A 42,669-nucleotide genomic window follows, 5' to 3' on the forward strand; every position below is an offset into this window, starting at 1 on the left:
CAAGCCGTAGCGGTTGTTACGCCCAATATCCATCTCAAAATAACTACTTTATACCATCGTTATATTATTTTCGTCAATGAAAAGGACCGAGTGGGCTTTCCGGTTTTTCTTATATAATTATAAAGGGCCCGATACCACATTAGACAAATATGTTAAGATATAGCTTAATACATATGAGAGGGGGATGACTTCGTGAAGACAGTACTTGTGACAGGTTCAGGTAGTGGTTTTGGCTTCATAACAACACTGGAATTCTTAAAAAAAGGTTACAGAGTGATAGCGACAATGAGAACATTACAGTCACGTGATGAATTAATAGAAAGAGCCGAGGATGATCAGCTAGCATCCCAACTAGATATTATGGAAATGGATGTAACCGATGAGTATCAGATTCAATATGTTAAAGAATACATACAAACAAATTATAAAAAGCTCGACGTGTTAGTTAATAATGCTGGCTTTTGCCAAGCTGGATTTATTACAGATTTAACCACAGACGTTTTTCAAAAACAGCTGGATGTAAATTTGCACGGCGTTTTTCGTGTCACCAAAGTAATGTTGCCATTATTAGAACAGGCCAATAAGGCACATATCATTAATATAGGCAGTGTTAGCGGATATGCAGGTTTTCCAGGAATGTCTGCTTATTGTGCATCTAAGTTTGCTTTAGCTGGGTTCAGCGAAAGTCTACGAATCGAATTACTTCCGAAACAGATATTTGTCTCTTTAGTGGAAGCAGCATCCTATCAAACGGAAATTTGGGATAAGAGCTTGTCCAGTATTGACCAAATGGAGATGGAAAAAGACCCGATGAAAAGCGCGGTTCTGTCTTACGCACAACAAACATCAAAATCTAGTGCAAATCCGAGTGAAGTAGCTTCCTTGATAGCCTCGATATGCAGCAAAAAAAAGCCAAAACTCCACTATCCAATTGGCAAAGGGGCGAGAATGTTAGCTTTTGCTAAACGTCTTTTAACATGGACCTGGTTAGAAAAAATCATATTAAAAAAATTAAAACATAAAAAAGGAAAATTATGTTAGGATGGATGTGGAGGTGAATGTATTGTCAGAAGATATCATTCTATCACTAAAAAATGTAGCTAAATCTTACGGAAGTACTCGTGTTCTAGAAGCTATTAATCTTGATATCTATCAAGGTCAAATTATTGGTTATATCGGTCCGAATGGGGCTGGTAAAAGTACAACCGTCAAAATCATGTTAGGCTTGATAACGGAATTTGAAGGTGATATCGAAATATTTGGTGAGAATATTAAAACAAGTGGTGTAGCATATAAAAAACGCATTGGCTATGTCCCGGAAAACGGAGAAATCTATGATAGCTTAACACCTATGGAATATCTTTCTTTTGTCGGTGGACTATATGGAATGGATCAGCATGTGATCATCCGAAAAGCAACAGAATTGATGCGTTTATTTGAGTTAGAAGATGTACTACATACAAGGATTTCATCTTTTTCTAAAGGGATGAGGCAGAAAGTTCTGTTTATAGCTAGTATTATACATAACCCGGATTTACTCTTTTTAGATGAACCATTAAGTGGACTCGATGCCAACAGTATGATGATCGTCAAAGAGATATTAGATCAGTTAGCAAATCAGGGAAAAACGATTTTTTATTCCTCACATATTATGGACGTCGTTGAAAAAATCAGTAATCGGATTGTATTGCTTGCTGATGGTCAAATTGTTGCCGATGGAACATTTGAACAGTTACAGAAGCAGAATAAAGAAGGCTCACTTGAGGAAATTTTTAATCAACTGACAGGATTTCATCAACATCAAGAAATAGCCAGTTCTTTTGTTTCTATCGTGCAAAATGGTGATAGCGATGGATGATTTCAGATCATTGAAGATGTTGGATAAATTCCAATCGCTGTTTCAAAAAGCAAAAATCGATTACCCGATGATGCGGGAGATCCTGCAAATGAAATTAATGATGGATACGAGGAGAGTACCGACGATCTTTAATGATTCAAACTCAAATTCCGGTAATCAATTTCTGAAATCACTTGGTATCTATGCTTTGATGGGATTAATCCTGATTGCTTTCTTATTTGGTGATCAGTATATCTTTCAAGTCAGCATCATGTATGCTATTGTCATGTTTATTATTATGACATCGACCATTTCTGATTTCTCGAGCGTATTACTAGATGTTCGCGATAAAATGATTATAGGAACAAAACCAGTTGACTCGAGAACGGTTAATATGGCCAAGGTTGTCCATATCTCCATCTACTTATGTCAACTAACGATGGCGTTTACTGCTATCCCGATGATCATAGGGTTGTTTAATCAAGGGATTTTATTCTTTTTATTAAGTCTGATTGTACTGCTTTTTGTTAATTTACTGATTTTGATTATGACGGCATTGGTATATATCATTATCCTTCGTTTTTTTGATGGAGAAAAGTTAAAGGATATTATTAATTATATTCAAATTCTCTTAAGTATTTCCATGATTATCGGCTATCAATTAGTAGCCCGCACATTTGAGTTTGTAGATTTGAATGTTAACTTCAGTTTTGAATGGTGGCATGTATTGATGCCGCCGGTCTGGTATGGAGCGATATATGAAATAGTTTTAAATGGTGTAACAGATCTGTCGTATATCATACTCGCGATATTGGGTGTGATTATACCACTTGTAGCTATTTTTCTTTATATCAAACTGATTCCATCTTTTGAGCGCAACTTGGAAAAGTTTTTATCCAACAGTGGAAAACATAAACAAGCAAAAGAATGGTGGAGTCGTTTTTGGTCCAAGCTATTTGTTTGGAATCGAGAAGAACAAGTTTTCTTTGATTTTGCTACCAGAATGTTAAAAAATGAACGAGACTATAAGTTAAAGGTCTATCCAACAATCGGAATGGCTTTCATATTTCCATTTATATTTCTCTTTACGGATTTTACTAGTCGCTCATTCGACGAATTACGTGATGGTAACATGTATTTTTCGATGTACTTTAGCTTAGTTTTGGTTCCGGCAGGCATTCAAATGCTTCAATTTTCTACCAATCCAAAAGCAGCCTGGATATATCGCGCAGTACCGATGAAAAATGAAAATGTTTGTCACCGCGCAGTATTAAAAGCTTTTTTGGTTCGGTTGTTTATTCCGGTTTATCTCCTATTAAGTGCGTTCTTTTTAGTGATTTTCACAGAAAGAGTTTTATCTTTTTTAATTGTACTTATGTTAGTTGCTGCTCTTTATAGCAGGATTTGTTACCAAGTATTTCTTAAAAACGTGCTGCCTTTTTCTGAATCGTATCGAGTTGTTCAAAGCAAACAAACCGGTGAAGTTTTAGCACTCCTAGCCCTAACTATAGCTTTTGGCTTGATTCATTATGGAATGACGCTTATTACATTCGGCCCCTATATTTTTATCGGTGTTCTACTGATTATCAATGTGATATTGTGGAGGAAATAAAAATCATCCCCAGTAAGGGGATGATTTTTTAGATCAATTCTTCAATTTCAGCATTTTCTCGAAGTTCATCGATTTTGGCTTGAATTTCTTCTTGTTTTTCTTGTTGTTTTTGTGATTTAAGTGTTTGTTTAATTGAATCTTCAACATCTTCCAATGGTGGAAGGTCTTCTTCACTTTGCTCTGCTGCTGTTTGATAATATTCTTTGATTTCATCATCTGTTACTTCGATACCAAGTACAGACTCCATATATTTTTCAGAAAGTAAATCATTCTCGATTTGTTCCTTAAACATTTCTTCTGTATATCCGCTCGATTCCAGAACAGTAGCGTACTCTTCACCAAATTGTTCTTCATAAGTCGCTAGTTCATTGTCAATTTCTTCTTGCTCTACTGTAAGTCCCTCTGCTTTAGCATCTTGTCGGATCAGTTCCTGAGTAATTAATTCATTTAAAGTTTGCTGTTTTATAGCTTCGGTATCTTCTACTTCTTGTCCGGCCTGTTCTAATGTGCTTTTCACAAGTGGATAAATTTGATTGTAGGAAGAACCAGGAATTTCTTCACCATTAATAGTCGCTACAGCTTGGTCTTCTTCTACTAATTCATCATCACTAACTCCTTGTTGTCCTGTCGCTGCAGCTGAATCAGCTGCCTCCTCTTGTGCTTCTGGTTGTTCACCCTCAGCTTCACCTTCACTCTCAGGTGTTTCTTCTGCTGCAGGTTCTCCTGTATTGTTTTCATCAGCTGGCTCCTCGTCATCATTACTACATGCAACGGTGACAACAGCCAAACTAATCATCATTAATAGCATTAATATCTTCTTCATTAATAAACAACCTCCATATAACTCATTGTCTGTCCATTCAAACATAGGTGATAGAACAATTGCAACCCATATTATCTCAAGTTTAGCAACATTATTCCCATCATACCAGTAATCTGATTATTTTATTACATTTAAACAACAAAAAAGCACTCATTTCACACTTTTTCCATAGTGTTGTTTCTCTTAATTGGGAATAATAATAATAGGAGTGAAAATAGATGAAAGATATGTCAAAAATAGCTATCTTTACTTTAATAATTGGATTTATCATTATTGCTGTAACGGTTTCTCTTTTTATCGAATTAGCAGGTGATGTGCTAGAAGAAGAGAAGTTTTTCGCCGATCGTGTTTTTCAGGAGTTTATTGTCTTTGCAGAGGAGGATTGGCTTTATCAGCTGATGGGGGTGGTTACAGAAGCGGGGTCGATTCTCTTTTTAACGATAGCTTCTGTCTTACTAGCTGTCTATCTTTTCTTTGCGAAAAAAAGTAAATGGTACAGTATGTTCTTCAGTATCAATATGATAGGGATTAGTTTATTAACACAAGTATTGAAGCTTGTGTTTGAGCGGGAGCGACCGGAATTAATTGCACAATATGGTGGAACAGGTTTTAGCTTTCCTAGTGGACATTCAACGGGCTCCGTTGCCTTTTATGGATTTGTTGGCTACCTATTGTGGAAAAAGATTTCAACGAAATGGCTAAGAGTTTCTTCTGTTTTGTTCTTTGCGTTTCTTGCAGTGACGATTGCCTTCAGCCGTGTCGTGTTAGGGGTGCACTTCTTTACCGATATTGTAGCAGGGATGTCACTGGGGGTCGGGTGGCTGATCACTTGTATTATTGCTTTAGAATTATTACTTTGGAGGGGAAGAAAAAAGCGTAATTCTTGAGAACGAATTACGCTTTTTTTGGTATTTGTCTAGCTCCGAGCGCCCAAAAACTAGGCGACTTCACGAATCGCCCTAGGATAAGTCATTATCGGTTCGCTTTTCTCAGTGATTCCTTTATCTCAGTTGATTCTGAAGCCGCTACGTTTTTAGGCGGGCTCTCTGCGCTTTTCCTATCTAACATAAAGAAGGTGGGATATGGAAGTTCGTATTAAATGTATAAGGTGGTGCCGGCTTCAAGGATGGAATGCCGCCATATGCGGGTGGATTTTGTACATAACGGAAATTGGAGCAACCATCCATCGAACGGCCATGTGCCCATCTTCCTTTTGCACTTTGATCCCCTTGTGAGAAGTTATAAAAATCATAAGCAACTTGTTGTTTCTCAAGATTACGAGGGAATGTTGATGGTACAACAACACCTTCTTTTTCTTCTAATTCCTCGATGGCTGCTAACCACATATTTTGGTGCATCGTATCACGAGCAATTAAGAAGGAAAGCATATCCTTTACTCCGCGATCCGATGTCATCTCGTACAGCCTGGATACTTGTAAACGTCCTTGGGATTCAGCGTTTAAATTCGCACGAAAGTCTGCAAGTAGATTCCCGCTGGCGATTATATAATCAGCAGTCCAGCGATTACCAACACTGTCACTAGGCATTGCACCTAATCCGGATACAATGGCATGCTGTGGATTCATCCCGCCAATAATCGCACCCAGCACGGGATCTTTAGCCGCTTCCTCCAAGTCACCCACAGGCGCATCATCCAAAAGTCGTGCAATCATGGTTGCTAACATTTCTACATGGGCTATTTCTTCTGTACCGACATCCATTAACAAATCCTTATATTTGCCATCCATTCGAACATTCCAGCCTTGAAATAAGTATTGCATGGTTACGGAAATTTCTCCGAATTGTCCACCTAACACTTCTTGCAGCTGCTTTGCAAAAAGCGGATCAGGTCGATCAGGTTTAGCTGGATATTGTAGCTCTTTTACATGATAAAACATTAACTCACATCCTTTAAAAAAGTAGGTCTCTGTCCATAATCTATGCAAGGGCGTTTGTCTATGTTACAAGAGTCTGTGTTTTGTTTTTCTTAGGTTCAATCATGTGACCTTGTTATCAATTCTTGCTATACTTTATTAGGTAACAAAAAGTAAGTAAGGAGGAACATAAAAGTGGATCAATTATTCAGTTCTTTTCAAATAAAAAATCTAGAATTAAAAAATCGTGTGGTAATGCCACCAATGTGTCAATATTCGGTAACGAAAGAAGACGGTACACCTAACGATTGGCATTATACACACTACGTAAGTCGTGCAGTTGGAGGTACCGCACTTGTGATTGTTGAGATGACGAACGTCGAGCCAGATGGAAGAATCTCTAATAATTGTTTAGGTTTATGGTCCGATGAGCAAATTCCAGCATACAAGAAAATTGTAGATGCTGTTCATGAGCAAGGTTCTAAAATCGCGATCCAAATCGCACATGCTGGACGCAAAGCGGAAGATGCAGAAACACCAGTTGCTCCATCTGCGATAAGGTTTAATGAGCAATATAAAGAACCACGTGCACTTTCAACAGACGAAGTAAAAGAAATGGTGGAGAAATTCCGTCAATCTGTTCGACGTGCTGTAGAAGCAGGGTTTGATGCGATTGAATTGCATGGTGCTCATGGATACTTAATTCATCAATTCCATTCCAGCTATACCAATAAGCGTAATGATGAGTATGGACAATTGACACGGTTTGGTGCAGAAGTAGTAAAGGCTGCCAAAAGTGAAATGCCAGAGGATATGCCTTTAATAATGAGAATATCTGCAACCGAATTTGTTGAAGAAGGTTATCAACTAGAAGGTGGTATTGAATTAGCAAAAGCCTATAAAGAAGCTGGTGTTGATATGTTTCATATTAGTGCTGGAGGAGAAGGTGCGATTGCCCCATCTCGAAATCCAGGAGGACACGCAGGATATATGGTTCCTTTTGCAAGAGCGATGCGTGAAGCACTAGAGGTGCCAGTCATTGCAGTAGGTCGTTTGGAAGATGCCCATCTAGCAAATTCTATTGTTGGAAATCAGGATGCAGACCTTGTCGCGGTCGGAAGAGGTATGCTTCGTGATCCGTATTGGACAATTCATGCTGCTCACGAGTTAGGTCAGAAAACTGATATACCTGTTCAATATGAACGAGGGTTTGCTTAATGATGAGAGAGACGTCACACATTAGTGGCGTCTTTTCTTTTTAATAGGAATGTTCTAGAATAGGGGTAACTGCATTTTTACAGAAGGATGTGAATATCTTGCAATTCAGACCATGTATTGATTTGCATCAAGGAAAAGTAAAGCAAATTGTTGGTGCTACACTTAATAATGAGAATAAAAATGTAATTGAAAATTATGTTTCTACATATGACAGTAGCTATTATGCGGAAATGTTTCAGAGAGATAACTTAACTGGTGGCCATGTGATTATGTTAGGAGATGGTAATCAAGAAGCAGCAATCCAAGCATTACAAACATATCCAGGTGGATTACAAATCGGTGGCGGAATTAATGCCGATAATGCGGAAGAATTCCTTAAAGCAGGAGCTTCTCATGTGATTGTGACATCTTATATTTTTCAAGATGGTGAGTTAAAAATGGATCGACTAGAGAAATTAATAGAGAAAATTGGCAAGGAACGACTTGTGATTGACTTAAGTTGTAAACAAAAAGATGGTAAATGGTATGTCGTCACAGATAAATGGACGAAATTCAGTAATATTGAAATCACCCCATCAACCGTTAATGAACTAGAAAAATACTGTGATGAGTTTTTAATCCATGCCGCTGATGTGGAAGGAAAACGAGGTGGTATTGCAGAAAACTTAGTAGCCAAGCTCGCTGATTATGTAGCGATTCCAACGACTTATGCTGGTGGAGTCCGATCGATGGAAGACCTCCAGCTTTTTGAGCAATTAGCAAAAGGGAAACTGAACGTGACAATAGGCAGTGCACTTGATATTTTTGGTGGGGATTTGTCTTATCAAGAAGTTGTGGAATACTGCAGACGTTAATTCCGCGGCTGATAGAAGGAGAACTAAACGACGGAAGTGGAACTACTGTCCAAGAGAAAAATGTCTGTCTTTTGTTCATGGAATATAAAAATCCTTGGAATGGCGTACCATTCCAAGGATTTAAGTATGATTTAATATGGATCAGATGGGTGCCCCATTGCTCCAGCTTCTTGTACAGCATCTTCCATCATTTCCTTATTACTTTCCACGGCCATTTTTAAACCATCCTCTACACGTTTTCCATAATCATTATCACATTGATAAAAATGTTTGATCATTTGTTCTTGAATCTCTTGTCGACACCCGGATAGAGCCGAGACTAGATTTTTAATCAGATCGTCTTTTTCCCAATCGCTTAAGCGACGGTATGTTTCACCGGCTTGACCATAATTGTTTTCCCGGGAAATAGCTTTACGCTGTAAATTTCCTTCTACATATGGTTCATGTTCAACTCCAGGGTTTTTGTCTTCTTTTAAACCACCGATGATCGATGGTTCATAGTCGACATGCGGATTTTTAAAATCTCCATAATCTTGTCTGAAGTCCATTTGTCCACCAGTTTGATTGGTTGCTACTTTATGGTGAGGACGGTTAATCGGTAACTGTAAATAGTTTGCTCCAACACGGTAGCGTTGCGTATCAGAATAGGAATAGGTTCTACCTTGTAATAACTTATCGTCAGAGAAATCTAAGCCATCAACTAATACACCAGTTCCGAAAGCAGATTGTTCTACCTCGGCATGGAAGTTTTCTGGATTTCGATTTAATACCATCTTTCCAACTTTGTGCCAAGGATAATCTTCCTTATACCAAAGCTTCGTTGCATCTAATGGATCGTAATCCAATTCCGGATGCTCACCATCTTCCATGATTTGAACATATAGCTCCCATTCCGGATAGTCTCCTTTTTCAATGGCTTCATAAAGATCTTGAGTTGCGTGATTAAAGTTTTGACCTTGAACTTTCGTCGCTTCATCCTGTGTTAGGTTCTTAATCCCTTGGACCGGTTCCCAATGATATTTTACTAAGACTGCTTTGCCTTCTTCATTGACCCACTTATAGGTGTGAACCCCTGATCCTTGCATGTGGCGATATGTTGCCGGGATTCCCCAAGGCGAAAAGACAAATGTAACCATGTGCAATGCTTCTGGTGACTGACTGACAAAATCAAACATACGCTCAAGGTTTTGATAATTGGTGACTGGGTCAGGACGAAATGCGTGAATCATATCAGGGAATTTCAGCGGATCACGAATAAAGAATATTTTTAAGTTGTTACCAACTAGATCCCAGTTCCCATCCTCTGTGTAAAATTTAATGGCGAAACCACGTGGATCTCGTAATGTTTCAGGGGAGTGTTTACCATGAACTACCGTGGAAAAGCGGACAAAAACAGGCGTTTGCACTTCTGTATTAGTAAACACCTTTGCCCGAGTATACTTGGAAATTGGTTCTCCATTAACTGTCCCATATGACTGAAAATAACCATGTGCCCCTGTTCCACGAGCATGTACAATTCGCTCCGGAATTTTTTCTCTGTCAAAGTGACTGATCTTTTCCAGAAAATCATAATTCTCTAATGTCGTCGGACCACGATCTCCGACAGTACGAACGTTCTGATTGTCGGTAACCGCATGACCTTGTTGATTGGTCATCTTTTCTTCGCCGTGATTCGGGTTCTGTTTGTTCTCCATTCTCTAACCTCCTTGAGATTCGTCATCTCCAGTATTCCCCAGTTTTTGGAGGTTATGCGAGACTGAGTAAGAGGTTCTAAAAAAATGATTGGCTATGCATAACTTAAGTGATTTGGTGTAGTTTTTGATATAATGTTAATATATTCTAATTTCTATATATGGACAGCTAAACGATTATATGCTAGTTTTGGTTTTCAATATGGTAAGCCGTTTTCAGATTACATAGAGGATCCGAACAGCGTATTTATGACAAAGGAATTATAGTTTCAATTGATCGAGCAATGCTCCATTTTCTTGTGAATACCGAAACATCATGTAACTGAAAAAACAGAATGAAATAAGGTCATATAAGGAAATGTAGGAGGACATAGAACATTGATGAAAGTAACCATTATCATAATAGTGATTGTTGTGGTTATGCTAGGAGCTTATTTTTGGGTAGGGAACTATTTTTACAATTTCGCATTGAATGCACAGAAAGAAAAACTATTTATTAAAGATAATCCTCATTTAGCAAGAAGTGAAGCAATACTTCCTGAGGTTGCTGAAAAAGAAAAACTCACCGATAACACATTTAAAGAACGTGTCCCATCATCAAGTATCTCGATAATTTCCAAGGATAAACTACAGCTAAAGTTACATGCGGACCTTTATGAACAAAGAGAGCAAAATCATAAATGGGCGATTGTTGTCCATGGCTATGGAGCAAAAGCTGCTGTGATGGTGAGATGGGTTCGTGGCTTCTATGATAAAGGATTTAATGTACTTGCACCTGATCTTCGCGGACATGGCCAAAGTGAAGGAAACTATATCAGTATGGGCTGGCATGATCGCTTGGATATCTTATCATGGATTGATCAAATATTAGCTATCAATCCTGACGCTGAGATTGTTTTATATGGGGTTTCGATGGGTGGAGCCACCGTTATGATGACATCAGGAGAAAAATTACCTAATAATGTGAAGGTCATCGTAGAAGATTGTGTCTATACAGCTGTTGACGATATTTTTGCTTATCAACTAGCTGATTTATTTAAACTACCGAAGTTTCCATTTATTAATGCTGCCAATACCGTAACTAAACTGCGAGCGGGATTTGATCTATATGAAGCGTCAGCGGTGAACAAGGTTCGTGCAAGTAAGATACCGATGTTATTTATTCATGGGGAAACGGATAGTTTTGTACCGTTTGAAATGATCGATAAAGTGTATGAGACAGCGAATGCTAATAAAGAGAAACTAGTCATACCAAAGGCAGGACATGGTGAATCTGTACAGGTTGATCCAGAGTTATACTGGACAACAATCTTTAATTTTGTTCATAAATATATAAGCTGATTTTTTATCAGGGGGAATTTACATGTTTGACTTTTTAGCTATCGATTATTAACTATTAACGGTATTTATGCTAACCGCTTTTATTATTTATATTGCACCAGGACCAGAGGGAAGAAGGTATGGACTCCTAACAGCATTTGGAATTCAAATGAGCGTACTTGTTCATATTGTACTAGCAGTATTAGGATTACCCGCTATTCTCATGACTTCTATATGGACTTTTCTCATTTTGAAATATGTAGGAGCAGCGTATCTAGTTTATTTAGGAATACATACGTTATGAGACCGAAAAAATGTACAAATTTTTACTCAAAAGAAAAAGGTGAGTGTTCGTAAAGCTTTTATGGAAGGTGCGTTAACAGATATTTTTAATCCGAAAGTTGCGTTATTCTTCTTAACATTTATTCCGTAATTTATTAATCCAGGTTTATCTAGTACAGCTAGTCAGTTTATAATTTTAGGCATTATCGGTTTATTAGTAGATATTTCGACGGCTTTTATTGCTAGCTTGTTTGGTAATTTCTTAGCGGAAAATAAAACAGCGCTATGGTGGCAACAAACAGTAAGTGGGATTACTTTGTTAGGACTTGGTGCATGGTTGGCACTTGATGGTAAGTTAAAAAACTGATATGCAAGAGTGAAAGATCCGTTGAAACAACTGGATGGTGTGAACCGTTTACGAATGAATAAAATCCAAGGTGATCAGTGAATGATTTCTGGAGAGAAGAGAGGTAATTTTGATGAAAACAATTGGGCTAATAGGTGGGATGAGCTGGGAGTCTAGTGTTGAGTATTATCGTATTATGAATGAAGAAGTCAAACGTCAATTAGGTGGTTTACATTCTGCAAAATGCTTGTTGTATAGTGTTGATTTTGATGAAATTGAGCACTATCAATCTGAAGGGGATTGGGAAAGTGCAGGGAAACAATTAGCAGATGTGGCATTATCACTAGAAAAAGCAGGCGCTGACTTTATTGTTCTTTGTACGAATACGATGCATAAAATAATCGGTTATATTGAAGAAGTGGTAGATATACCGATTTTACATATTGCTAATGCAACGGCAACGAAGATAAAAGAATCCAAGATTAGAAGAGTAGGCCTACTTGGTACGAAATATACAATGGAACAGGATTTTTATAAGTCACGATTGGAAGAAAACGGACTTGACGTTTTAGTTCCGAATGGAGACGAAAGAGAGCATGTTAATCATATTATTTTTGAGGAGTTATGTTTAGGCAACATTAACAGTTCCTCTAAAGAATATTATCAAAAAGTAATTCAACACTTAGTGAATAACGGTGCGGAAGCGATCATTTTAGGTTGTACAGAAATTGGTTTATTGATCAAATCAGATGATGCGGAAGTACCATCGTTTGATACAGCAAGGATTCATGCACAAGAAGCTGTAAAACACGCTTTGATGAAAGGTGATTGATGTTCCAAAAAAAGGACATGTCCATAGAAATGTTCAAGCATTACTATGGACAATTAATACCTATCAAGGTGCTAAACGCCTGCAAGTCCCCCATCAAGGCAAGTAACGGAGGAAAGTTAAAGGGGGATCTCGATGCATTCTAGCTGATAAAGTTTACGTTTCATTGAAATCAATCAAAATTTGCTTCACCGTCGGGTATAAAGAAACGACTAAATAGACTTCGTCGTTTAATACGGCATCTGTTTGAAGTGAGTCAGAAACCGTTGATGTTGGATAATAAAACGGTAAATGGAAACCCATTTCAGTTTTGGGACGGAGTCGAAATCCGTCCATTAGATTACCAGCATCGTTAGTGATGAGATATAAAGGATCACTAATTTGTAAGGAAAAATCGGTGCCATTTAAATGATAATGAATAAAGTTGATCCCACTATGTTCCTCTTCATTATCTGAAATGTTTGTGTTTGTAATCGTTAGTTCTACGTCATAAATCATTTCAGGAAACGACATATCAAGATTTTCAAACAAGGAGGTTACGTCGTTTTTGCTAAGATTATATTTTGATATATATGCTTGATAGGATAAAATCTCCGCACTATTAACTGTAACAGTGTAGCCGTTCATATTTGAAATCTTCTTATTCTAATTATTAGACTGTAAATTTATTTTTACCGGGAAAACCTCTAATTCTAATAGGCCCATTTCCCTGTTAATGCAACGTTACCGGGAAATCTTCCAGTTACATGCATTCGTTTTCCTTGTAAGGATCGGATGTCCTTCAATCTTTACTGATAACTCTTTTCCAACTCATCAACTAGTGAGCCGATATAGGCGATAGCTTCTTTAATAGCATCAGGTTTACTCATATCGACTCCAGCTTTTTGGATAAGGTCCAGCGGTTTTAAAGATCCACCAGCTTTCAAAACCTCTAACCAATTTTCAGCTGCCGTTTTTCCATCTGTTTTAATTCTTTGTGCCACAGTTGTAGCCACTGTTAATCCTGCAGAATACGTATATGGATATAATCCCATATAATAATGGGGTTGACGCATCCATGTTAGTCCAGCTCCATCGTCAAAGCTGACCGTATCACCCCAGAAGTTTTCCAGTGCTTCTAATTTTTGTTGGGTTAACACATCAGCCGTTAATGGTGTGCCAGCTTCTGCTAAGTCATAGACGCGGCGTTGATATTCTCCTTCTAAGAGATGTGTAACAAAATTATGGTAATAGGTTCCAATGAGTTGCGTAATCACCCAACGTTTCATTCGCTTATTATCGGTTTTACTTAACAAATGGTTTGCTAGCAGTAATTCGTTGAGTGTCGATGGTGCTTCCACAAAGTATGTTGATGGATCAGTATTAACTAGTGATTGATGTTTTCCAGCTAGATAGAAATGCCCAGCATGCCCAAGTTCATGTGCAAGAACAAATGCACCACGCATGGTGTCTGTCCACGTGATCAAAATATATGGGTGGACACCATAGGGGCTTGAGCAGAATGCACCAGTTTGTTTTCCGATATTATCAGCTAAATCAATCCAGCGCTCGCTCAAACCTTTTTGGATAATTTCGCTATATTCTGGTCCCATTACTTGTAATGCCTCAAGTATAATTGCTTTGGCCTCTTTGTATGTTGTTGTCGGATTATATTCCGGGTCAAGAGGTGCTTTTAAGTCAGCATAGCGTAATTCGTCTAAGCCGAGCTTGTCTTTCAACAACTTGGCATAACGACGCATATGTGGTGCAAGTTCCTTCTGACTTACATCTAGTTGGTTTTGGTACATTTCTTTCGTTACTTGCTGAGGAGTCAGTAACATATCTGTAACAGAATCATAGTTTCTCAGGCGAGCTAATGTAACCTGTTTGGTTACTTCTGTAGCATATGTAGCCGCATAAGTATGTTTGTATTGGTACAATGTTTTAGTAAACGATTGATAAGCATCACGTCGAATTCGCGTATTCGCCTCTAGCTCATAACGGTCCTCATAAAGGGCCGCAGACATCGGTAGCTCTTTCCCATGTTCATCTTTGATAGAATCAAAGGTCATATCAGAGGATTTACTTCGTTCATAAATCATGAAAGGTGCGTCGTGAACCTCACCTAGAGCGGCTAATGTCTCTTCGATTTCTGGAGCTAAGGTATATGGTTTTTGCTCCAGGGTATCTTTAAGCAGTTTTTTATAAGTAACAAGTCCTTCTTCATCCTGTAAAAACTGCTTCACTTTCTCTTCAGAAAGTGTTAACAATTCGGATTGAAAAAAAGATAGTTGTGCTCCGATATTAGCCAGTACTGAGGCAAATTTGGCCGCATCCCGTTGATTAGCAGGATCACTTCCATCCGAACTTGCACGTAAGTTGGCATAAGTACTTACATGAATTAATCGTTTTTGGAAATTCTCGTAAGCAGTAAGTCCATGGAGTAAAGTAGTGGCGTTATTTACTAATTTTCCTTTGTATGGCGTTACTGTTGAAACATCTGATTGAAGCGCTGTTAATTCTTCTTCCCACGCTTCGTGAGACGGGAATAAGTCTGTTAGATTCCATGTTTTTTCAACAGGTACTTCAGATCGTTGTAAACGTGTGGACATAGAAATCACCTTTCTACCAAAATGGTCGATATATTCAGTATTATAGGACAGTCTGAATAAAAATAACAGCGTGGATTAGTATCATTGTGCTTCTTTCAAATTTTGTTGTTGTTGTTTCTTATTACTCTAAATAGTTGCCAGACTATGAAAAATCATACCAATAATAACAAGCAGTATGCCGATAAAAGACACGATGCTTGGCATTGGTGCACTTAGTAACCACAGTTCTCCAATTAAGGCAAACACTACTTCACCAGACTGTGTAGCTTCAACTCCTGCTAATTTCTCGTTATCATGTTGAACCACTTCAGTAGCATAGAAGAATAAGACAGTAGCAATAATCCCGGAAAAAACGGCGACTATAAAAGTTTGGCTAAGTTGAGATACTGCTGGTAGTCCGTGTGAAGCAAAACCATATAGGGATAAAAGAATCCAGAATGGCATGGATGCAATCGTCATACCTAGAATACGTTGAAAGGTATTAAGCTCACCATTTGCTACCTGCATCATTTTACGGTTACCCAACGGATAAGCCACTGCTGAAATAAGCAGGGGAAGTACACATAGTAGTACACTTACTAATGGTACTGCATTCGCATGTTCTAATTGCATCAAACATACACCGCCAAGTATAACAAGTGATATCATAACCGCTTGTATGGGGACTTTTTGTTTTTTATTTTTATCTAAGATAGGAACAAGAAAGGAGCCGGCGATAATAGTTAATTGGAAGGTGGCCGCAACAAGCCAACCTGGACCATATATAGTTGCAAAAGTGATAGGAGTGTAAAATAAGCCAAAGCCTACAGTACTCCATATCAACCATGCGCTTGGATTTTGTTTGATATGTAAGAGAACCGGTTTAATATTTCGCTTGAAACCAACAATTAATAATAATAATGGCAACATAAAAATGAATCGAAGAGAAGCACTCCAAGCCCAACTACCTCCATCCAATTCCATGGAGCGGTTCAGTATAAACGTAACAGAAAAAAACATAGCCGCGAGAATACCAATCATAATTGCTTTCATTCTCTTCACCTCGTTTTAAGCATATCACAGAGGTAAATGATCGCAAGTAATGGATCTTAAACGAAGGTACTTAGGAAAGTAATCTTACATATTTATACCACTTGTTGAAGTATATAAGTTTTCCGTATCCTACTGTATAACAAACGAGAGCCAGTAAAATTGACACATCTCTTTTTTAGGGTGTATGAATGTTCATATCTATCATGATAGATATGGTCATCTCTGTTGCAATAGTTGTTCTTCACTCAAATCACCAACGATTAATCGCCTTGTTGGCATGATTTTTGATTCATATCCTTAGCTGTAAGTAATAAATTACATCTTCTTGGAAGGTATAGCTTAATAAGTTAAGTGTTATCTATCCTTTCACCAAAAGTACTTTCTATATTCATCTAATTAGATTATAATCTAATTAGGAGGGGGTTATTATGCAACTGAGTAAAATTGTACATTTTCATAAAACCATAGGAGATAAGACACGTATTCGAATTATCTACCTGTTAAAATCAGGACCACTTCATGGCCAAGCAATTGCAGGAAAACTGGGGCTGAAACCGCCAACAATATCTCATCATTTATCAAAGCTTAAAGAAATTGATGTTGTTTATCAACGACGTGATAAAAATACGATCTATTTTTACTTGAATGAACGCAAACTTAAACGAATGGCACAGGCAATTACACGAGTAGGGGGTGAAGATATGGGTGAAAGTGTAGAGATTAGTGAAGAGGAAAAGGCAAAGGTAGTCCGTAATTTTACCGACACTAATGGAAGGTTGAAGAATTTACCAGCACAAAGGAAAAAGAAAGTCATTCTTTTAGAGTACATGGTGCGGGGTTTAGAACAAGGGACTGTCTACACGGAAAAAGAAGTCAATGAACATATACAACAGTATCATGATGATTTTGCTACGATTAGACGAGAATTTGTTATGGCTCAATTTATGTATCGACAAGATGGATCCTATGAACTTAATCCAAAAGAAATGTGGCCTGTGTAGTCAGGTCATTTTTTTACCAAACTAATTAGATATGTATCTAATCTGTATTAAGGGAGGTCGTTCTGTTTTGTTAGGATATCAATTATTAAAAAAAGAACCTAAATATCAAATTATATTCTGGAGTTCAGTTTTAAATGGAATTGGCAGTCGATTCGCTCAAGTAGGTTCTTTCGCACTTCTATATTTATTAACGGAGTCAGGAGTTGCTTTAGGCATATTGTTGGCTTTACGTGTCATACCAACGATTGTATTCGCTCCACTTAGCGGTTATTTAGCCGATCATTTTCATAAGGCAAAGTTATTATTTTGGGTAGATACTTTGAGAACACCTTTTGCCTTACTCCCATTGTGGGCAGCATTTTCAGAAAAGTTATGGTTGTTATATCTCAGTACTTTGGTTATAGCTATTGGAGAAGCTGTTTATAATCCAGTACGTTTTGCTCTTATTCCCGATATTGTTCAAAAGAAAAACTTATCAGTTGTGAATGGTTTGGAGCAAAATGTTGTAGGTGTAACACTTGTTTTGGGGTCTCTTTCTGGAGGTATAATTGCTTTTTTTACTAATGTAAATGTACTATTTTTCTTTCATGCGGTTTTACTTTTATGGGCAGCAACTTTAATGTGGCGCCTAACTAAGAGTAATATTAATTCAAAATCTTTAATGGATGTTGGAGACTCTTCATATAAAGAAAATTTGTATCTGATATTTCAAGTTGCAATATTACGAGTGTTCTTAATAGTTATGTTTCTTATGCCACTGGCAAATGGTGTAGATAACGTAATATTTAACTTAATTGCATTAGATACTTTTAACAAAGGCGATTTAGGCGTTGGCTTGATTTATGCTGCTTTAGGGCTGGGCTTTGTTTTAAGTTCTTCGATATCAAAGTGGATTCGAGGAAAATTCATTACTGTGGGGGTATGGATGATTTTATTGGAGGGGATTGGACATTTGTTACTGAGCCAATCATTCCATTTTGTGCAAGCATTATTGATTGCCATTTTCATTACTTTTGTAGGTGGTATCAGTAACATATGTTTTGATACTGTTCTAATGAAAATACTTCCTGCTTCGAAACGGGGATTTTTATTTGGTACTTTAACTATGTTTCAGAATAGCTCGATGGGTATTGCAATGATTGGTGCAGGATTTCTAACGGAATGGCTTTCTCCTTTACAAAGTTCTATTCTAGTTGGTGTTACTTACATCCTTTTTACCCTAATCTTTATGTTGGCATTCAAAAGTGTAAATTTTCATGGATCACTACGTATGCTTAGAAATACTGATAAGCTCATCAAGGGTAAATAAATTTGCTCTTAGAGCCCTAAAAGTAGTTTGCTATTTCATCCAGGCGTTTTCATGAATAAAAGGTACGCCTGGATGCTGGAAGATTGTAGATACTTTATATGAACATTGTCGGCAAAACGAGTCGTCCATGAGCTACAACAGGAAAATATGTTTGTTGATGATGCAGAGCGAATGTACTTACCAGAATTTCAAAAAGATAAGCTAATTAGATTGTGTATAGCTCAAGTTGATCGAGATCGAATAGCTCAAGGAGTAGAAAACATTGCGAAATATATAGACTCTTTGAAGCATCAACAAGTCAGTTTTATTGAAGGGATAAACCAGCGACTTTAGTTTTAAATATTCAAATCTCTGCATCAGTGAGGTAAGAACCTCCAACTGATGGAGTCACACCTTAAATTTCTTCATTAGTAACTTTCATCTTTAGAACTATTTGATAAAGTTGATAAATGCTACCTATTGCAATGACGCCACCAAATATGACATAAGCCACTTGAAATTGGTTCATTGCATAAGAGAAAATAATGCCTGAAGCAATCAGTAATATGAATAGATGATAAGCAAAAAGAAATTTCGTATATTCGTTCATAATATTCGCTCCTATCTTAGTTTTCTTTCTATATTTTAACAAAAACATATAGTTATGGAAAAGTTTTGTTAAGGTCTATTTAGAATATTATCTAAAAATGTCTGATTATTACAATCATTTGTTAGAGTTTCTATGTATAATCATATTCAAAAAATAATAGAGGAGAGAAACTAGTTTATGATGCAACAATTACGAAAGCATTGTTCAGCCCAGGTAGGAGCAAAGGAAAAATATGTAGAAGACTGGAAGGCATATAATTATACAGTAGGTGGGAAGATGTATGCTATCATAGGAAGTGATAACCAAAATAATGAGCTGATATCATTAAAATGTAAGGTGGAAAAGTCTGAGATTTTACGGGAACAGTATCAGGATATAATGCCAGGTTATTATATGAATAAACAGCATTGGAATTCTATATATTATCGTAATGGTCGAGTTGAGCTACCATTAATTGAGCAATTAATTGAACACTCTTATGCTCTTATTTTCAATTCTCTAACAAAAAGAAAGCAAAAGGAAATATTAAGCGAAGCAGAGTGATGTATTAAAGGTTTTATATGACTGGATGGACCACCAAAAATAAGTGGTCCATCTATTATGTAGCTAATGTACTTTTCTCGCAGTGCTAATCCCCACTTCAGGTTTCAAGTAACATAAGGGTCAGTATAGGGATGACAGATGCTCATTAGTGGAATTTTAGCGTCTAGCTTCAGCATACCACTTTCGCAATTGATTAATATGTGCTTGATGATAGCGGTTGTGGTCTGCGATATGCCAAATTCCCCATTGAATGGTTGCTTGCTTTCCATTACCATAGTTAACTATTTGTTTGAGTTGTTTATCTGTTAATTGTAAGCATGCAGACTTCAACATACTCATGATGTCATCATAGTCTTTGACCAATATATCAAAACTAATTCCTTTAATTTCTGGGATGTGGCCATTATCGTCCCACATCGGACCATGTTTCACCAAAAGTTCCAAAGGAATTGATTCGCCTTTTATTCTGAATACCCAGTTTAAATCGACGAATGTTAAGTGTCTTAAGAGTTGAGCTGTACTATTATATTTCTGTTCGGGACCTTTAAAATCTACTTCTTCTTGTGACATATCAGCAACTATCGTTTTAAGACGTTGATAATTTTCATCTACCATTGCATAGAGGATACTTACTAAACAATCCATATTCTGATCCGCTTCAAAATCTGAAAACACCACCAAATCACTCCTTTTACAGTATTTTACCATAATTCAACATTGAAGGGCTATTTTTACTGAGGAGTATCATGCATTGGAAGCCAAACATAGCATAAATTTCGCTTATCTCAGTAATATGCTTTACAATAACATTAAAGCAAAAAAGTAGAGGTGTTTGACATGAAATATGCCATTTATCAAATGGATGTCGTCGTTGCAGATCCAGAAGCGAACAGAGAGAAAATTAAAAATTGGATAGAAAAACAGGTTAACGATGATAAACCAGATACTGTTGTTATACCAGAAATGTGGAATGCTGGGTATGCATTGGACAGACTTGATGGTTTAGCAGACAACAACGGAGAAAAGACGATTCCGTTTTTTAGCGAACTAGCTAAAAAACATCAGATCAATATTATCGGTGGTTCAATTGCTAATCAAAAGGAAAATGGCATTTATAATACGAGTTATGTATTCGATCGTAATGGAGATCTTGTCCATCAATATGACAAAATGCATCTTGTTCCGATGTTAGATGAACCAAAGTATTTAAGTGGAGGAGAAGCGAAAGGTGCTGTATTTGAACTAGATGGAGTGAAAATGGGGGTTGTTATTTGCTATGATCTTCGTTTTCCTGAGTTAATGAGAGCAATAGCGTTGCAGGGTGCAGAAGTGATCCATGTTGTAGCACAGTGGCCAACTTCCCGAAAAGATCATTGGAAATTCCTCCAACATGCACGAGCGATCGAAAATCAATGCTATATCATTTCGGCCAATAGTTGTGGTACATGTAATGGTACCGATTTTGCTGGAGAATCAATGGTGATTAATCCGTCTGGTGAGCTTGTTGCGTCAGGACTTCCGGAAACGGAAACGACTATCCGTGCAAGTATCGACTTAACTGAAGTAGCAGAAATACGTAAAAACATTCCCGTGTTTGAAAGTAGGGTACCACATTTATATGGAGAGTGATCAATATAGCAGAGTTCAAAATTCGAATCGAATCGCATAGTATTGCTAGATCATTTGGAAAGATTGATCGAGGAATGAAAACGAATCAGATTCTTATCATCTAAGCTTCGTTGCAAATTACTGATTGTTCATTTGCCCTATATGTAAGATAATGTAATTTTTGTGCTAATTGACAATAAGTTGTTTTCTTTGTGGTTTTTTAGCTTGGCGGTACTCCTTACCTATTAATTTATAGGATATTAAAATAGATATTCTAACATTCCAAGGATTATGGAAACAGGATTTTATACAATAAAGCATACACAAGCCTCCTTATCAAGTGGAGGCTTGTGTTTTTTTCGCGTGTCTTAACATCTTCTCCAAATCTCAGCGAGATCGTGACACTTTTGAAACTTCTTAACAAAACTAAGCTATTAGACTACTAAAATCTTACAAAATTCTAATGATTAATATGTCAGAATATTTTAAAAATAATGTAAGAAAACCTAACATGTTGTTAGATTAGATTTTTTTTATTTGCTAGCCTTATCTTTGTAAATTAATTAAAAATCGGATGGGGGCAGACAAATGAGAAAGAGGAACTTTTTTTATTTATTAATCTTAGGATTACTTGCAAGCTTCATGGTTGCTTGTTCGGCGGCAGATAATGCAGCAAATGCGACAAATCCAGAAGAAGAGGCAGCAGATGCAACAGAGGAGAGCGACAGCAATGAAGGAAGCGATGGAGATACAATCAAAGTAGGAATCTTACATTCATTAAGTGGAACAATGGCAATTAGTGAAACATCTGTACAACAGGCAGAGCTTCTTGCTATTAAAGAAATAAACGAAAATGGCGGTGTGCTCGGCAAACAGTTAGAACCTGTAATTGAAGATGGTGCATCAGATTGGCCGACATTTGCCGAAAAGGCAAATAAATTACTACAACAAGATGAAGTTGCAACCATTTTTGGCGGATGGACATCTGCAAGTCGTAAAGCGATGTTACCAGTTGTAGAAGAACATAATGGTTTATTATTTTATCCAGTTCAATATGAAGGAATGGAAGCTTCACCGAATATCTTCTATACAGGGGCAGCGCCAAACCAGCAAATCGTACCAGCTGTCGACTGGTTGTTAGAAAATCGAGGAGATTCTTTCTTCTTGTTAGGATCTGATTATGTATTCCCAAGAACGGCAAATGCAGCTATTAGAGCACAATTAGATAATGAAGGAGCAGAGTTAGTTGGTGAAGAGTATACACCATTAGGTCATACAGATTACAATACGGTGATTGCCAAAATCAAAAATGAAAATCCGGATGTTATTTTCAATACGTTAAATGGTGACAGTAATGTTGCTTTCTTTAAACAGTTAAAAGATGCAGGTATTACATCAGATGATATGACGGTTTTATCTGTAAGTGTTGCAGAAGAAGAAATTAAAGGTATTGGCGCGGATGTTATTGAGGGACATTTAACAAGTTGGAACTACTATCAAACAACAGATACATCTGAAAACAAAGAATTTGTTGCTAACTATCAGGAGGAATATGGGGAAGATGCTGTAACAGCAGATCCGATCGAAGCAGGTTATTTCGGTGTCCATCTTTGGGCACAAGCAGTAGAAGAAGCAGGAACAACGGATGTTGATGAAGTAAGGGAAGCAGCAAAAGGAATTACATTTGAAGCACCAAACGGAACGGTGACCATTGACGGAGACAATCAGCACGTTTATAAAACCGTAAGAATTGGGGAAGTGCAGAGTGATGGCATGATCTCAGAGCTATGGCAGACAGAAGAACCTGTTAAGCCGGATCCTTATTTAGACGAATATGATTGGGCATCAGATTTAAGTGAATCTTTAGCAGAATAGAGAAATAAAAAAATAAAAAAAGCTGTTTTTTTTACGGTGAAGTTTACATCTAATGTCACAAAATAATACATGAATTGGCAATTGAACACTTATAAAAGAAGGATGATGGGCTAAGTCCTGCATCCTTCTTCAAAAAGAAAGGATTGTTTGGATTGAATGAAATCATTTTAACCTTATTTAATGGTGTAAGCCTGGGTTCGATCCTGCTTTTAATTGCATTAGGACTTGCGATTACTTTTGGCTTGATGAATGTTATTAATATGGCGCACGGTGAATTAATCATGATCGGTGCTTATATCACTTATGTAATACAAAATATTTTTATCAACTACGCTCCTCCAGAATATTTTGATCTATATTTTATTATTTCAATTCCAGTTGCTCTTATTGTCTCAGCAAGTATAGGGATGCTGTTGGAGGTATCTTTAATTCGTCATCTTTATAAACGACCATTAGATAGTTTACTAGCAACATGGGGAGTCGGTCTTATTTTACAACAAACAGCAAGGTCGATTTTTGGTGCACCTAACGTAGGGGTAACAAGTCCATCCTTTTTATCTGGGGGATTAGAACTTGGTTCATTAATATTGCCTTCTTCAAGATTATTTATTTTAGGATTGTCTATCATCTGTTTAATCAGTATTTATATTTATTTCTTCCGGACAGCAAGTGGCAGAAGAGTACGAGCGGTTATGCAAAATAGACAAATGGCTGATTGTTTAGGAGTTTCTACTAGAAAAGTAGACATGCTGACATTTGCGATTGGTTCTGGTTTTGCTGGTGTTGCAGGGTGTGCGTTGACATTATTAGGTGCAATAGGTCCAACAATCGGAACAAGTTATATTATAGATGCGTTTATGGTCGTTGTTGTTGGTGGAGTTGGTGCACTATTCGGAGCAGTTTCAGGAGCTTTCGGTATTGGTATTTTAAATACGGTGTTTGAATATGTGACAAATGCAACATTAGGTAAAGTACTAATCTTCATTGTGATTATCGCCTTCTTACAATGGCGTCCATCAGGTCTTGTCATGTCCCGTTCAAGATCACTAGATTAATAAATGAGGAGCGTTGAATCATGCAAAATACGATTTATCAAAAAATATGGAGTCAGAGAGTCATTTTCAATTTGATTTTTCTGTTGTTATTAGCAGCTCCCCTTTTTCTATCAGACTTTCGCTTGAATTTGCTTGGTAAGTTTTTAGCATTTGCTATTCTGGCAATTGGCTTAGATTTATTATGGGGTTACACAGGTGTTCTAAGTCTGGGACACGGGATCTTCTTTGGTTTAGGCGCCTACTGTATGGCGATGTATTTAAAACTGGAAGCAACAGGGGGCGGATTACCGGATTTCATGGCTTGGAGCGGTATGAGTGAACTGCCATTGATATGGGTTCCGTTTCAATATCCGATCGTCGCTATTATACTCGGTATCTTATTACCGGCAATCATTGCTTTTTTTCTTGGTTACTTAACATTCCGAAATCGAATTAGCGGAGTTTATTTTACGATATTATCTCAAGCACTTGTCTTAGTTGTAGTTACGTTATTTGTCGGGAGTCAAAATTTGACTGGTGGTTCTAGCGGATTGACTAATTTTGATACGTTTTTTGGATTCTCTGTTAATTCTGCTACTACGCAGACAGCTTTTTATATAATTACTGTTATCGTATTAGGTCTTGTCTTTTTCCTTTCGCGCAAGCTTGTGAAAGGGCGATTTGGAAAAATACTAGTCGGAATCCGTGATGGTGAGAACCGTATGAGATTTCTAGGTTATAGTCCATCTGCATATAAAACGTTTATTTACACTTTATCAGCTGCGATAGCAGGACTTGCCGGTATGTTATTCGTACTGCAAGTCGGGATTATTTCACCGACGATGATCGGAATTATCCCATCGATTGAAATGGTGCTTTGGGTTGCCTTAGGTGGACGTGGAACATTAATCGGTCCAGTTATTGGAGCGGTACTTGTCAATGCGGCGAAGACAGGCTTCAGTGAGTCGTACCCAGATATTTGGACATATTTCCTAGGGTTGTTGTTCGTACTTGTGGTTGTTTTCTTACCGAAAGGCATAACCGGTTTATTTGAAAAATGGAACGATCGGAGGAAAAAACAAGATGTCTCAAGCAGTGTTGATGTTGAAAAAAGTTATAGTTGATTTTAGTGGGTTTAAAGCTATTAATCAACTAGATTTTACCGTAAAACCGAATTGCGTTCATTTTGTGATTGGCCCAAATGGTGCTGGAAAGACGACGTTATTAGATGTTATTTGTGCTAAAACAAAAGCAACCACAGGAGAAATAACGTTACATAGTACAAAGGAACTATCCAAGTTGTCAGAGGACCAGATTGTTGATCAAGGGATCTCAAGAAAATTTCAGGCTCCATCCATTTTTCAAAATTTATCCGTAATAGATAATTTGGAAATTGCCATGAAGCAGAAGAAAAACTTATTTGCGATGATGAAGGCCAAATGGACAAATGAACAAAAAAAGAAGATAAACGAAATGCTTGAATTAGTTGGTTTAAAAGAAGTCAAGGGTCAACTTGCTGGCTCACTTGCCCATGGTCAAAAACAATGGTTGGAAATTGCGATGGTCCTCATGCAGGAACCTGATATCGTTCTTTTAGATGAGCCGATTGCTGGTATGTCGAAGAAAGAACGTGACAAAACAGGGGAATTAATTACTAAAATAGCGAGGGACCGAGCAGTGTTAATTGTCGAGCATGATATGGATTTTGTGAAGGAATATGCAGATATTGTCTCGGTGATGCATGAAGGGCAATTACTTTTTGAAGGAAGTATGGAAGAAGTGCAAAATGATCCGACAGTAAGAGAAGTATATTTAGGCAGAAAGGTTGAGGAGAATGTTGTCAATTAAGGGGCTGGAAGCTGGTTACGAGGAAAGTATGGTGATTCGAGAGATTGATATGGAAGTAAAGGAGAACCAGGTGATCTGTGTGATGGGCAGAAATGGTGTAGGGAAATCTACACTATTAAAGACGATCATTGGTATTTTGCATTCGAAAAAAGGAACGATTCATTATCAATCCGAAGATATTACTAAAGCTCGTTCCTCCTCACGAGCTCAGAAAGGAATTGGCTATGTCCCGCAAGGAAGAGAAATATTTCCGAAGCTGACAGTCTATGAAAATCTCCAAATTGGTTTGGAAGCAGGTAAGCAGAAAAAAATAGATGAGAAAATTTATGATTATTTTCCTATATTAAAGGATTTTGCTAAGCGAAATGGCGGTGATCTAAGTGGTGGTCAACAGCAGCAATTGGCCATTGCAAGAGCTTTAGTATCACATCCATCCTTTTTGTTACTGGATGAGCCGACAGAAGGGATTCAACCAAATATTGTTCAGGAAATTCAAGACGTTATTATCGATATCAAAAATACTTCTGCTACAGCGATGATTCTGGTGGAGCAAAATTTAGATTTTGTTAAAAATGTAGCTGATTATTTATATGTCATCGATCATGGTGCGGTAGTATATGAGAATCCGATCGATCAAATAGTAGATGAAGAGGTATATCGTTATTTAAGTGTTTAAATGGGAGGGGTTTTCATGAAATTATCACCTGTTGAGCAGGAGAAATTACTACTTTTCTTAGCGGGCGAACTGGCGGAAAAAAGAAGGAAGAAAGGCTTGAAATTAAACTATCCCGAGGCAACTGCATTGATTAGCTGTTATTTATTGGAAGGTGCCCGTGAGGGGAAAACAGTAGCCCAATTGATGCAGGAAGGCAAGCAAGTCCTAACTACAGACGATGTGATGGAAGGTGTGCCAGAAATGATTGAAAGTGTGCAAATTGAAGCGACTTTTCCAGATGGAACGAAGCTTGTTACGGTTCATCAGCCAATTACGTAAGGAGGGTTCCCGATGATTCCTGGTGAGATCAAACTAGGCAAACAAGAAATTGAAATTAATAAAGGTAGAAAGACGAAAGCGATAAAAGTTGCCAATAAAGGTGACAGACCGATACAAGTAGGATCGCACTATCATTTTCCTGAAGTAAACCGTGAACTTGATTTTGACCGCCCTGCTGCGATTGGGATGCGATTGAGTGTTCCAGCGGGGACGGCAGTTCGTTTTGAACCAGGTGAGGAAAAAGAAGTCGAGCTCGTTGAAATAGCAGGAAACAAACATGTATATGGACTTAATAACCTGACAAACGGTAGTGTATCAGAAACAGAAGAAATTACCGAAACAATGAAGCAAAAAGGGTTTTAGAAAGGAGCATATCGATGAAACTTTCACGACAGCAATACGCTGCCCTATATGGACCGACAACGGGTGATCAAATTCGTCTAGCTGATACGGATTTATGGATAGAAGTTGAAAAAGATCACACAACTTATGGGGATGAGAGTGTATTTGGCGGCGGCAAGGTATTGCGTGATGGGATGGGTCAAAGCAGTACAAGAACTCGTAATCAAAATGTTCTCGATTTAATTTTAACGAATGCGGTGATTCTTGATTATACCGGTATTGTAAAAGCAGATATCGGAATTAAGGACGGAAGAATCGTGGCGATTGGCAAAGGTGGAAACCCGGATGTAATGGAGGGGGTTACCGAAAATATGATTGTCGGTGCCTCAACAGAAGTAATTGCCTGTGAAGGGAAAATCGTGACTGCAGGTGCGATTGATGCACACATCCATTTTATTAGCCCGCAGCAAATTGAAGTAGCTTTAGCATCGGGCTTCACGACGATGCTAGGTGGTGGGACCGGACCTGCAACTGGTACCAATGCAACAACTTGTACACCAGGAGAGTGGAATATCCACCGCATGTTGGAGGCTGCAGAAGAGTATCCGATCAACCTAGGCTTTCTAGGAAAAGGAAATGCTTCTTCAGCAGATCCACAACGAGAACAAATCAAAGCTGGAGCGATTGGTCTGAAATTACATGAAGATTGGGGCACAACACCGGCAGCTATCAGCCAATGTTTAATTGTTGCTGACGAACTGGATGTGCAAGTTGCGATCCACACAGATACATTAAATGAAGCTGGTTTTCTCGAAGATACCGTTAAAGCAATTGGTGATCGTGTCATTCATACTTATCATACAGAAGGTGCTGGTGGTGGACATGCACCAGATATTATGCAGATAGCTTCGTTACCGAATGTGCTGCCATCATCGACCAATCCAACAAGACCATATGCGGTTAATACCATCGATGAGCATCTTGATATGTTAATGGTCTGTCACCATTTGGATCATAACGTACCAGAAGATGTTGCTTTTGCTGATTCTCGCATTCGGCCAGAAACGATTGCAGCGGAAGATATTCTACAGGATTTAGGTGTGATTAGTATGATTTCTTCTGATTCGCAGGCGATGGGACGTGTCGGTGAAAGTATTACTCGGACATGGCAGACAGCAGATAAAATGAAAAAACAGCGAGGCTTTTTACAGGAAGACCAGCAAGCAGAAAATGATAACACACGTGCCAAACGGTATGTGGCAAAGTATACGATTAATCCGGCGATTACTCATGGGATGAATGAAGAAATTGGTTCAATCGAGGTTGGCAAATTAGCAGATATCGTGATTTGGGATCCGAAGTTTTTTGGAACCAAGCCGGAAACAGTTGTAAAAGGTGGTATGATTGCCTATGCACAAATGGGTGATCCCAATGCGTCGATACCAACACCACAGCCAGTGATGATGCGTCCGATGTTTGGCGCACTAGGAAAAGCGAAATATCAAACCGCTATTACTTTTGTTTCTCAAACAGCATATGAGGCTAAAATTCATGAAGAATTAGGTTTACAGAAACTTGTTCGTGCTGTGAAAAACTGCCGAAATATTGGGAAAAAGGATCTGCCATTGAATGACGCAACGCCAAAAATTGATGTAGATCCAGAAACATATGAAGTAAAACTTGATGGTCAAATCATTACATGTGAACCTTTCGAAGAGGTAGCAATGGCACAACGTTATTATTTATTTTAGGAGGATGGAAGATGTTAACGAAAGAAGTAATCACTAATATCGAGGAAAAACCAAAAGAGCATCCTAATCGCGAGTGGATTGAATTGGATTGGGACGAATTAAATAAACGGATTATTAGAAAAACAACTGACAAAGGGACAGATGTCGCGATTGCCTTAGAAGAAAAAGAACCATTAAAAGTGGGCGATGTCGTGTATGAAGACGAAGAAAGACAAATTGTCATTCGTACAAAGAAAGAAAGGGTCTATGTCGTTTACCCTGAAAATATCGTGCAAATGGGGAAAACTGCATTTGAATTAGGGAATCGTCATACACCATGTCTTATTTCAGAATCAGAAATTGTGGTGCGCTATGATGAGACGCTGGAACGTTTATTTGATGAAGTAGGTGTGAAGTATGAAAAGACAGAAAGAAGATTTACAGAACCATTTAAATACAGAGGGCATCAACACTAAATTTCTCTATTTAATGCATATTCATGATTCTGCCTTTCCGATTGGGACCTATACACATTCTTTTGGCATGGAAACCTTTATTCAAGAAGATGTAATCAGAACAAAAGAAGATTTATTTCACTTTCTACAAGTCTATCTTCATGAAAATGTTTCCTACACAGATGGTATTTTTGTTAAGGAATCCTATCAAAAAGAGGAACTGGTAGAATTGATTCGATTAGAGAAGATATGTGATGCAAGCAAAAATGCGGAAGAAACGAGAGAAGCGAGCAGTATGATAGGTAAACAATTTGTGAAAGCAGTATTGCCAGTAAGTGATACGCCATCACTAGCACAGTGGAACGAGCTATTACAAGAAAAGAAGGTAATCGCTCATTTCCCAATTGTATACAGTCTTTATGCCAAAGATTTAGCATTTGACCTTTATACAACAATACTTACTTTTTTATACTCGTCAACGGTCGGACTTGTTCATAATGCAGTTCGTGCGATTCCACTTGGACAAAAGGCCGGAATTGAAGTGATTCATCGCTTGATACCGGAGATGGAAAAAACAACGATAAACGTGTTGGAACGAGACTTGTCTGATTTGTCTAATCATGCTGTCGGCTTGGAATTGGCATCGATGCAGCATAAATATTTAAGATCACGATTGTTTATTTCATAAGGAAGGGGAATGTTCAATGAAACCAGTAATAGTAGGTGTAGGAGGCCCAGTTGGTTCAGGGAAAACCTCACTCGTAGAAAAATTAACAAAAGAAATGGTGAATCAATATAGTGTTGCAGTTATTACCAATGATATTTATACGAAAGAAGATGCTCAATTTTTAATTAAACAAGGCATTTTACCAGAAGACCGCATCATCGGTGTTGAAACAGGGGGATGTCCACATACAGCGATTCGTGAAGATGCATCCATGAATTTTGAGGCAATCGATGAGTTAAAACGTCGTTTTTATGGTTTAGATATTATTTTACTAGAAAGTGGGGGTGACAATTTATCTGCCACATTCAGTCCAGAGTTAGTAGACGGCTATATTTATGTAATCGATGTAGCAGAAGGTGGTGATATTCCGAGAAAAGGAGGACCAGGTGTAACAAGATCAGACCTTTTACTTGTTAACAAGATTGATCTAGCGCCATATGTGGAAGTAGACATTGATAAAATGAAAGTTGATGCAAAAGAAGCGCGTAAAGAGCGACCGTTTGTTTTTACTAATGTAAAAAAAGGTGAAGGTATTCCAGAAGTTATTCAATGGATCCAGCATGCCATGCTATTAGAAGGAAGCGAAGTATCGTAAATGGATGGAAAAATCGATCTTCATTTTGCATTACGCAACCACAAAACGATCATGAAAGATGTGTTTTATCAACCACCATTAAAAGCAAGTCGAGGCTTGTATGTTGATAATCCAGATGATATTACCGTTTACTTAATGGAATCCTCAGGAGGACTTGTGGCAGGAGATATAAATGCATATCGTATCCGGTTAGATAAAGGTACGAATGTAACACTGCATCCTCAGGCTGCAACAAAAGTATATCCTGCCTTTAATGGTAAACCGAGCAAACAAGAAGTGTACATCGAGATCGCGGAACAAGCATGTTTGACTTGGAAAAGAGAAGAGGTTATTCCTTTTGCCGAAAGTGAATTCCATAGTCATACTACCGTAAATATGAAAAAGGGAAGTAGTTTTTACTGGGAAGAAATTTTATATCCAGGACGGGAAAAACGAGGGGAACGGTTCACGTTTAATAAATGTCACACACAACTAGAAGTATGGATGGAAGAAGATTGTCTTGTGTATGATGGTTTGCGTTTTGAGCCAAGCGTTCAGAATGTGAAACATTTTGGGGTAATGGGAGATTATCATTATATTGCAAGTGTATGGATCATAGATAGTGAAATAGTATTAGATGTAGAGAAGTGGAGTCGTTCATCAACGGATCATCAGGTAAGTATTACCAAATTGCGTGATGCAGGCTATTTAGTACGCTTTTTATCGAATGATTTACCACGAGTAAAAAAAGAAATGGATCAATTGGGAAACAAAAAGCTAGCAGTAAGTGTCTAACTGCTAGCTTTTTCTTTTGATACTGATATCAACGTAGATCAATGAAGATATGTTGAATAACTCGTGATAAACTATTTCTGCTAAAAAGGTTTGGTAATCATCAGTAAAATAATGATTAACAGCAAAGTATTTTCTATGTATTCCACGCGCAACAGTTTCTGGAGATTCTCATGATAGGTTTCAGGGACGCTATCAAGATCTGGTTCCGCGATTAGAGCTTTTATTGGAGTAGAAAACTTTTTAAGCAATGTTGGTCCCAATGAGAGTGCTACAAAGTAGAGAATCATACTGGCAACGTACCAGCCTTGCTGAAAAAGAACAGGCTTCAGCACGCCCATCAACAGACCGGTTAATAATACAAGTATGCCACCAATCATTACAAAAATATGCACCTTCGCTTTTAATGCAAATGCATGTCTAACTTCAGGTAAGCTTTTAGCAGACTTTACGATCGTAGTCAGCACAAAGCCAGGACCGATTCCCACAATTGCAGAAAAAACATGGATTACCACAAGTACTGTATAAATCGAGTTCATGAAATCACCTACTTACCTTCATTATAGAACAATCATAACAAAAAGTAATTGACAAAATGATGAATTATAAGAAAAAATGCTAATTGGATTTCGATTTCTTTGATAATAAGTATGAAATACGTGAACAGCTTGACTACCGCTTCGACTGTCTACTTCCCTTTCCGTGGGGTTTGTCTTTCAGCTAACTTTTTTGAGTAAAACCCGCTCGAAAAAGTGGATCTTCAGGTCAAACAATTCCCACAGGAGTGAAAGTGGGCGGCCTTTGCTAAGGTCTGCTCTATAATTCTAGCATGAAGTAACATAGCTGCTTTTATACTTTCTTGTCTGATAAAAAAAAGACTTGGCATCTATTCATGCCAAGCCTTACTATTTGTGCTACTTCGTCGATCGTCTCGCAAACTATTACTTATTGAGGTGGCTCAGTTAATTCTTCGCCATTTTTTCCTTGATAACGTAATCCCCATCCTGTTAATGCTGCTACTAGCATAACAATCACTAAGAACCAGCCTTGGAAAACAAATGGGAAAACTGCTGTCGGTGAAACAATTGGCAGCCATTCGTAGGTTTCCTGCATCATAGTGATCGTGGACCAACCAAGTAATACTGGTGCTCCCCAAGGGAAAATATAACCTAAGGCAGAAGTTATAGCATCGAGCATATTTGCACGGCGGTAACTGTGAATTTGATATTTTTCACCGATTTCACGAACAAAAGGCGCCGCTGCAATTTCGGCTGCAGTGTTAATGGTAATCGCGCTGTTTAACAAAGCAACGATCGCCCACATGGAAATCTCTGCACGTCGAACTGAATTTTTAATCCATTTAACAAGTGTAGAGGTAATTACTTGCATCGTACCGCCTAACCGTAATAAGTGTGCGGCAGCTACTATTAATAAAATTAAGATTGCCATGTTGATATATCCGGTAATCCCATTAATAAGTGCACCTTCCACGATATTATCTGAATCAGGATTAAAGCTGATGACATCACTGAACGAGCCTACAGGAAATACTACTAGCATAACTACGGCAACTAAAATCCCCCATGTTAAAGAGGTTATAATATGATGTCCTGATATAGCTAAAAATAAGACAACAGCAAATGGTATGAGCATTAATAATCCTTTAGGATCGGTGGTAGCCTCAATGCTAGCCTGATTTTCGATTGAACCACCACCTCCAAAAATAATAAAGATGATCAATGTAGGAATAGCGGCAGCAAGTGCATACTTAAAACGACTTTTTACAACACCAGGTACATCTGCACCTTGTGTAGTCGCTGATACAATCGTTGTATCTGACACAGGTGCAAGGTTATCCCCGAATACCGCTCCAGCAAGAATCGCTGCAAATAAAATCGTTGGATCTGCTCCTGTTGCCACACCGGCCGGGAACATTAACGTACAAAAAGCAACCGTCGTGCCATAACCTGTACCAACAGCTGTCGAGAATGTGGCAGCCAATATAAAGGTCAATCCAACGAAAAGACCTCCTGTGAACCCGGTAATCATACCGATCCAGACGAGACCTTCGACCAATCCGCCAACTTGCAATACTTGCGCAAACATGCCGGCATAGAACCATGCAACCATTGCTACTACACCAATTGGTTGAGCGAGACCATCAAATAATCCTTGCGCATAATCTCCCCATTTACTTTTACAGAAAAATAACCCTAATGTAATTCCGAAAATAGCACCTAGTACAAGGCCAATTTCAGAAGATAATTGTAAAACACTAGTGGTGATCGCCCATATTACGAAAAATAATAGTGGAACAGCTGCGCCAAATGCACCTAAGCGAAAAGTTAATTGGGTAATTGTTGAATTCCCCGTCGCACGTGATAATTCACTATCTTGCTCCATAGAGATTTCCTCCTTCTCTTATATCTTAAGTCTTCTTACAGTGGGAGTTATTCTTCCCTGACTAGGCCTGTGGAAACTTATCATGATATTAGTGTTCGTACTGTTGTTTTTCTTTGGAATAGGTTTTAGCAGTGTATGCTAAAAAACCTTTTAACATTGTATCATATTTATATGGCGAATAAGTACGATTTTTTCCTGGATTATCGTATTCGGTTTGATAGTGTTAATTAATCGAAATCATTACGATTTATTTTGCCGAATTGATTCTAGAATCCTATTTAATGCATAGATATAAAATAGTAGATGAAGACAAAAAGGAGAATATTATGAGAAAAAGTTTACCTTCGCTGATTATTGATTCTGCTATTTTATTGCTGTTTATTATGGTCGTATATGTATTTGCCATTAGTGAATCTCTCTCCATCATCGAGTTACCAGATTCTTTTTATCATCTGAATACCATCTTTTTAAGTATTTTAATAGAAGCATTACCGTTTGTTTTAATAGGTGTCATTATCGCAGGAATTATTCAAATATTTATTACAGAAGATCAATTAAAAAAATGGATTCCTAAAAATAAATATGCTGCTGTCTTTATGAGTTGTGTTGTAGGTGGTCTTTTTCCTGCTTGTGAATGTGGGATTGTTCCGATTGTTAGAAGACTGATTTCGAAGGGTGTACCGATTTATGCAGGGATAGGTTTTTTATTAACAGGTCCTTTAATCAATCCAATCGTGATCTTTTCTACATATATGGCGTTCGGAAATGATTGGCAAATCGCGCTCTTACGGATGGGACTAGGTTTCCTTATTGCACTCGTTATCGGTATTTTGATTAGCTTTCTATTTCAAAGTAATCAGTTGAAAACAAGTGTAGCAACAGTATCCAGTTGTCAAGCAGACAGTGGTAGTGGTAGTCAATCCTTCTTGGACAAGGTGGGTAAAACGTTATTACATGCAGTGGATGAATTTTTTGATATGGGGAAATATTTAATTATTGGTGCTTTTTTAGCATCATTTGTACAAGTATATGTGTCTACCAATTTGTTAGTTAGTATAGGGGAGGGCCATGTTGCATCGCTTGTCGTCATGATGGGATTAGCTTATTTACTGTCATTATGTTCGGAAGCAGATGCTTTTATTGGTGCATCTTTCTCCAATATCTTCCCACAAGCTTCTATTTTAGGATTTCTCATTTATGGACCGATGATAGATTTAAAAAATACTTTGATGATGTTAAGTGTTTTTAAGACTAGGTTTGTGTTGATTTTTGTTGTTATTGTAACAGTTACAGTTTTCATTATGATCAGCCTGTTGCAAGGTTTTATTTAAGGGGGGCAGCAGCATGAAATTAAATGGACAACAGCTATTACGCGCTACGATTCTTTTATTTTTCACCATCTTTATTTTTCGATTACACGTTACTGGTGATATCTTAAAGTTGATTAACCCAAAATATGAAACTTTAAGTCAAATGGGGGCTTCACTATTTCTATTGTTATTTCTAGTTCAAATGCATCGAGTGTTTACATTCGGAGCAAAAGTAGAACATCATCACCATGATCATGATGAATGTCATCATCATCATGACCATGGTGATCAACCAATGAATCTAAAGAAAGCTGTTAGTTATCTAGTTATTGTTTTTCCTATTGCAACAGGTATGTTATTACCACTATCGAGCTTGGATGCATCGATTGCGAAAAATAAAGGTGCGACACTATCAATGACAAGTCAAGCTCAACAAGAGAGAACGTCGCAAAGTCAACTAGCTGAACCACCGCCTCCAGATGAAGTACCTCCTGATTTAGGACAACCAGCAGGTGATGATAATCCGATAGATCCGAATGTCTACCAAAATAAGATTCCAAAGACAGAATATGATCAATTGCGTTCTAATATTTTGCAACAGACACATATAAAAATGGATGAAACGCTATTTTCAACGTATTATCAAGAAATAATGGCGAATGCTGAGCAGCTGCAAGGGACAAAGGTAACTTTTTCAGGATTCGTTTATCGAGAAGAAGGTTTTTCACAACAGCAATTAGTAATCGGTCGTTTTTTAATTACACATTGTGTGGCAGATGCTGGATTAATCGGTTTCTTAACTGAATTTGATCAGGCGGCAAACATCGAAGATAATACATGGTTAAAGGTAACAGGAACGATTCAATTAACAAATTATCAAGGCTCTCCAATACCGATTATCAAAGCAACAGAGGTGGAAACCATTAAAGAACCCGATCAGCCTTATGTATATCCGATAAATATTGAGATGGTTGACTAGAGAAGAAAAAAGTGTGGTCAGTGATGCTTGGACACTGACCACATTCTTTATAAGAAGTAACCTTTCACTTTGATTTAATTAGTGAAGAAGTCAAATCCAAAAGTGGTTAATATCCCAATTGCTAATGACCATGCTCCGATGCTAAAGGAAGACCATACGAAGGTTGAACGTTTGGTTGCACCAAGTGTCATGCCGATAAAAGCAGCAATATGAGAGCCAATTAAGATAGGTCCAAGCAATACCATGCCAGGCAGGCCGTACCTATTCCAAAGTGTGTGTGCTTTAGCCTGCCGCTTGGATTCTTTCTTTTTGCTTCTTTTTCCCAGCCATCCTTTGAATTTATCGTATCCGATAATTAAAGCTATTATCGTGGTCATATTTCCAATGAATGCAACGAATATAACGAGAATGGGGTTTAAGCCTGATAAAATCCCAACGGGAATAACAAACGCTATCTCAAACCAGGGTACTGCAGCGCTGAAAAAGATTAGTATATATTCCAACATTATGTCATATTCTCCTTTCATTAAAAAAGGTTGATGTCCTTCACAACATCAACCTTTAAAACTATGAAACTACTGCTAATTCACTTGCTAATCGATCACAAAATTTTTCGCATCTATGAAGATCTTCGTCTTGCGGTGTTAACTCTACTTTTAAAGTAACGGCAAGATTAGTGTGAACGTAAAGCATATCTCTAAACATATCAACCGCTCCACAATAATAAGGATAGAAGCTATCTCCTGTTCCAAATACACCAGTAGTAATATGGTTTACCTCTTCCTCTTCAAATGCTTCAAAAACTTCTTCCATTTCTATCGGCAGATCGCCATTATCCCAAGAATAGGTTCCAACTGTGACGATATCGTAGTTGTGTAGTAGTTGCGGATGAAACTCATCAACAGGGATTAAGTCGGTTTCGATATGATAGTTATTCATTTTTTCGCAAATGATTTCTGCCAGAGTAGAAGTATTACCAGTAACAGATGTATAGATAATCGCAGCTTTCATCTTGAAAAGCCTCCTTATTAGAGTTCGTCAAAGCCGTTAGATGATGATACTTTCGTATAGGTACGAGATTTTTGCTCGAAAAAGTCTGATTTCGTTTCGTTCATCATCTCATCACTGAAGACATGAATCCATTCCATTGGGTTGTCGCGCTCCGGATAATAGTTATCCAAGCCGATTTGGCGGAAACGTTTGTTAGCTAAATACTCGACATAGCCATGGAATTCATCAAGGTCAATACCTTCAATATCTTTCAAAATGTAATCCGCCCATTCTTTTTCTAGCTGTACTGCCTTATCAACTGTTTGATATACATATTGAATATTCTCTTCCGTATTTAGCTCTGGATTTTCCGTAAGTAGAATACGGACGAATTGTGATACGAAATAAGCATGTTGCATTTCATCACGTTGAATATAGCTGATCATCGTACTTGTTTTTAGCATTTTTTGCTGACGTGCCAAATGATAGAAAAAGGCGAAACCTGCATAGAAATAGATACCTTCTAAATTAATAGAGTTAATCGCCAATTCAAATAAACGTTGTGGTGTCGGATTTTCACGAAACGCTTCATAGCTATCAAGAATTAACTGGTTCCGTTTACGGACAATTGGATCTTCTTTTGCTTGATCAAATCGTTCATTTTGCTCACGCAATGGTACAAGTGAGCTTAAAATATAGGAATAGGACTCATTGTGAACAGCTTCTTGCTGTGAGATTACTGCAAAAATAGCTTTAAAGCTAGAATCTGTTACATAGTCCATTACATGTGTCATTGTCGGTGTTTGCAAACTATCTAAGGATGCAAGCTGTGTATTAATACGTAAGAAAACATCTTTTTCCGTTTCGGATAAGTTATCCCATTGTTTGATGTCATCTTGCATATTGATCTCCTGTGCTTTCCAAAAGTTGGCCAATAAGGTCTGATATAAGTCATACATTTGTGAATAAGCAATATCGTTCCAGTTTAATAGTCCTGAAGATTCACCATTAATAATGCCAGTTGCTTTATTTGGATAAGTAGGATTTAAAAGTTTGATTTTAGTTAAAGATTGATCGACTTGTGTCATTTCCGGTCCTCCCACATTAGAATAAAATATGGATATTGAATGCCGTTACCACATTTCCGCACACGGCATTCAATACATCCTGATGATTAACTATGGCATGCTTCACATTCTTCAATTTCTGTTTGGGAAGTACTGCGCACATAATAGGTTGTTTTTAGACGGTTTTCCCATGCTGCCATGTGTAAATTTAATAATTCTTTTGCTTTAATATCATGACGTACATAGAAATTAAAGCTAATTGCTTGATCAATGTGACGTTGTCTTTTCGCATTTTGTTTAATACTCCAAACTTGATCCAATTCGTGACGTGCACGACGGTAATAGTTATAAGTAACATGATCTAAGTCCGGTGCTGTCACTTTAAATTTGAAGTTTTTCTTCTCTTCGGCAAATTCCACCGCGTATAATGGATCAATTCCATCTGTGGAGCCACCGATTTTTGCTGTAGAAGAGTTTGGTGCTACAGCCATTAACCAGCCATTGCGAATACCGTTAGATGCCACTTCTTCACGTAACTTGTTCCAACGATCTGAATGATAGTCTCTTCTGTCGAAATAGACACCAGTTTGCCACTCGGATCCTTCAAATTCAGAGTAAGCACCTTTTTCTTTTGCTAACTCCATAGATGCTTTAATTGTGTAGTAAGCAATATCTTCGTAAACTTTATCAGCATACTCGACAGCTTCTTCAGATTCCCAATGGATGCTCTCTAATGCAAGTAGGTGATGCCAACCAAAAGTACCGAGACCGACAGCGCGATATTTTTTGTTTGTTACTTGTGCTTGACCGACCGTAATCGTATTAAGGTCAATCACATTGTCTAACATACGAACTTGTATTGAAATTAATCGATCCAATACTTCTTCACGAACTGCATTTGGTAAGTTTATCGATGATAAATTACATACAACAAAGTCACCTGGTTTACGAACAATCACGATATTGCCTTCTTCATCTTGATATTCTTTCGAGATTGTTGTTGGCGACATGTTTTGTGCAATCTCTGTACATAAGTTACTGCAATAAATCGATGTTTTACCAACACCACGTTTATGTTTGTTCGGGTTTTGACGGTTAACTTCATCACGATAGAACATATAAGGTGTTCCAGTTTCTAATTGAGCAACCATAATGCGAGCCATAATATCCATGGCGCGATATGTTTTTCTAGGAAGTAACGGGTGATTGACTGCTTCCCAGTATTTTTCGGTAAAATATTTGTTGTCTTCTTCATCATAGAAATCTTCAAGACCAAGTGGATTACCATTTTCGTCTTTCCAGCCCATGGTTTGTTTTACTTGATGTGGGCAGAATGTATGCCACTCGCCGATACTTTTACCTTGTGCATCTGTTTCTCGTAATTGTTCCATAAATAAATCTGGGATAGCTACACCTGTAAAGATATCGTGTGCTTTACGCCGTTCATCACCATTATTTGTTTTTAAGTCTAAGAAACCGTTCATAATATCTTTATGGAATACATCCAGATAGATTGCTACGGCACCTTGACGTTGACCTAATTGGTCCACGCTAACTGCTGTATCGTTCACTAAACGAATCCATGGTACAACACCAGATGAGTTGCCTTTGAATCTCTTAATATCTGAACCTAGGGCACGAACTTTACCGTAGTAGATGCCGATGCCACCACCATCTTTACTAAGACGAGCGATATCCCAGTTATTTAAATAGATGCCATCTAATGAATCGTCTACGGTATCAATAAAGCAAGAAGATAACTGGCCATAGCTTTTACCCGCATTGGATAAGGTTGGTGTTGCGACTGTCATATATAGGTTACTTAATGCCCAATAAGCTTCCTTCACTAATTCAACACGTTTTTCAGGGGCTTCATTTTGCATTAATGTCATGGCAATAATCATAAATCGTTCTTGTGGCAGTTCATATAAATTACGGTCATGATCTCTTGCTAGATAGCGATCTGCTAATAGAAAAAGTCCTATATAGTTGAAGAGTGCATCCTTTTCTGGATCAATTGCTTGTTGTAGCTGATTTATTTCTTCTTTGCTATAATGAGTAAGGATGTCGGAACTATAAATTCCTTTATCTGTTAGTAGTTGAATTAACTTGTATAAATCACCGTATTTATGAGTAGGTTCATACTCACGGTTTTGTGCTGCTTCTTCATATAATTGTGTTAAATGGAAATGAGCCGCGACAAAAGTCCATTTAGGCTGATCCATCGAGATACGGTTTAATGAATAGAATAAGGCTTCTTGGGTTGAGTCTTTGTCAGATTTTGTAGATTCTTCGATACGTTGCTGTATATCTTTCGTATCTAATCCATACTTTTCTTCTGCTTCCTGTAGAGCTTTGGTGACTGATTGTTTAATAGATTTAACTTCTGTTGTCATGAAAAAACCTCCAATTACATAATAAAAGCGCTCATGATGGAGCGATTAAAACTGAATAATCTATGTAGTTAACTAAACTGCGGAAAATTAGGAATTCGCAGTATTGATGTCGCGAATACAATATATAGATATTTTTGACTTGCGGCTCATCTATATATTGTATTTTATCTTATAAGCAGATTTTTGACAACCAAAAAATTTGTGTCAAAATCATTGGATTCTATTAAAAATATGATAGAGAAGTTGATATAGAGACTTCTACTATATCCGATTGGGACCTAAGTATCAAATTTTTAAACTGCTGCTTTTGTCAAAAATAGTAAGGAAATGGTATGATAAAAATAATATCGAAAAATGACGTAAAAAAGGATAATAATAACTGAGGTGATAACGATGGCTTCATTTGATGATTTTACAAAGTTAGATTTGCGAATTGGAACTGTAATCGACGCAGCAGATTTTAAAGAAGCGAGAAAACCAGCGATCAAGTTGAAAATTGATTTTGGTGAGTTAGGTGTAAAGCAGTCTTCAGCACAAATTACGAAAAGGTATAATCCGGAGCAGTTAGTCGGACGCCAAGTAGCAGCAATAGTTAATTTTCCACCTTTACGAATTGCCGGCTTTAAATCAGAAGTACTGGTACTAGGAGGAATACCAGGAACAGATGATGTGGTGTTGCTCAGACCTGATGAAACCGTGGAAAATGGTACGAAAATATCTTAATAAGGTAGGGGAGTAGGTGGAAATGAATAAGAAAATAAACTCTTATCAAGCGCTATTTATGGTGTTTTTTGTGATGGTCGTACTAGCAATATTCGAATTTGTAGTTCCCGATTTTCAGTTTAAATCAGTTGTCTTCATTCTACTATGTGGATTGTCAGCATGGCTGGGAGGAATGTTATCTGTTGTACTCTTAAAGGAAAAGATTAAGTGAACAAACAGAGGACGTCCGACAAACGGGAGTTCTTTCCTTAAAATTAAAAGTTTTTGAATAGTATTAGTTGCTAAATAAGATGGGAAGGCGGGAAACTTCCTGTCTTTTTATTTGTATTCAGTAGGATGGTTAATCTAAGTCCTATAGAAATATTTAGAATAGGGTGATTTTCTTGAAAAAATTATTAGTTTAACAATCATTGTTTCTGTTTTGCTTTTGTCAGCTTGTAGTTCGGAAAGAAGCGAAGTCAGAACCGAAAGAAAACGTTGCTCACGAGGTGGAAAATAATAAAGTTGTTAACGAAAAGGAGTGGAAAGACGTCACTGAATTAGAAGAAGGCATGATATACGATATGGAAACAAATGTGAATGATTACATAGAAGGAGCGAATCGAATATTTCACGAAGTTCCTGATCAAGATTCAAAATTGATCCAAGCGGGACACGATGAAGCGTATTATTATTATTTGGAAGCAATGGCGTTGGATAGAGGTCTTGACGTTAATCAAGTCGAAGGCGTTTCGCTTGAAAAAGATTTTGACAATTTGCAAAAACTGCTGGGAATAATTGTAGAAGGGCACCATAAGCGGACGGAACACATTGACCCTGAAAAATATGGTGCAAACAAACGTGAAGCTGTAAAGGATTGGGAGGAACCAAGCAAAAGAATGAATCAAGCTATTGAATACACAAAGCAGTTATTGAATGACATTGACGTTGCGATCAACAAAGACGGCGAAGGTGAAACGTTTGGTGTTGCATTTCAAACAGATGGACAAAAAACAAAGGAACTTGAAGAGTTTATTGAAAGCGGCGAATAATTTCGTCGTTTTTTTGTTGTCTAGCGTACAATGTCAAATA

At 37.6% G+C, this 42,669-nt stretch carries 44 protein-coding genes and 1 pseudogene; 31 read left to right on the forward strand and 14 right to left on the reverse strand.

Annotated elements, in window-relative coordinates; genetic code table 11:
- Positions 1-192: 192 nt before the first annotated feature.
- The 3 genes from GHT08_RS11350 to GHT08_RS11360 are packed head-to-tail and all read left to right on the forward strand — an operon-like array spanning position 193 to position 3,449.
- Entirely contained in the window at positions 193-1,041 is an 849-nt protein-coding gene (locus GHT08_RS11350) for an SDR family NAD(P)-dependent oxidoreductase (protein WP_163581526.1), read from the forward strand.
- Between the two features lie 22 nt (positions 1,042-1,063).
- On the forward strand, positions 1,064-1,858 hold the full coding sequence (locus GHT08_RS11355; protein WP_238343557.1) for an ABC transporter ATP-binding protein: 795 nt from the start codon (positions 1,064-1,066) through the stop codon (positions 1,856-1,858).
- Positions 1,851-3,449: a hypothetical protein gene (locus tag GHT08_RS11360; protein ID WP_163581528.1), complete on the forward strand. Its 1,599-nt coding sequence runs from the start codon at positions 1,851-1,853 to the stop codon at positions 3,447-3,449. The genes GHT08_RS11355 and GHT08_RS11360 overlap by 8 nt, the downstream gene beginning before the upstream one ends.
- Before the next feature lie 28 nt (positions 3,450-3,477).
- Here the strand turns inward: GHT08_RS11360 and GHT08_RS11365 are convergent, their stop codons facing one another.
- A complete protein-coding gene (locus GHT08_RS11365; protein ID WP_163581529.1) occupies positions 3,478-4,272 on the reverse strand; it encodes a SurA N-terminal domain-containing protein in 795 nt (264 codons plus the stop codon).
- 218 nt (positions 4,273-4,490) lie between these two features.
- Here GHT08_RS11365 and GHT08_RS11370 point away from each other — a divergent pair, with 218 nt between their 5' ends.
- A complete protein-coding gene (locus GHT08_RS11370; protein ID WP_163581530.1) occupies positions 4,491-5,159 on the forward strand; it encodes a phosphatase PAP2 family protein in 669 nt (222 codons plus the stop codon).
- Between the two features lie 174 nt (positions 5,160-5,333).
- Here the strand turns inward: GHT08_RS11370 and GHT08_RS11375 are convergent, their stop codons facing one another.
- Positions 5,334-6,170, reverse strand: coding sequence for a manganese catalase (locus GHT08_RS11375; RefSeq protein ID WP_163581531.1), 837 nt, complete (start codon positions 6,168-6,170; stop codon positions 5,334-5,336).
- Positions 6,171-6,341: 171 nt separating this feature from the next.
- Here GHT08_RS11375 and GHT08_RS11380 point away from each other — a divergent pair, with 171 nt between their 5' ends.
- A complete protein-coding gene (locus GHT08_RS11380) occupies positions 6,342-7,364 on the forward strand; it encodes an NADH:flavin oxidoreductase/NADH oxidase (protein ID WP_163581532.1) in 1,023 nt (340 codons plus the stop codon).
- Between the two features lie 98 nt (positions 7,365-7,462).
- The gene (hisA, locus tag GHT08_RS11385; RefSeq protein ID WP_163581533.1) at positions 7,463-8,218 is read left to right on the forward strand and encodes a phosphoribosylformimino-5-aminoimidazole carboxamide ribotide isomerase; all 756 of its coding nucleotides are present in this window, start codon (positions 7,463-7,465) and stop codon (positions 8,216-8,218) included.
- Positions 8,219-8,349: 131 nt separating this feature from the next.
- Here the strand turns inward: hisA and GHT08_RS11390 are convergent, their stop codons facing one another.
- Positions 8,350-9,912 (reverse strand): catalase, encoded by a 1,563-nt coding sequence (locus tag GHT08_RS11390; RefSeq protein ID WP_163581534.1) that lies wholly within the window; start codon positions 9,910-9,912, stop codon positions 8,350-8,352.
- 165 nt (positions 9,913-10,077) lie between these two features.
- Here GHT08_RS11390 and GHT08_RS22195 point away from each other — a divergent pair.
- The 4 genes and pseudogenes from GHT08_RS22195 to GHT08_RS11410 form a co-directional block, all read left to right on the forward strand.
- Positions 10,078-10,176 (forward strand): annotated as a pseudogene (locus GHT08_RS22195) (GNAT family N-acetyltransferase); the annotation flags it as partial.
- Between the two features lie 111 nt (positions 10,177-10,287).
- Entirely contained in the window at positions 10,288-11,250 is a 963-nt protein-coding gene (locus tag GHT08_RS11400) for an alpha/beta hydrolase (RefSeq protein ID WP_163581535.1), read from the forward strand.
- Between the two features lie 67 nt (positions 11,251-11,317).
- Positions 11,318-11,533 carry a LysE family transporter gene (locus tag GHT08_RS22595; protein WP_163581536.1) on the forward strand — a complete coding sequence of 72 codons (216 nt, stop codon included), beginning with the start codon at positions 11,318-11,320 and terminating at the stop codon, positions 11,531-11,533.
- A 457-nt stretch (positions 11,534-11,990) separates the two neighbouring features.
- A complete protein-coding gene (locus GHT08_RS11410) occupies positions 11,991-12,689 on the forward strand; it encodes an aspartate/glutamate racemase family protein (protein WP_163581537.1) in 699 nt (232 codons plus the stop codon).
- Positions 12,690-12,842: 153 nt separating this feature from the next.
- Here the strand turns inward: GHT08_RS11410 and GHT08_RS11415 are convergent, their stop codons facing one another.
- The 3 genes from GHT08_RS11415 to GHT08_RS11425 form a co-directional block, all read right to left on the reverse strand.
- Positions 12,843-13,313, reverse strand: a complete 471-nt coding sequence (locus GHT08_RS11415; protein WP_163581538.1) for a DUF5028 domain-containing protein — start codon at positions 13,311-13,313, stop codon at positions 12,843-12,845.
- Between the two features lie 161 nt (positions 13,314-13,474).
- A complete protein-coding gene (pepF, locus tag GHT08_RS11420) occupies positions 13,475-15,277 on the reverse strand; it encodes an oligoendopeptidase F (protein WP_163581539.1) in 1,803 nt (600 codons plus the stop codon).
- 126 nt (positions 15,278-15,403) lie between these two features.
- Positions 15,404-16,309: a DMT family transporter gene (locus GHT08_RS11425; protein WP_163581540.1), complete on the reverse strand. Its 906-nt coding sequence runs from the start codon at positions 16,307-16,309 to the stop codon at positions 15,404-15,406.
- Positions 16,310-16,737: 428 nt separating this feature from the next.
- Between GHT08_RS11425 and GHT08_RS11430 the strand changes: the two genes are divergently transcribed.
- Positions 16,738-17,310, forward strand: a complete 573-nt coding sequence (locus tag GHT08_RS11430) for a DUF2087 domain-containing protein (RefSeq protein ID WP_163581541.1) — start codon at positions 16,738-16,740, stop codon at positions 17,308-17,310.
- Between the two features lie 67 nt (positions 17,311-17,377).
- Positions 17,378-18,619: an MFS transporter gene (locus GHT08_RS11435; RefSeq protein ID WP_163581542.1), complete on the forward strand. Its 1,242-nt coding sequence runs from the start codon at positions 17,378-17,380 to the stop codon at positions 18,617-18,619.
- A gap of 394 nt (positions 18,620-19,013) precedes the next feature.
- On the opposite strand, the gene GHT08_RS11445 is transcribed toward GHT08_RS11435, so the two are convergent.
- Positions 19,014-19,208 carry a hypothetical protein gene (locus GHT08_RS11445; protein ID WP_163581544.1) on the reverse strand — a complete coding sequence of 65 codons (195 nt, stop codon included), beginning with the start codon at positions 19,206-19,208 and terminating at the stop codon, positions 19,014-19,016.
- Positions 19,209-19,385: 177 nt separating this feature from the next.
- Here GHT08_RS11445 and GHT08_RS11450 point away from each other — a divergent pair, with 177 nt between their 5' ends.
- Positions 19,386-19,751 (forward strand): MmcQ/YjbR family DNA-binding protein, encoded by a 366-nt coding sequence (locus GHT08_RS11450; RefSeq protein ID WP_163581545.1) that lies wholly within the window; start codon positions 19,386-19,388, stop codon positions 19,749-19,751.
- Between the two features lie 156 nt (positions 19,752-19,907).
- Here the strand turns inward: GHT08_RS11450 and GHT08_RS11455 are convergent, their stop codons facing one another.
- Positions 19,908-20,426 (reverse strand): DinB family protein, encoded by a 519-nt coding sequence (locus GHT08_RS11455; RefSeq protein WP_420370970.1) that lies wholly within the window; start codon positions 20,424-20,426, stop codon positions 19,908-19,910.
- 162 nt (positions 20,427-20,588) lie between these two features.
- On the opposite strand from GHT08_RS11455, the gene GHT08_RS11460 reads away from it, so the two are divergent.
- The 13 genes from GHT08_RS11460 (at position 20,589) to GHT08_RS11520 (ending at position 31,733) form a co-directional block, all read left to right on the forward strand.
- Complete coding sequence (locus tag GHT08_RS11460) at positions 20,589-21,380, forward strand: carbon-nitrogen family hydrolase (RefSeq protein ID WP_163581546.1); 792 nt, start codon at positions 20,589-20,591, stop codon at positions 21,378-21,380.
- Positions 21,381-21,947: 567 nt separating this feature from the next.
- On the forward strand, positions 21,948-23,234 hold the full coding sequence (gene urtA / locus GHT08_RS11465; protein ID WP_163581547.1) for an urea ABC transporter substrate-binding protein: 1,287 nt from the start codon (positions 21,948-21,950) through the stop codon (positions 23,232-23,234).
- A gap of 152 nt (positions 23,235-23,386) precedes the next feature.
- A complete protein-coding gene (urtB, locus tag GHT08_RS11470; protein ID WP_163581548.1) occupies positions 23,387-24,289 on the forward strand; it encodes an urea ABC transporter permease subunit UrtB in 903 nt (300 codons plus the stop codon).
- Between the two features lie 20 nt (positions 24,290-24,309).
- Positions 24,310-25,392, forward strand: coding sequence for an urea ABC transporter permease subunit UrtC (urtC, locus tag GHT08_RS11475; RefSeq protein WP_163581549.1), 1,083 nt, complete (start codon positions 24,310-24,312; stop codon positions 25,390-25,392).
- On the forward strand, positions 25,352-26,116 hold the full coding sequence (urtD, locus tag GHT08_RS11480; RefSeq protein ID WP_163581550.1) for an urea ABC transporter ATP-binding protein UrtD: 765 nt from the start codon (positions 25,352-25,354) through the stop codon (positions 26,114-26,116). Before urtC ends, urtD begins: the two co-directional genes overlap by 41 nt.
- Complete coding sequence (gene urtE / locus GHT08_RS11485; protein ID WP_163581551.1) at positions 26,103-26,792, forward strand: urea ABC transporter ATP-binding subunit UrtE; 690 nt, start codon at positions 26,103-26,105, stop codon at positions 26,790-26,792. The genes urtD and urtE overlap by 14 nt, the downstream gene beginning before the upstream one ends.
- A 15-nt stretch (positions 26,793-26,807) precedes the next feature.
- Positions 26,808-27,110 carry an urease subunit gamma gene (ureA, locus tag GHT08_RS11490; protein WP_018932873.1) on the forward strand — a complete coding sequence of 101 codons (303 nt, stop codon included), beginning with the start codon at positions 26,808-26,810 and terminating at the stop codon, positions 27,108-27,110.
- A gap of 12 nt (positions 27,111-27,122) precedes the next feature.
- Positions 27,123-27,473, forward strand: coding sequence for an urease subunit beta (locus GHT08_RS11495; protein WP_163581552.1), 351 nt, complete (start codon positions 27,123-27,125; stop codon positions 27,471-27,473).
- Positions 27,474-27,487: 14 nt separating this feature from the next.
- Positions 27,488-29,203, forward strand: a complete 1,716-nt coding sequence (gene ureC, locus GHT08_RS11500; protein WP_163581553.1) for an urease subunit alpha — start codon at positions 27,488-27,490, stop codon at positions 29,201-29,203.
- An 11-nt stretch (positions 29,204-29,214) separates the two neighbouring features.
- On the forward strand, positions 29,215-29,658 hold the full coding sequence (locus GHT08_RS11505; RefSeq protein WP_163581554.1) for an urease accessory protein UreE: 444 nt from the start codon (positions 29,215-29,217) through the stop codon (positions 29,656-29,658).
- Complete coding sequence (locus GHT08_RS11510; RefSeq protein WP_163581555.1) at positions 29,600-30,325, forward strand: urease accessory protein UreF; 726 nt, start codon at positions 29,600-29,602, stop codon at positions 30,323-30,325. Before GHT08_RS11505 ends, GHT08_RS11510 begins: the two co-directional genes overlap by 59 nt.
- A 16-nt stretch (positions 30,326-30,341) precedes the next feature.
- Positions 30,342-30,959 carry an urease accessory protein UreG gene (gene ureG, locus GHT08_RS11515; RefSeq protein ID WP_163581556.1) on the forward strand — a complete coding sequence of 206 codons (618 nt, stop codon included), beginning with the start codon at positions 30,342-30,344 and terminating at the stop codon, positions 30,957-30,959.
- A complete protein-coding gene (locus tag GHT08_RS11520; RefSeq protein WP_163581557.1) occupies positions 30,960-31,733 on the forward strand; it encodes an urease accessory protein UreD in 774 nt (257 codons plus the stop codon). It abuts the gene before it with no gap.
- A gap of 80 nt (positions 31,734-31,813) precedes the next feature.
- Here the strand turns inward: GHT08_RS11520 and GHT08_RS11525 are convergent, their stop codons facing one another.
- Together GHT08_RS11525 and GHT08_RS11530 are read right to left on the reverse strand one after the other, a co-directional pair.
- The gene (locus tag GHT08_RS11525) at positions 31,814-32,269 is read right to left on the reverse strand and encodes a DUF2269 family protein (protein WP_163581558.1); all 456 of its coding nucleotides are present in this window, start codon (positions 32,267-32,269) and stop codon (positions 31,814-31,816) included.
- A gap of 406 nt (positions 32,270-32,675) precedes the next feature.
- Positions 32,676-34,133, reverse strand: coding sequence for a Na+/H+ antiporter NhaC family protein (locus GHT08_RS11530; RefSeq protein ID WP_163581559.1), 1,458 nt, complete (start codon positions 34,131-34,133; stop codon positions 32,676-32,678).
- A gap of 326 nt (positions 34,134-34,459) precedes the next feature.
- On the opposite strand from GHT08_RS11530, the gene GHT08_RS11535 reads away from it, so the two are divergent.
- Together GHT08_RS11535 and GHT08_RS11540 are read left to right on the forward strand one after the other, a co-directional pair.
- Positions 34,460-35,464, forward strand: coding sequence for a permease (locus GHT08_RS11535; protein WP_163581560.1), 1,005 nt, complete (start codon positions 34,460-34,462; stop codon positions 35,462-35,464).
- Between the two features lie 13 nt (positions 35,465-35,477).
- Entirely contained in the window at positions 35,478-36,422 is a 945-nt protein-coding gene (locus GHT08_RS11540) for a TIGR03943 family putative permease subunit (protein WP_163581561.1), read from the forward strand.
- A 74-nt stretch (positions 36,423-36,496) separates the two neighbouring features.
- Here the strand turns inward: GHT08_RS11540 and GHT08_RS11545 are convergent, their stop codons facing one another.
- From GHT08_RS11545 to GHT08_RS11560, 4 genes are all read right to left on the reverse strand, one after another.
- Positions 36,497-36,928, reverse strand: coding sequence for a small multi-drug export protein (locus tag GHT08_RS11545; RefSeq protein ID WP_163581562.1), 432 nt, complete (start codon positions 36,926-36,928; stop codon positions 36,497-36,499).
- Positions 36,929-36,989: 61 nt separating this feature from the next.
- Positions 36,990-37,433, reverse strand: a complete 444-nt coding sequence (locus tag GHT08_RS11550; RefSeq protein ID WP_163581563.1) for a flavodoxin domain-containing protein — start codon at positions 37,431-37,433, stop codon at positions 36,990-36,992.
- 17 nt (positions 37,434-37,450) lie between these two features.
- Positions 37,451-38,500: a ribonucleotide-diphosphate reductase subunit beta gene (locus GHT08_RS11555; RefSeq protein WP_163581564.1), complete on the reverse strand. Its 1,050-nt coding sequence runs from the start codon at positions 38,498-38,500 to the stop codon at positions 37,451-37,453.
- An 86-nt stretch (positions 38,501-38,586) separates the two neighbouring features.
- Positions 38,587-40,875, reverse strand: a complete 2,289-nt coding sequence (locus tag GHT08_RS11560) for a ribonucleoside-diphosphate reductase subunit alpha (RefSeq protein WP_163581565.1) — start codon at positions 40,873-40,875, stop codon at positions 38,587-38,589.
- Positions 40,876-41,268: 393 nt separating this feature from the next.
- On the opposite strand from GHT08_RS11560, the gene csaA reads away from it, so the two are divergent.
- The 3 genes from csaA to GHT08_RS11575 all read left to right on the forward strand — a co-directional run bounded on the left by csaA (position 41,269) and on the right by GHT08_RS11575 (position 42,629).
- A complete protein-coding gene (gene csaA, locus GHT08_RS11565) occupies positions 41,269-41,598 on the forward strand; it encodes a chaperone CsaA (RefSeq protein ID WP_163581566.1) in 330 nt (109 codons plus the stop codon).
- 22 nt (positions 41,599-41,620) lie between these two features.
- Entirely contained in the window at positions 41,621-41,809 is a 189-nt protein-coding gene (locus GHT08_RS11570) for a hypothetical protein (protein WP_238343558.1), read from the forward strand.
- Between the two features lie 277 nt (positions 41,810-42,086).
- Positions 42,087-42,629 (forward strand): hypothetical protein, encoded by a 543-nt coding sequence (locus tag GHT08_RS11575; protein ID WP_163581568.1) that lies wholly within the window; start codon positions 42,087-42,089, stop codon positions 42,627-42,629.
- Positions 42,630-42,669: the final 40 nt, after the last annotated feature.

This window comes from Gracilibacillus saliphilus, from assembly GCF_010994085.1.
Taxonomy (GTDB): Bacteria; Bacillota; Bacilli; order Bacillales; family Amphibacillaceae; genus Gracilibacillus; species Gracilibacillus lacisalsi.

Bases quoted from the DNA above. Each gene is read 5' to 3' on its own strand.
- GHT08_RS11360 (WP_163581528.1), top strand. From the start codon at position 1,851: ATGGATGATTTCAGATCATTGAAGATGTTGGATAAATTCCAATCGCTG.
- GHT08_RS11365 (WP_163581529.1), bottom strand. From the start codon at position 4,272: ATGAAGAAGATATTAATGCTATTAATGATGATTAGTTTGGCTGTTGTC.
- GHT08_RS11370 (WP_163581530.1), top strand. From the start codon at position 4,491: ATGAAAGATATGTCAAAAATAGCTATCTTTACTTTAATAATTGGATTT.
- GHT08_RS11375 (WP_163581531.1), bottom strand. From the start codon at position 6,170: ATGTTTTATCATGTAAAAGAGCTACAATATCCAGCTAAACCTGATCGA.
- GHT08_RS11390 (WP_163581534.1), bottom strand. From the start codon at position 9,912: ATGGAGAACAAACAGAACCCGAATCACGGCGAAGAAAAGATGACCAAT.
- GHT08_RS22595 (WP_163581536.1), top strand. From the start codon at position 11,318: ATGCTAACCGCTTTTATTATTTATATTGCACCAGGACCAGAGGGAAGA.
- GHT08_RS11410 (WP_163581537.1), top strand. From the start codon at position 11,991: ATGAAAACAATTGGGCTAATAGGTGGGATGAGCTGGGAGTCTAGTGTT.
- GHT08_RS11415 (WP_163581538.1), bottom strand. From the start codon at position 13,313: ATGAACGGCTACACTGTTACAGTTAATAGTGCGGAGATTTTATCCTAT.
- pepF (WP_163581539.1), bottom strand. From the start codon at position 15,277: ATGTCCACACGTTTACAACGATCTGAAGTACCTGTTGAAAAAACATGG.
- GHT08_RS11425 (WP_163581540.1), bottom strand. From the start codon at position 16,309: ATGAAAGCAATTATGATTGGTATTCTCGCGGCTATGTTTTTTTCTGTT.
- GHT08_RS11430 (WP_163581541.1), top strand. From the start codon at position 16,738: ATGCAACTGAGTAAAATTGTACATTTTCATAAAACCATAGGAGATAAG.
- GHT08_RS11445 (WP_163581544.1), bottom strand. From the start codon at position 19,208: ATGAACGAATATACGAAATTTCTTTTTGCTTATCATCTATTCATATTA.
- GHT08_RS11450 (WP_163581545.1), top strand. From the start codon at position 19,386: ATGATGCAACAATTACGAAAGCATTGTTCAGCCCAGGTAGGAGCAAAG.
- GHT08_RS11460 (WP_163581546.1), top strand. From the start codon at position 20,589: ATGAAATATGCCATTTATCAAATGGATGTCGTCGTTGCAGATCCAGAA.
- urtA (WP_163581547.1), top strand. From the start codon at position 21,948: ATGAGAAAGAGGAACTTTTTTTATTTATTAATCTTAGGATTACTTGCA.
- urtC (WP_163581549.1), top strand. From the start codon at position 24,310: ATGCAAAATACGATTTATCAAAAAATATGGAGTCAGAGAGTCATTTTC.
- urtD (WP_163581550.1), top strand. From the start codon at position 25,352: ATGTCTCAAGCAGTGTTGATGTTGAAAAAAGTTATAGTTGATTTTAGT.
- urtE (WP_163581551.1), top strand. From the start codon at position 26,103: ATGTTGTCAATTAAGGGGCTGGAAGCTGGTTACGAGGAAAGTATGGTG.
- ureA (WP_018932873.1), top strand. From the start codon at position 26,808: ATGAAATTATCACCTGTTGAGCAGGAGAAATTACTACTTTTCTTAGCG.
- GHT08_RS11495 (WP_163581552.1), top strand. From the start codon at position 27,123: ATGATTCCTGGTGAGATCAAACTAGGCAAACAAGAAATTGAAATTAAT.
- ureC (WP_163581553.1), top strand. From the start codon at position 27,488: ATGAAACTTTCACGACAGCAATACGCTGCCCTATATGGACCGACAACG.
- GHT08_RS11505 (WP_163581554.1), top strand. From the start codon at position 29,215: ATGTTAACGAAAGAAGTAATCACTAATATCGAGGAAAAACCAAAAGAG.
- GHT08_RS11510 (WP_163581555.1), top strand. From the start codon at position 29,600: ATGAAAAGACAGAAAGAAGATTTACAGAACCATTTAAATACAGAGGGC.
- ureG (WP_163581556.1), top strand. From the start codon at position 30,342: ATGAAACCAGTAATAGTAGGTGTAGGAGGCCCAGTTGGTTCAGGGAAA.
- GHT08_RS11520 (WP_163581557.1), top strand. From the start codon at position 30,960: ATGGATGGAAAAATCGATCTTCATTTTGCATTACGCAACCACAAAACG.
- GHT08_RS11525 (WP_163581558.1), bottom strand. From the start codon at position 32,269: ATGAACTCGATTTATACAGTACTTGTGGTAATCCATGTTTTTTCTGCA.
- GHT08_RS11530 (WP_163581559.1), bottom strand. From the start codon at position 34,133: ATGGAGCAAGATAGTGAATTATCACGTGCGACGGGGAATTCAACAATT.
- GHT08_RS11535 (WP_163581560.1), top strand. From the start codon at position 34,460: ATGAGAAAAAGTTTACCTTCGCTGATTATTGATTCTGCTATTTTATTG.
- GHT08_RS11540 (WP_163581561.1), top strand. From the start codon at position 35,478: ATGAAATTAAATGGACAACAGCTATTACGCGCTACGATTCTTTTATTT.
- GHT08_RS11545 (WP_163581562.1), bottom strand. From the start codon at position 36,928: ATGTTGGAATATATACTAATCTTTTTCAGCGCTGCAGTACCCTGGTTT.
- GHT08_RS11550 (WP_163581563.1), bottom strand. From the start codon at position 37,433: ATGAAAGCTGCGATTATCTATACATCTGTTACTGGTAATACTTCTACT.
- GHT08_RS11555 (WP_163581564.1), bottom strand. From the start codon at position 38,500: ATGACACAAGTCGATCAATCTTTAACTAAAATCAAACTTTTAAATCCT.
- GHT08_RS11560 (WP_163581565.1), bottom strand. From the start codon at position 40,875: ATGACAACAGAAGTTAAATCTATTAAACAATCAGTCACCAAAGCTCTA.
- csaA (WP_163581566.1), top strand. From the start codon at position 41,269: ATGGCTTCATTTGATGATTTTACAAAGTTAGATTTGCGAATTGGAACT.
- GHT08_RS11570 (WP_238343558.1), top strand. From the start codon at position 41,621: ATGAATAAGAAAATAAACTCTTATCAAGCGCTATTTATGGTGTTTTTT.